This window comes from Porphyrobacter sp. TH134 (assembly GCF_002855495.1).
In the GTDB taxonomy this organism is placed as follows: Bacteria; Pseudomonadota; Alphaproteobacteria; order Sphingomonadales; family Sphingomonadaceae; genus Erythrobacter.
On record NZ_PKRO01000004.1, the window covers coordinates 1 to 55,616 of the forward strand.

A 55,616-nucleotide genomic window follows, 5' to 3' on the forward strand; every position below is an offset into this window, starting at 1 on the left:
CGCTCACGCACCTCAGGGGAAAACTTGTTCGTTGTCTTGCTCATCGTAGACCCTTCCTCTCAGGAGTTAGGGCCTCCGGCAATCCCGGGGCGGTTCACCCGAGCCGATCTTGAGAGTGCCATTCTCGAGTATCTAAAGACTCGACCGGACGGTGCGATCAATAACCAGATTGCAAGGGATCTTGGCCTTGAGTCTGATTTCGAGGGGCGCCAACAAAACTATCTAAGCTATTGGTTATTAGGCGGACTCATGAAGCGAGGTTTGGTAAAGCGCGAGACGATCGGCGGTAAAAAGCCTTTTAAAATAAATGATTAATTGAGGTGAAGGGCTGGCCATCTTCTGCCGCGCGTCTAGCTTTTCTTTCGACGGCTTCATGTAATCCGATGTTACGTTCAAGTATTTGGCTTAAATCTAAGCCGTCCATACAGATTGTTTTTTTACCTCGGCCAAAACTCTCCAAGGCACCTTCTGAAAATCCGCAATAACTTACAAAAAGACCGCGGGCCCAAGCTGCCTTTTCATTCAACTTGCCTTCAAAGTCACGAAGATCCTTGGCGTCGGTCAACTGCGACTGCCATTTAGCCTCCAAAAGATAGGTCTCTCCCTGTAGAACGAAGCTCCCGTCGATCTGCTCGCCTCTATTGCGGAATGACGCGCGTGGCTGCAATCCAAACAGATTGAACAAGCGTGTCAAAAACGCTTCAAATTCATAACCTCGCCTTTGCGGCGGGAGAGATGATAGCATGAGCAGATCGTTCTTTAATGACGCAATTTTTTGATGGTCAGGGACAGCATTGTTTTTTGGCACTTCGCCAGTTTTTTGCAGTTTGCCCAACCGTTCCAATAGACTGAAATACTTACGCTCCGATCCGGCGACGGGATCAGGCCGACCTTCTAATAGGTCGCGACGAACTTCCCATAACGCGCTCAATAGCTTGGTTGCGGTAGCGTCATCGGCCAATTCCAAAAAGCGACGGAGGCGCTTTCCCTTCGATCCGCCGTGAGTCGCATACACCGGATCATCAATATCTACTTCGAGTTCGGCATAAAAAAACTGTGAAAACGTCCGATCAGAAAAGTCGAGAACAAAGCCGGGGCCACGGAGGTAATCCACAAGCGCGGCCAGGGTTCTGTAGTCCATCTCTTTGAGGCTGCTCATGTCGATACGTTAGACTGTCGTCATTTAGCGGATCAAGTTACCTCCGCGTTGAAGGCCGAAAATGCATCACGCATCTGTTGACAAAGTGGTTGTTCTAAAAGCGGCCGCGGCCATGACATCGAACGGGTCGGCTGACGCCGCCCACCAGCCGAGGGCGGTGATGCGCTGGCGCGCACCGGCTTGCAGCTCCACGCCCAACCCCGCAGAACACCCTCGCTCGCCCCTCCACCATCCTGCGGATGGTCCCCCTCCCCTGTAGGGGAGGATTGGCGCGCCTTTGCTGCCTAGGGGTCAAAGTTTTCATCCTTCAACGTCCACGCCGTCTTCGGCGGCGGTGCAGGTTCAGGCTTGCCGTGGGACCAGCCCTCGGGCGGGTGACGGTTTTCCTGTTCCGCCGCTGTGTGCTTTGGCGGGGGGAGGCGCTTTGCCTCGGGCGGATCGAAGTGGTTGCTCGCTGCGTCCCACCGCACATCGAGCACCGCGCGGGTCTTGGCGTCGGCGTTCATGGCGGCAAGGTCGCGGTCGCGCGAGGCGATGAACCCTGCCCAGGCGGCGCGGGTTTCTTCGCTGAGGGCGGCCCAGCGGTGTTCGGCTTCGCGCTGGAAGCGGCGGCGGATGTCCTCGATCTTGCGGTCGATGCTGCGGCGGATATCATCGACCGACACGTAGCCCTGCTCGGCCTCCCATTCCTTGCGCCATTGCTTTTTGAGCCGTTCGAGCTCCATCTTGTCGACGGCGTTCATCGCCTTGGGCTTGCCTTCGGCGAAGCGGTCGGGCGCGCGGTTGCGCAGGATGAACATCAGCAGGCGATCGTTGTAGCGGGTGCGGGTGCCGATGAGTTTGCCGTAGGAGTAGAGCGGTTCCTCGACGCCGTTGAGGGCGCGGTCCATCACCACGTCCTCGATCCGCTGCACGCCGAGGCTGAGCGCGGCCTCCCACGCGGCGCGGAAGCTTGTCGCGCCCGGTTGGCGGCGCAGGTGGTAGGCACCGCGCTCGGCCATATCGACCGCCTTGCATGCGGCGGCGACCGAGCCGGTGTCGGCCAGCGCCTCGATAAAGCTGCGCTGGCGCTCGGGCGTCCAGCCGTCGTGGCGTTCGCACTGGCGGGGCACGGGGGTGAAGGGGGGCAGCTCTCCCGCAGGAACGGGGAGGCGGGCGGAGCGGGGGTCTTTGCGGCGGGTCATTCTTGTTGTTTCCTCGCTCATGCTGGCTGCGCCAGCGTCGCTGCGGGCGGGCAGTCGCCCTTGCGGTCGCTGCGCAACCGGTTTGGATCACAGATCGGCCGAGTAGGAAAATGTGGGCGGGCGGCGGCAGGGGTGCAGCTTCACTTGGCGTTCAGCGCGGGGCTGGCTATAGGGGCGGCCATGCAAGCCAAGCTCACCACCCGCCTCATGCAAGCAGCGCTCGCCGCTGGCACTCTTGCGACCCTGTCCGCCTGTGCCGGAAGCACCGAGGGCAAGGACGTCGCCTATGTCGCGCGCGATGTCGAATCGCTCTACGCCTCGGCGCAGGAACGCCTCGACAAGGGCAATACGCTCCAGGCCGCCGCGCTGTTTGACGAGGTGGAGCGCCAGCATCCCTATTCGCCCTGGGCCCGCCGCGCGCAGCTGATGAGCGCCTTCAGCTATTACATCGCGCGCGATTACAACAAGGCGATCCAGAACGCGCAGCGGTTCCTGTCGATCCACCCGGGCAACAAGGACGCGCCTTACGCCTATTATCTGATTGCGCTGTCCTATTACGAGCAGATCAGCGACGTGAACCGCGACCAGAAGATCACCGAGCAGGCGCAGACCGCGCTGCGCGAGGTCAACCGGCGCTTTCCCCAGACCGAATATGCCGCAGACGCGCGGCTGAAGCTTGACCTTGTCGCCGACCACCTCGCGGGCAAGGAAATGGAGATCGGCCGCCACTACCAGCGCATGGGCCTGTGGCTTGCGGCGGATATGCGGTTCCGCAACGTGGTCGAAAAGTTCGACACCACCAGCCACACCGCCGAAGCGCTCTATCGCCTGACCGAAAGCAGCCTTGCCCTGGGCGTTCCGGCCGAAGCGGTGAAGTATGCCGCAGTGCTGGGGGCCAATTACCCCGGTTCCGAATGGTACGAGCGCGCCTTCAAGCTGGTGGACAAGAACGCGAGCGGTGTCACCGCGTCCTGATTGCCGCAGAGGCGTGCCTGCGCGTGCGCGGGCGGGCGGGGCCATCCGTCATATGATTGACATCTGCGCCGCGCCGCGCCAAGGGCCGCGCCGTCTTGTTCTATCGTGGCAGACCCAATCCTTGCCCGGCAGGACCTATGACCACTTCCATCGACGCGGCGCGGATCGACGCGGTCATCACCTGGGTTGATGGCGATGATCCCGCGCACAGCGCCAAACGCCGGCGCTATCAGCCCCATGCCCCGCGCAACGCCAATGCGGTCAACCCGCACCGCTGGGCCTGCAATGACGAACTGAGCTATTGCCTGCGGTCGATCGCCAATCATGCGCCGTGGATCGGGCGGATCTGGATCATCACCGACGCCCAGACGCCCGACCTGTCCGCCCTTCCGGCCAGCCTGCGCGGCCGCATCACGATCATCGATCACCTGACGCTGTTCGCCGGCCATGAAAGCGCGCTGCCGACCTTCAATTCCCTCGCCATCGAAACGCTGCTGTGGCGCATTCCCGGGCTGGCGGAACGGTTTGTCTATTTCAACGATGATGTGTTTCTGACCGGGCCGCTGGCACCGGACGACGTGTTTCGCGGCCGCGCGCCGGTGCTGCGCGGGCATTGGGTCGATCAGCGCGCGATTGCCGCGGATCCTGCCAGCCGTGATGATCCCACGCTCCTCCATGCCCTGACGCAGATCAATGCGGCCGCGCTGGCGGGCTTTGGCGCCGAACGCATGTTCCGGGCCGCGCATGTCGTCCATCCGCTGCGGCGATCGGTGCTGGCACAGTTGTACGATCAGCACCGCAGCAAATTCATCGCCAATATCGGCCACCGCTTCCGCTGCGTATCGCAATTCCTGCCGCAAGGCCTGCACAACCATGCCTGCATCGCGGCGGGCGAGGCGGTGGTGCACACGGCCGACGATCACTTGCACCTGCGCACCGGCGCGGTGCATGATTACCCCCTGCCGCAGGTGCGCGCCTATCTGGCCCGCGCGCTGAAGCCGCAGTTCAAGTTCCTGTGCGTCAATGATCTGCCGCAGGTCGAAGCGGCGATCCCCGATACCCGCGACTGGATCGAGCGGGCCATCGCGGCATAACCGCAAGATTGCCGCGCCCGCACCGCCAAGGCTTGGGGATTGGAGGTCTTTGCGCAGGTGACGCGCCCGCGCGGCTGCGCTATTCCGGCTCACCCATGCTGACCCGGCTTTCGATCCGCAATATTGTCCTTATCGAAGCGCTCGATCTCGATTTCGCGCGCGGACTTGGCGTGCTGACGGGGGAGACGGGGGCGGGCAAGTCGATCCTGCTCGATGCGCTTGGCCTGATCCTGGGCGACCGGGCGACCAGCGGCCTGGTGCGCAGCGGCGAGGACAAGGCCAGCGTCACCGCCAGTTTTGATTTTGCCCGCCTGCCCGCCGGGATCGCCGCCGCACTGGATGATGCCGACATTGCCATCGAACCGGGCGAGCCGCTGCTGATCCGGCGGCAGATCAAGGCCGATGGTGGGTCCAAGGCTTTCATCAATGATGCGCCCGTCAGCGTCGCCCTGCTGCGCGAACTGGCACCGATGCTGGTGGAACTGCACGGCCAGCATGATGACCGCGGGCTGGTGAACCCGCGCGGCCACCGGCTGCTGCTGGACCGTTATGCCGGGACGGACGCTGCGGGGATTGAGCGCGCCTATGCCGATTGGGCGCGCACCGAAGCGCAGCTGGCCGACGCGCGCAGCGCGGTCGATCAGGCCAAGGCCGATCAGGATCTGCTGATCGCCCATCTGGCAGAACTTTCGGCGTTGGAGCCGGTCGCGGGCGAGGAAGCGCGGCTCGCCGGGGCGCGCGCCGACATGCAGAAGGGCGAGAAGCTCTCCGACGATCTCGAAACCCTGCGCCATCTGTGGGACGGATCGGATTCGCCGCTGGCGGCCTTGCGGGTCGCGGCGCGCAAGCTCGACCGGATCGCCGATCAGCACCCCTTGCTGACCGAGGCGCTCGCCGCGCTCGACCGGGCGGTGATCGAAGCGAGCGAGGCGGAAGACAAGCTGCGCCTCGCCGCCGAAACCCTGGTGCATGATCCGCACGAGCTGGAACGCGCCGAAACCCGCCTGTTCGAACTGCGCGCCGCCGCCCGCAAGCACCGCTGCGAGGTTGATGACCTGCCCGAACTGATGCGCACCATGCGCGCCCGATTGGACGCGATCGAGGGCGGGGAGGCGCAGCTGGACGCGCTCGAAGCCGCCGCCAAGGACGCGCGCAAGGCCTATGTGGCCGCCGCCGAGGCCGCGCACACGGCGCGGGTGGCCGGCGCGGCCAAGCTGGATGCAGCCGTCGCGGCAGAACTGGCGCCCTTGAAGCTGGATGCGGCCCGGTTCCGCACCAGTGTGACCCAGCTTCCCGAGGACCGCTGGGGGCCAAGCGGCATGGACGCGGTGGAGTTTCTGATTGCGACCAACCCCGGCGCGGATTTTGCGCCCCTGAACAAGATTGCCAGCGGCGGCGAATTGTCGCGCTTCATCCTCGCGTTGAAGGTCGCCTTGGCCGAACAGGGCGGGGCGGCGACGATCATCTTCGATGAAATCGACCGCGGCGTGGGCGGGGCGGTGGCGAGTGCCATCGGCGAGCGCTTGGCCCGGCTGGCGGCGCGCGAAGGGCAATTGCTCGCGGTGACGCACAGCCCGCAGGTCGCGGCGCGCGGCGGGCAGCACTATTTCATCGCCAAGGCTTCGGCTGGCACCGTGACCCGCACCAGCGTGGTGCTGCTCGATCAGGCCGGCCGGCAGGAGGAGATCGCCCGAATGCTGTCCGGCGCCGAGGTCACGCCCGAAGCCCGCGCGCAGGCCGAGCGGTTGCTGGAGGGGGTGTGATTTTGCAGGACGCAAGGCACGCCCCCCCGACCCTCTTCGTTAGGGAGGAAGGGGAGAGGTGGCCCAAAGCCCCCTCCTCTTTAGAGGAGGGGGTTGGGGGTGGTGGCGTCTCACCCGAAACGCTCAAAGCCCGCGCCCGCGCCATGCGCAACAACCCGACCGAACCGGAAAAGCGCCTGTGGGCAGCCCTGCGTGACAGTCGCCTTGCCGGTTTCAAATTCCGTGGTCAGGACGTGATCGGCCATCGCATCGTCGATTTTTTCTGCCCGGCGCGCGGTGTTGTGATCGAAGTGGACGGCGATACGCATCATGCTGAGGTCGACGCGTTGCGTGACGCGCAGATGCTGCGCCAGTTCGGTTTCCGGACTGTGCGTTTCACTAACGGGGATGTGATGCGCAATCTGGAAGGGTGCCTGACGCGGTTGTGCAATGTTCTTGATGATACGCCTGAGCGTTGGGCTGGCCGGGTTCGTCACCACCCCCCGACCCCCTCCTCTGAAGAGGAGGGGGAGAAGTGAGCCGAGCGGCTAAAAGCCCCCTCCTCTTCAGAGGACGGAGTTGGGGGTGGTGGAGTGCCATACCTTTCCTCTTCCTCGCGGTCGGCTGCGCGCCCACTCCCGCGCCCGAGCAAGCCTCGCAGCCCGCGCAGCCCAATAACGCGACCTACGGCACCGATGCCAACCTCAAGCCTACCCCGCCCGACGCTACCTTACGCTATGCCGACCACCCGCGCGGCTTTGCCGAATTGCGCCTGCCGGCTGGAGATGGCCCGTTCCCGCTCGCGGTGATCTATCACGGCGGGTGCTGGAAAACCGGCATCGCCAGCCAAGCCTATATGGCCCCGCTCGCCACGCGCTGGCAGCAGCTCGGCATCGCCACGCTCAATGTCGATTACCGCGAGGTCGGCGATGGCGGGGGGTGGCCGGGGTCGTTCGCGGACTGGGCGGCCTCGGCGCAGCTGATTGATGAGGTTGCGGCGCGCTATCCCATTGACCGGGCGGCGGTCACGCTGGTCGGCCATTCAGCAGGCGCACTGCCTGCGCAGTGGCTGGCGGCGCGGCAGGGCGCGGATGGGCCGGTGGGCGCGCGCGAACCGCTCACTGTCCGCGCAGGCCTTGTGCTCGACGGGCCGGGCGATGTCGGGGCGGAGCGGGAAGGTTTCGATACATTGTGCCAGTTTGCGGCGGTCGATCCCTTTATCGGCGGGGAGTCTCAGCGCTTTCCGGAGCGTTACAAGGCGATCTCGCCTGCGACCACCGCACCGCGGCTGGCGCAGGTGCTGTTTGTGCAGGCAAAGCTGCCCGCACCATCACGCGCCACGCAGGCGGCCATGGCATCCGGCGGTGCGAAGGTGACGGTGCGCGAGAATATCGGCGCGAGCCATTTTGCGATTATCACCCCCGGCAACCCGGCCTATGCGGCGAATGAGGCTGCGATGCTGGCGGTGCTGAAGGGCGAGTGACCCCCCATGACTGAGACCCTTTCCGAAGCCGAAGCCGCCATCGAGCTGATGCGGCTCGCGCGTGCGATTGCCCGGCATGATCGCTTGTATCACGCCGAGGATTCGCCCGAGATTTCCGACGCCGAATATGATGCGCTGGTGCGCCGCAATGCCGAGCTGGAGGCGGCGTTTCCGCATCTGGTTCGGCCGGATTCGCCATCGCGCAAGGTCGGCCATGCCGTCGCCGCTTCGCCGCTGGGCAAGGTGACGCATGCGGTGCGGATGATGAGCCTCGACAACGCCTTTTCGCCGGAAGAGGTGGCGGAGTGGCTGGCGCGGATGCGGCGCTTCCTGAACCTTTCCGACGATGCGCCGCTGGCCTGTACGGCGGAGGACAAGATCGACGGGCTGTCCTGCTCGCTGCGCTACGAGCAGGGGCGTCTGATGCGCGCGGCCACCCGCGGCGATGGGCAGGTGGGCGAGGATGTGACGGCCAATGTGGCGCACATTCCCGATATTCCGCAGCAGCTTCCCGCCGGCGTGCCCGAAGTGTTCGAGGTGCGCGGGGAGGTCTATATGGAAAAACAGTCCTTTACCGCACTCAATGCGGCGCAGCATGAGGCGGGCGGCAAACTGTTTGCCAACCCCCGCAATGCGGCGGCGGGCAGCCTGCGGCAGAAGGATGCCAGCGTCACGGCGAAGCGTCCCTTGCGGTTCTGGGCGCATGGCTGGGGCGCGGCTTCGGCGGTGCCGGGGGCAACCCAGGCCGAGGTCGTGGCGCGTTTGCGCGAATGGGGATTTCCGGTCTCGCCGCTGTTTGTGCGGATTGAGGGCGGGGAGGATGATTTGGTCGCTCACTTCAATACCATCGGCAAGGCGCGCCCCGATCTGCCCTATGACATCGATGGGGTGGTCTACAAACTCGACCGGCTGGATTGGCAGGAGCGGCTCGGCTTTGTCGCCAAGGCCCCGCGCTGGGCGCTGGCGCACAAGTTTCCGGCGGAACGGGCTGAAACGGTGGTGCAGGGGATCGACATTCAGGTCGGGCGGACGGGCAAGCTGACGCCGGTGGGCAGGCTCGCCCCGGTGCTGGTGGGCGGGGTGACCGTGACCAACGTGACGCTCCACAACCGCGACGAGATCGCCCGGCTGGGCCTGCGCATCGGTGACCGCGTAGTGATCCAGCGCGCGGGCGATGTGATCCCGCAGGTCGTGGAGAACCTGACGCGGGACGAGCCGCGTGCCGCTTTCCCGTTCCCCGATCACTGCCCCGAATGCGGCAGCGAGGCGGTGGCGGAGGAGGGCGAGGTTGATGTCCGCTGCACCGGCGGCCTGATCTGCCCGGCGCAGCGCACGCAAAGGCTGGAGCATTTCGTCAGCCGCAAAGCGCTCGACATTGAAGGGCTGGGGGAGAAGACCATCGCGCAGTTCTTTGCGCGCGGGTGGCTGGAAAGCCCCGCCGACATCTTCCGCCTGCGCGCGCGCCGCAGCGATATCCTCGGCCTTGAAGGTTGGCAGGAAAAGTCGGTCGACAACCTCCTCGCCGCGATCGAGGCCAAGCGCACACCCGATGCAGCGCGGCTGCTGTTCGCGCTCGGCATCCGGCATGTGGGCGAGGTGACGGCGCGCGATCTGATGAAGCATTTCCACGAACTGCCAGCCTTGCGCGCCGTGGCCGAGGCGGCGCAATCCTCCCCATCAGGGGAGGAGCTGCTGGCCATCGACGGCATCGGCCCCTCGGTCGTCGCGGCGCTGGGTGATTTCTTCCACGAACCGCACAATGTCGCGGTGTGGGAAGACCTGCTCGGCCAGGTCACCCCGCCGCGCTACGAGGTCAAGACCGTCGCCAGCCGGGTCGCGGGCAAAACCGTTGTGTTCACTGGCAAGCTTGAAACCATGAGCCGCGACGAGGCCAAGGCGCAGGCCGAACGCCTCGGCGCCAAGGCGGCCGGCAGCGTCAGCGCCAAGACCGATCTGTTGGTCGCAGGTCCGGGGGCAGGGTCCAAGCTGAAGAAGGCCGCCGAACTCGGGATCGAGACGATGGACGAGGCCGGATGGGCGGCTATCGTCGCTGAAGCGCTCGCCGGTTCCGGGGAAGGCGGGGCCTGATGGACCTGCTGCGCGAACTGCACCCGCAGGCGTTGCGCATCGCAGGCCTGCTGCGCGCGCGGGGCCAGAAAGTCGCGGTCGCCGACGGGGCTACCGGGGGGCTGATCGCAGCCACCTTGCTGACCGTGCCGGGCGCGCTCGATGTTTTCGTGGGCGGCGGCGTGGTCTATTCTTTCCGCGCCCGCGACGTGCTGTTCGCGCTTCCGCGAGAGGCTTACGCAGGGATGCGCGGGGCGACCGCGGATTACGCCCTGCTGCAAGCCCGCGCGATCCGGGACAATTTCGGGGCCGATTGGGGGTTGGCGGAGAGCGGCGCAGTTGGCGGGTCAACCCATCCGTCGGGTGCGCCGGCGGGGCGCAGCGTGGCGGCGCTGGTGGGGCCGGGGGCGGAACACACCCGGCTGCTCGAAACCGCCAGCGATGACCGCATCGCCAACATGGCCGCCTTCACCCGAAATGCGTTGGCGTTGCTGGAAGCAGGGTTGGAACCGGGCGCGGAACGTTAGCCCGTGCGAGATTGCCGCCGCGGCGGAAGCTCTGAAGATCTATCCTTGAGCAGACAGCTTCGGTCGTCGTCACCGGAAGCTTGCGGAGGGCCGCTTGCGGCAGTGCTGGTCAGGCGGCCCGGGCTGGCGGCTTGTGCTGCGGCACGGCGTGGCCGGCCGTTCCTGCGCTTCCTGTGCGAAAAGCTGCCACGTGTTCGATCAGGGCATCGGCCTCGCTGCCCAACAGATGGGTTGAGGCTGAACATTCCTCGACCACGGCGGCATTGGCCTGGGTCATCTGATCCATTTCCGCCATCGCCTGATCGACTTCGGCAAGGCGCTTGGCCTGCTGCTCGGCCGATTGGGCGATGTCGCTCACCAGATTGCCGATTTCGGCCACCGCAGTGACGACTTCTGTCAGTGTGGCACCACTCGTGCCGACCAGTTGCACACCATTGGCGACTTCGCCCCCGCTTTTGGAAATCAGATCGCGGATCTGATCGGCCGCTTCGGCGGAGCGCTGCGCGAGACTGCGAACTTCGCTCGCGACCACAGCAAAGCCCTTGCCGGCCTCGCCAGCGCGGGCGGCCTCGACCCCGGCGTTCAGCGCAAGCAGGTTGGTCTGAAAGGCGATTCCATCGATCACCTCGATGATGGTGCCAATTTCCTGGGAGGAGCGCTCAATTCCCCGCATGGCGCTGACGGCGCGCTGCACCACGGCGTGCCCATCGCGCGCGCGGGTGGCGGCGGCTTCCATCGCGTGATGCATGGCGGCGGCATCCTTTGCAACCTTGCCGATCGATCCGGTCACGTCCGACAGGGCCTGTGCAACCTCGGCGATGCGGCCCGCCTGCACTTCGTTGCGCGCGGCCAGATCATCGGTGCCTGAGCGGATTTCGACGATTGAGTGCTGCACGCTTGACGCACTCTCGCGCACAAGCGCCATCGCGTTGGCAAGGTTCGATATTGCGCTGTTCAGATCATCGCGCAGCACCGCATAATCAGGCGGCAGGCTGGTGGTGCAGGAATATTGCAGATTCTTGCGCGATAGCGCGGCAAGACCTTCGCCCAGCAGTTTGACGACGATGCGCTGATCGCTTTCGGCCTGGCGGCGCGCGATGGCCGCGCTACGGAAGGTTTCGAGGCTGCGGGCCATGGCGCCGATCTCATCGTCACGGTCAGCGCTGCTGGCGGGGCGATCCAGCTGGCCCTGTGCAATTGCTGCCATCGTATCCGACAGATCGGCCATAGGTGCGATCACGTGCTGACGAATGCGGCGTGCTGCCACCAGCACCACCCCCATCAGCATCAGCGCCAGCGCGCCCGCCAGGCTGACGAGCAGCGCGGTGAGCCGGTGGTTGCTGGCCACCATCTTTTCCCGGTAAGCATTGGACAGGGCCACCAGTTTGAGGACATGGCCATGCTGAACATCATAAGCACGGGCCAATTCGCCTGCATGGATCGCCCGCATCCGGCCGGTATCGCCGGCCTTGAATGCGGGCAGAAAGCGGGTGTCGACGATGGCCCAGAACGCGTCGGCTGACTGAATTGTGGCGTTGACCTGCGCCTGCAACTCGGGCGTCACCGGGGTCTTGGCCCAGAAAGCCTGACGGTCACGGAATTCGGTGCGGGTGATATCGAGCCGCTTGAGATGGCGTTCGGCCGCAGACGGGTCGGATGCGATCAGCAAGGTCAGCAGATAAGGCTCAACACTATAGGCCGGCGGCGGGAGGATATCAGCCAGCAGCACATCCTGAAGCGTGTTTTCTTCGGTCATCGGACCGCCGAAACGCACCAACGCGATAGTGACCGCAGTCACTGCCACGGCAAGCGAGATCAGCCCAATGATAACACGGCTGCCAAGCCGGACCTGGTTTGTTATCAGCATCGCGCGCTCCTCAGGCCGCCCGGATTGCGGGCGGGCAGTGCGAGCGTGGCTTAGCGCGCCAATCTTGCCGAACAGATTGGGCGGGCCTAATCGCTTTTCCTTATGCGGATTGCGGCCGATAACGGAAACGGCAACCGGGTGGCATCGTCTGGCTTTGCCGAAAGGCGCTGACTGGCCGGGCGACGCACAGGTGCGTTCTTGCCCATTTCTTTTGGCGCAAACCGCTCAAATGCCGCCTGCGCGCTGGCTTACCCCAGCCCCCTGCCGCGCACCCGCCGCCGCCGCAGCCACAGGATCGCCCAGTCGCCGCGTTGCAGGCGCGCGGCCATGCGGAAGCCTGCAAGGTGCATCGCGCGCTTGACGGCCGCTTCCTGCTCACCCGCCAGCAGCCCCGCCAGCAGCAGGCTGCCACCCGGCGGCACCGCCTTGGCAAAATCGGGGGCGAGGCTGACCAGTGGGCCTGCCAGAATGTTGGCGATCAGCAGATCATAAGGACTGCGCAAGGCCAGCAGCGGGTCGTCCATCCCGTCCGCCACAATCATCACCGCCTGGCCTGCGCCAGCGCCCATCGGGATCGCGTTGAGGCGCGCGTTTTCTTCGACCACGCCGACACACACCGCGTCGATATCGGTAAGGGTAATCTGCGCGCGCGGCCACAGCGCCAGCGCGGCAAAGCCGAGCAGCCCGGTGCCGGTGCCGATATCGGCGATGGTGCGCGCGGTCACGCCGCTCGCCTTCATGTGTCCCAGCATTTCAAGGCACCCGGCGGTGGTCTTGTGCTGGCCGGTGCCGAAGGCCTGGGAAGCGGGGATGGTGAAGTCGATGAGGTCCGGATCAGCGGGGTAATCGGGGGTGTGGACATGGAACCGCCCGGCGCGGATCGGCGGCGCGTTGTGCTGGCTGAGCGTCACCCAGTCTTCAGGCGGCAGTTCCTCGATGGTGATTTTGGGCGCGGCGCCTTCGAACAGGCCCGCCAGCGCGGCTTTCTCGGCCTTGCCGGGCTTTCTCGGATACCAGCCTTCCAGCACCCAGTCGTCGGGCTGGTCCTCGGCCACTTCGCGGCCCGCGATGACGAGTTCATAATCCCAGTCATCGATCAAATCATGCGCCAGCAGCGCGGCCTGAACGACCGGCTTGGGGGCGTGGGCGGAGAGCTTCCACGTGGTACTATCGGACAAAGCTGGCTCCATTCGCGTCGATCACCGCGCCGGTCATGCTGGGGGGCGCATCGAGGGCGCAAAAGGTAATGATGGCGGCGATTTCGTCCGGGGTTGCCACCCGGCCCAGCGGAATATCGGCCAGCAATCCCGGTCCGCCGCGGCTGGCGAGGTAATCGTCCGCCATGCTGGTATCGGTAAAGCCGGGGGTTACCGCAAAGCTGAGGATGCCGTCCTTGGCATAGGCGCGGGCGATGGTCTTGTGCATCCCCACCATTCCGCTTTTGGCCGCCGCGTAATGCCAATGTGCCGGGCTGTCCCCGCGATAGGCGGCGCGGCTGGCGACATGGACGAGCCGCCCCGCAAAGCCGCGCTGCTGCCAGTGCAGCACCGCCAGCCGTGATACTTGCGCGGCGCTGGTGAGGTTCACCCGCAAGGTATCGTCCCAGGCATCGAGCCATTCGAGGTCCGACCGGTCCAGCCGGTTTGCCTCGAACCGCCCCGCGTTGTTGACCACGGCGTCGATTTTGCCCCCGGCGATGACGAGCGCCTGATCCCACAAGCGCTGCACGCTCAGCGGGTCGCCGAAATCGGCGGCGATGATCGGCGGTGATCCGGGCATCGATCCGGGCGCTGAAGCGACCGCGCGCGAGGCGTGGCCAATGACGTGCGCGCCGCGCGCCGCGAGCGCTTGGAGCGTTGCCTTGCCGATTCCACGGCTTGATCCGGTAACAAGAATGTGTCCCATGCAAGCGCCTATCCGAAACTTTGCAAGTTAAGTCCACTGCTCGCCGCTTGCCTCACGCGCCAGCAACGCTAAGTGGAGTGACAAACTGAGGGACCAACTGGGATCACCATGAACCAAAGACCGCTTTCTCCCCATTTGCAGGTGTGGCGCTGGGGGCCGCACATGCTGGTATCGATCCTTCACCGCGCGACGGGCGACGGCATGGCGCTGGTCGGCCTTGGCGTGCTGGTGTGGTGGCTGGGTGCACTGGCGAGCGGGGCCGAAGCCTATGCCACGTTCCAGGGCGCAATGGGCTCGCCGTTGGGCCTGCTGGTGCTGGTCGGCCTGTCGTGGGCGTTTTTCACGCACATGATGAGCGGGATGCGCCACTTCGTGCTCGATATCGGTGCGGGCTACGAATTGGATACCAACCGCATGTGGTCGATCGCGTCGCCGATCATCGCAATTGTTCTGACCGCGGCCTTCTGGGCCGTGATCCTGCTGCGCTGAGAGGGCAAGACTATGGGTAACGGTACTTCCATCGGACGCGTGCGGGGCCTGGGCGCGGCGCATCATGGCCCGCATCACTGGCTGGTGCAGCGCTTCACCGCGATCGGCAATGTGGTGCTGATGAGCTGGCTGCTGATCAGCTTGGCGCTGCTGGGCGATTATGGCTACGCCAGCATGGTCAAGTGGCTCTCGCAGCCAATCCCGGCGACCGCCATGATCCTGCTGGTGTTCAGCCTGTTCTGGCACGCCCGCCTCGGCCTGCAAGTGCTGATCGAGGATTACATCCATGACGCCGGCAGCAAGTTTGCTGCGATCTCGGCGCTTAATCTTGCAACCATTGGCGGCGGCGCGTTTGGCATTTTCAGCGTCGCTACGCTCGCATTCGGAGGTCAGGCCTGATGGCTACGTCAGCAGCACGCGGAACCGCAAATGATGTCGGCGGGGCGCATCTGAAGGGCGCCTATACGATCGTCGATCATACCTATGATGTGGTGGTGGTGGGCGCCGGCGGCAGCGGCCTGCGCGCCACGATGGGCGCGGCGGAAAGCGGCCTGCGCACGGCGAACATCTCCAAGGTGTTCCCCACCCGCAGCCACACGGTCGCCGCACAAGGCGGGATCGCCGCGTCGCTGGGCAACAACTCGCCCGACCACTGGACCTGGCATATGTATGACACCGTCAAGGGGTCGGACTGGCTGGGCGATCAGGACGCGATCGAATATCTCGCGCGCGAGGCGCCTGCTGCGGTTTACGAGCTGGAACACGCGGGCGTGCCCTTCAGCCGCAATGCCGATGGCACGATCTACCAGCGGCCGTTCGGCGGCCACATGCAGAACATGGGCGCCGGCCCGCCGGTGCAGCGCACCTGCGCCGCGGCTGACCGCACCGGCCACGCGATGCTCCACGCGCTCTACCAGCAGAGCCTGAAGTATGACGCGGACTTCTTCATCGAATATTTCGCGCTCGACCTCATCATGTCGGATGAAGGCGGGGAGCGGAAGTGCGTCGGCGTGATCGCCATGTGCCTCGATGACGGCAAGATCCACCGCTTCCGCGCGCAATCGGTCGTGCTGGCAACCGGGGGTTATGGCCGCTGCTATTACACCGCGACCTCGGCCCACACCTGCACCGGCGACGGCGGCGGGATGGTGCTGCGCGCAGGTCTGCCCTTGCAGGACATGGAGTTCGTGCAATTCCACCCCACCGGCATCTACGGCGCGGGCGTGCTGATCACCGAAGGCGCGCGCGGGGAGGGTGGCTATCTCACCAACTCCGAGGGCGAGCGCTTCATGGAGCGTTATGCCCCGTCCGCCAAGGACTTGGCGTCGCGTGACGTGGTGTCGCGTTCGATGGCGCTGGAAATGCGCGAAGGGCGCGGTGTCGGGCCCGAAGGCGATCACATCTACCTCCACCTCGATCACATTGATCCGAATGTGCTGGCCCAGCGCCTGCCGGGGATCACCGAAAGCGGGAAGATTTTCGCCGGTGTTGACCTCACCCGCCAGCCGCTGCCCGTTACCCCGACGGTGCATTACAACATGGGCGGTATCCCGTGTAACTATCACGGGCAGGTTGTGACGCTGGGGCCGGATGGCAATCCGGACACCGTGATCCCCGGCCTCTATGCCGTGGGCGAGGCGGCCTGCGTGTCGGTGCACGGGGCCAATCGCCTCGGCTCGAACTCGCTGATCGACCTCGTGGTGTTCGGCCGCGCAACCGGCCATCACCTCCGTGACAGCCTCAAGGCCAATGCCAAGCAGCCTGAACTGCCCGCTGACAGCGCCGATTTCGCGCTGACCCGGCTCGATCACTTCCGCTACGCGCAGGGCGGTTCGCCCACCGCGCAGATCCGGGCGGAAATGCAGAAGGCGATGCAGAAGCACTGCGCCGTGTTCCGCGACCAGAAGCTGATGGACGAAGGTGTGGCCAAACTGGCCGAGCAGAACAAGCGGATGGAAGACATCCACGTCACCGACAAGTCGCTGATCTGGAACAGCGACCTGATCGAGACGCTGGAACTCGACAACCTGATGAGCCAGGCCAACGTCACCATGGCATCGGCCGCCAACCGCAAGGAAAGCCGCGGCGCCCACGCGCACGAGGATTTCCCCGATCGCAACGATGCCGAATGGATGAAGCACACGATCGCCTGGTTCGACGGCTGGGGCGGGCGTGGCAGCAACAGCCGCATCGATTATCGCCCGGTGCACGAATACACGCTGACCGACGACATCAAGTATATCGAGCCCAAGGCGCGCGTTTATTGATCCGGCGCGTCATGGAATGACATTGAAGGCCCGGTCCCGAGAGGGATCGGGCCTTTGTCGTGATAGCAGGACGCTCGCCGCTTGACCGACGGTGTTCCGAAGGGCAGCCTGCGTCCCGATGAACAGGGGCAAGATCATCGCAGCGCTGCTGGCGGCATTGCTCGCCGCGCCGGTGTTGTCGCAATCCACCGCGCCCAATCCCAACCAGCCGCCGCCGCACACCGCACCGTTTCCTGATCTGGGCAGCGGCGAAACCCCGGCTGAACGGCGCAAGTCTTACGATCTCAGCCCCGAATTGCTGCGCGGGTTTACCGCTGGCCAGCTGCGTGAACAGCAGCGTCGCCTTGATGCCGCACTAGCCGCGCTGCCGCCGCAGACGCCGGGCGTGCCGGAAGCCTATGTCCTCACCATCGCGCTCGATAGCGATCCGGTGTTCGCGCGCGAGGCACGCGAGGCGGCGCGGGTGCTGGCGGCGCGTTACGGCGCGCAAAGCCGCACGCTGACGCTGGCCGGGCCGGACGGCACCCGCGACGATGCGCCGCACGCTTCGATCAGCGCGGCTCTGCTGGCCATCAGCCACATTGGCTCGGTGATGGACGGCAAGGAGGATGTGCTGGTGCTCTACACCACCAGCCACGGCATCGATCTGGGCCTTGCCTATCATTACGGCGACCATGGCTACGGCGTTTTGTCGCCCGCCAGCCTGAAGACCGCACTGGGGGAGGCCGGGATCGAGCGCCGGTTGCTGATCCTGTCGGCCTGTTATTCCGGGGTGTTTGTGCCCGTCCTCGCCAGCGCGGATACTGCAATCCTGACAGCGGCGGCCAGCACGCGCTCGTCATTCGGTTGCATGGCTGAAAATGACTGGACGTTCTTTGGTGATGCCCTGATCAACCGCGCGCTGCGCCAACCGGTTGCGCTGGATGAAGCGGCGCGCATGGCCGGGGCAGCGGTCGCCGAGTGGGAGGCCAAGGCGCGCTTTCTGGCGTCCCTGCCGCAGACCAGTATGGGGGCGGGGGCGAAGGTCTGGCTGGCCCAGCTTGAAGCCGGCAAGCCGCGCATCGCCAGTGCGCCGGTGGGGCGGCCTGCGTTCGACGAGGCGGCGCTGGGCGCCAAGGCGGCCGCCGGGCGCTCTGCTGCGCGCGACTGATGGGCGGGCGCGGGAGAAGCGCATCGCCACGTCATTCATCCGCCGCCGTCGCCCGTTCGGCGAAACGCTGGGTGGGTGCGGCGCCATTCAGCCAGGCGCAAGGTTTACAGATGTAGTCGATAAGACTACAGGTGTAATCACAAGCCGAGGGAGCGCCCGAGTGACCCCATCCGACGAAAATGCTGGCGAACGTATCACCGATGCCGAGCATGCGGTGATGGAGGCCTTGTGGGACCGCCCGCGCCAGACCGCGGCCGAGGTGTGCGATGAAGTTTGCGCCGCGCGCGATTGGAGCCTGGCGACGGTCAAGACGCTGTTATCGCGCCTCGTCCAGAAGGGCGCGATCGCCGCGGAGCCTGATGGCCGCCGGTTTTTATACACCCCGCTGATCGCGCGTGAGGCCTATGTCGGGGGCGAGAGCCGCCGCTTGGTCGACCGCCTGTTCGGCGGCAGCGCCGCATCGCTGGTCGCGCATCTGGCTGAAACCGAAGCGCTGACAGACAGCGACCTGGCCGAAATCGAGGCGCTGCTCAAGGAGTTGCGGCCATGACCGGGATGCTGCTCCACACGCTGGCATGGACGGGCGTGCTGATCGCTCTGGTGCTGGCGGCGCGGCGTCCGGTGACGCGGCATTTCGGGCCGGAAGCCGCCTATGCCTTGTGGGCGCTGCCGTTTGCGCGGCTGGTGCTGCCGCCGGTCACGCTGCCCGGCTGGATGGCGCCGGCGAAGGTCGATCCGGCCGCCGAGGTGCTGGCTGACGCTCCGCCGCTACCGGATGCGGCGTTCTGGCAGGCGGCAACTCCGGCGCCTGCTGGTGCCGTGCCCGCCCCGCTGACCGTGCCGATGGAGGCCGCACCGCCTGCCGGTTTCGATCTGTTGGCCATGCTGGCCGACTGGCCCTTTGCCGAGGCCGTGCTGCTGGTGTGGCTGGCGGGCGCGGCTGTGACCTTGTGGCGCCGCTTTGCCGCGTATTTCCGCCTGCGCGCGGACCTGCTGGCCGATGCCCGCGCGATGGGATCTGCGCCCGGCCTGCTGGGCAAGGTGCGTCTGATCGAAACCCCGGCGACCGGCGCGCCGCTGGCGATGGGGGTGCTTGACCCGGTGATTGCCTTGCCGCCCGGTTTTCTGGCGCTGCACGACCGCGAGGCGCGCGATCTGGCGTTGGCGCACGAATTGGCGCACCACCGCGGGGCGGACTTGCTGGTCAATGTGCTGGTGCAGCCGTTGTTTGCGCTGCACTGGTTCAACCCGCTGGGCCGCTATGGCTGGCTGGCGCTGCGGCGCGATCAGGAAGCGGCCTGCGATGCCCGCGTGATGGCGCGCCGATCGCCGCGCGAGCGGGCTGCCTATGCCGCGCTCATTGCCCGGTTCGCAGCCTTGCCCGGCGCTGCCCACAATGCGGCGCTGACCGCGCCGATGGCGTGTCCCGTGCTGGGCGAGAAATCGATCATCCACCGTCTGAGGAGCCTTGCCATGTCCGATCTGTCCCCCCGCCGCCGCTGGGCGGGCCGTGCGCTGCTGGGCGCAGGTCTGCTGGCGCTGCCGCTCACCGCCTCGATCAGCTATGCGGCGGGCGATCAGCCCGCGCCAGCCGCGCCAGCCGCGCCCGAAGCTCCACTGGCGCCCCAGCCACCTGCGCCGCCCGCGGCGCCTGCTCCGCTCGTGCCGGTTGCTGCGCCTGAGAGCCCTGAGGCCCCTTGGCCGGTGCAGCCACCCGAAGCGCCCGAAGCGCCCGAACCTTCCGTCACAGCCATGCGGGACCGCGAGATGGCCCATGATCGGCAACGGGCGGCCCATGATAGCCAATGGGCGGCGCATGATGCGGCAATGACCGCACACCTGCGCCGCGACCTTGCCCAGGCTGAGCATGATCTGGCCGATGTGCCCCGGCGCGTCAGTCAGGCCCTGGCTGATGCCGAGGCCGCCCGCGCGGAAGCGCCCAAGGTGATGGTGCTGAAGGACTGCACCTCGGCCTTTCGCGGTGAGGCCGAGGTGATGACCGGGCTGAACGGGCGGCAGACCGTGATGATCTGCCAGCCCCGTATTCCGGCGGCCGCCCGGCTTGGTCTGGAGCAGGCCCGCGCCGAGATTGCCCGCGATCCGGGCATCCCCGAACAGACCCGCGCAGCCTTGCTGCAAACGCTCGACCGCCAGATCGCGCGGTGGGCGCAGGCCGAAAGCTGAGCGGGAGCGGCCCGGCCGTTCCTATTTGGCAGCGCGGGGCCGGGCCGGGTAGGCGCAGCTCTTGCCCATGCCCAACCCCTTGAGGAAGGCGCGCCGGGCCATGCCGGCGGTGTAGGCTGCGCGCAGCTTGCGTTCGTTGCCGGCCGCGCCTGTCACTTCGCGCACGATCCCGCGAAACGGAATGATCGAGCCCACCACACTCTGCCCGATCCGCCCTTCGTTCAGCCGGTCGGTGTCTTTGGCTCCGGCGATGTCGTAATCCGCGCCAAGCACCTCATCGAGGGCGGCGATTTGCGTCACGATGGCGCTGCATTTCGCCAGCCCTGCGGCATTGTAGGGATTGCGCTCTGCCGCCAGCAGCACTTCGGGAATGTCGCGCCCGTCGATGTTGAGATCGCGCAGCGGGGTTTTGGCTACCTCGGTCACGTCCGGCTCGGCCATGACCTGAGCGGCTGCGGGTGCAGCGCTGGCGCAGGCGATCACGGCGATGGCCGCAAGATGCAGGGGGAGGGTGCGCGTCATATCCATCAGGTTCCTTCAAAAAATACGTCGCAGGCAGCATCGTCGCGGTGTTCCAGCCCCAGTTGCAGCGCCGCCATCCGTTGGCGGCTGGTGCCATGCGTGAAGCCTTCAGGGTTGACCGACTGCCCGGCATTGCGCTGCAACGTATCGTCTCCGATCGCGCTGGCAGCCTGCAATCCTTCTTCAAGGTCGCCAGGCTCGATAATGTTCCGATTCTTTCCGGCCCACATTCCGGCATAGCAATCGGCCTGCAGTTCCATTGCGACCTGCAAGCGGTTGGCCGCGCCCGGATTGCGCTGCTGTTCGCGCCGCACCTGCGCGGCAAGGCCGGTGATATTCTGGATGTGGTGGCCATATTCATGCGCGATCACATACAGCCGCGCAAAATCGCCGCCCGTGCCCGACATTTGCGCCAGCTGGTCGTAAAAGCTGGTGTCGATATAGATGCCCTTGTCCGCCGGGCAGTAGAACGGCCCCACCGCCGATGTCGCGCTGCCGCAGCCCTCAGTATCGACCCGGCCATTGCGATACAGATCAAGGAAAGGCTGTTCGAACGGGATGCCAGCCTGCGCAAAGCTGGCCTTCCATGTGGCATCAAGGCTGGTGAGCGCATTGCAGGCTTCGGTCGCATAGGCGCTGCTGGTGCAGACCTCCTGCGCGCTGAGGGTCTGCCCGCCGCCGCCGCTCCCGTCCTGGCCAGCGGGCGCGGTTTGCTGTTGCACGCTTTCAACCAGACCAATGGTCTGGGCCGGATCAAGCCCGAACACCACCGCACCGATCAGGGCGATCACCAGCGTGCCGCAGCCCAATCCGCCCGCACGGCCCATACCGCCGCCGCCGCCACCACTGGACCGGACATTGATTTGCGAGGTGTCGAACGGGCCTAACCGCATCAGTAAACTCCCTTTCATGGTGCCCATTCAGCAATTTGCTGGACAGGCGCGATACGTGCGGCAAAAGCAAAGCACGATGGCCTGAAGGTGCAGGAGAAGCGGCAAATGCTCAAGAACCGGCGTGCTCTCATCACCGGCTCAACTTCGGGGATTGGTCTGGCAATCGCCCGGGCGCTGGTGGCTGAAGGCGCCGAGGTCATCCTCAACGGCCTAGGCGATCCCGCTGAAATCGAAGCGCTTTGTGACGAATTGGGGGCGAGCTACAACGGCGCCAACCTGATGGATGCAGGCGCCATCGCGCAGATGATGGCCGATGTCGGCCCCATCGATATTCTCGTCAACAATGCCGGAATGCAACACGTCGCTGCGGTCGAGGATTTTCCGCCCGAAAAGTGGGATGCAATCATCGCCTTGAACCTTTCGGCGGCGTTCCACACCACGCGGGCCGCTGTGCCGGGGATGAAGGCGGCAGGCTGGGGGCGGATCATCAACACCGCCAGCGCCCATTCGCTCGCCGCCTCGCCGTTCAAGTGCGCCTATGTCGCGGCCAAGCATGGGCTGACCGGCTTTACCAAAACCATCGCGCTGGAATTGGCAACCTGCGGGATCACCGCCAATTGCATCTCGCCCGGATATGTCTGGACCCCGCTGGTCGAAAACCAGATCCCCGACACCATGGCCGCGCGCGGAATGACGCGCGATCAGGTGATGAATGACGTGCTGCTGGCCAAGCAGCCGACCAAAAGCTTCGTCCTGCCCGAAGATGTCGCCGCGCTGGCGGTGTTCCTGTGCGGCGATGCGGCGCGCAACATCACCGGCGCCAATTACACCATCGACGGGGGCTGGACCGCCGAATGAGCGCTGCGGGATGATCGGCGCGCGCGCCGCACTGCTGATGGCGGTGCTGGTCAGCCTGATGCTGACCGCTTGCGCCCGTGCACCGGTTGCCAGCCTGCCTGCTGACGAACGCAGCGCCATCGCCGCGCGGCTCAGGGCCGATATCGCGGTGCTGGCCGGCGATGATCTGATGGGCCGCAAGCCGGGCACGCCGGGCGGGCAGGCCGCTTCTGATTATATCGAGCAGCGCATGACCGAAATCGGCTTGGTGTCGGGCACCAATGATCCCGGTTCTTATTGGCGCTTGCCGGTCGATTTGCTGGCGACCCGGCCGGAAGGGGCCACGCTGACGCTGGGCAAGGGACGCCGCGCGGTCGTGATCGCGGATCGCGATGCAGCCGTGTTCACGCCGCGCCGCCGCGCGCTGGCGATTGGCGGGCCGGGCACGGGCGTGCCGGTGGTGTTTGTGGGCAATGGCGATGGGTCGGTGCTGGGCGATGCGCTGGCAGGCGCGGTGGCGGTGATGTTGGCCGATCCCGGCCGCGATGCCGCACGCCGCGATGCCTTGTTCCGGCAGCAGGCCACCGCTGTCGTCACTGTGCTGCCGGATGCCGCTGCGCTGGCCGAAGTGCGCCGCACGGAAAACCGCCCCCAGCTGCAACTCGCCGCCGACGAGCAGGATACGCTGGCGGCCTATATCACGGACGAGGCGCTGGCCGGGGTGATCGGCGCGCGCCGCTGGAGCAATCTGAAGCGCGAGGCGGCGCTGGCCGATTTTGCGCCGCTTGAACTCAATCTGGCGATCAGCATCGAGGCGACATCGGACCGGCGCGAGTTTGCCAGCCAGAATATCATCGGGATGATCCCCGGCAGCCAGCCGGGATCGGGCGCGGTGTTGCTGCTGGCGCATTGGGACCACCTTGGCGAATGCGGGGCGCCGGGCGCGATTGACCGCATCTGCAATGGCGCGGCGGACAATGCCAGCGGCGTGGCGATGCTGCTGGAACTGGGGCGGCGGCTGAAGCAAGGCCCGGCTTTGGGCCGCGATGTCTATTTCCTTGCCACCACCGCCGAAGAAGATGGCTTGCTGGGCATCCGCGCCTTTGTGCGCAATCCGCCGGTGCCCTTGGCAAGCATCGTTGCCGCCTTCAATCTCGACATGATGGCGGTTGCGCCCGCGGCAAGCCCGGTGGGCTTTATCGGGCGCGGACAGGCACCGCAGCTGGATGCGGTGATTCTGGATGGGATCACAGCCAGCGGCCGCGCGGTGGGCGATCAGGCGCTGGCGGACAGTTTCCTCCAGCGTCAGGATGGCTGGGCGCTGGTGCAGGCCGGTGTGCCAAGCGTGCTGCTCTCCACCAGCTATGGCTCGCGCGCGGTGCTGGATCCGTTTCTCCAGACCCGGTATCACCAGCCTTCGGACGAGGCTGACCGGATTGAACTCGGCGGGGCGATTGATGATCTGCTGCTGCACGAGACCATCATTCGGCAAATCGCCGATCCGGCCAGCTATCCGGCAAGCGCCGAAGCGCGCCCCTAGGTCTGGGCCCTAGCGCAATCGGGAAAGCGCGGTTACATGGGCCGCCACGATTCTCCCGCGCGCCGCCCGCGTGAAGAGAACCCTCTCCCGACTACAGAAAGTGGCGCCCATGGATATCCCGCTCGGTCTGACCTTTGATGATGTGCTGCTCCGTCCGGCGGAAAGCAGCGTCTTGCCGAGCATGGCGGATACCTCGACAAAGCTCACGCGTGAGATCGCGCTGAACATTCCGGTGCTGTCGAGCGCGATGGACACGGTGACCGAGGCCGACATGGCGATCGCGATGGCGCAGCTGGGCGGGATCGGGGTGCTCCACCGCAATCTCGATATTGACGCGCAGTGTGCTGCCGTGCGCGCGGTGAAGCGGTATGAGAGCGGCATGGTGGTCAACCCGATCACCATCCACCCCGATGCGACCCTGGGCGAAGCGCAGAGCCTGATGCAGCTCCACCGGATCAGCGGGATTCCCGTGGTCGATACCAGCGGCAAGCTCGCCGGGATCCTCACCAACCGCGATGTGCGTTTTGCGGAAAACCCTGCGCAGCCCGTGCGCGAGCTGATGACGACCGAAAACCTCGCCACCGTCTCGCTCGGCACCGGGCAGGAAGAGGCGCGCCGCCTGCTCCATGCGCGGCGGATCGAAAAGCTGCTGGTGGTCGATGATGCGTTCCATTGCATCGGCCTCATCACGGTCAAGGATATCGAGAAAGCGGTGAACTATCCGCACGCGACCAAGGACGGCACGGGCCGCTTGCGCGCGGCGGCGGCGACCACCGTGGGCGATGCGGGTTTCGCCCGCACCGAAGCGCTGGTGGATGCCGAGGTTGACGTGATCGTGATCGATACCGCCCACGGCCACAATATCGAAGTCGCCCGCGCGGTCGAACGGGTGAAGAAGTTGTCGAACCGGGTGCAGGTGATCGCCGGCAATGTCGCCACCGCCGAAGCGACCCGCGCGCTGGTGGATGCGGGGGCGGATGCAGTGAAGGTGGGCATCGGCCCCGGCTCGATCTGCACCACCCGCGTGGTCGCGGGCGTGGGCGTGCCGCAATTGACCGCGATCATGGAAAGCGCCGCCGAAGCGGCAAAGTCCGGCGTACCGGTGATCGCCGATGGCGGCCTGCGCACTTCGGGCGATGCGGCCAAGGCTCTGGCAGCGGGTGCATCCAGCGTGATGATCGGATCGATGCTGGCGGGCACCACGGAAAGCCCGGGCGAGGTGTTCCTCTATCAGGGCCGCTCGTACAAGGCGTATCGCGGTATGGGCTCTGTCGGCGCGATGGCGCGCGGCAGCGCCGACCGCTATTTCCAGCAGGATGTCAGCGCGATGAAGCTGGTGCCTGAAGGGATCGAAGGTCAGGTGCCGTTCAAGGGCCCGGCAGCGGACGTCGTCCACCAGCTGGTCGGCGGGATCAAGGCGGCGATGGGCTACACCGGATCGCGCACGATCACCGATTTGCAGGAACGCGCCAAGTTTGTGCGGATCACCAATGCGGGGCTTTCGGAAAGCCATGTGCACGATGTCGCGATCACCCGCGAAGCGCCGAATTACCCGACTCGGTAAGGCTGCGTGATCGAGATCATCCCTTGGATGCTGGTGCTTGTCTGGTGGGACCCCAAGGAGCCCGGCCGGTTCGAAGTCCAGCGCGAGCCGCATCTCTACGCGGATGAGGCGACCTGCCAGCTGTATGGAAATGAACGGGTCGCAGGAGTGAAGATGTACGATTACGAACACGGTTACGTGAAGGTCACGTACAAATGCCTGCCGGTGCCCAAGTCCGAGGAATTTGACCGGCTTTACGCCGATATCGACGAAGAGCGCCGCGAAGCGCAGGCGGCTGAGGCGGCGCAATCGGCGACACCATCGCCGGGCGAAGGGCAGTGACTCCCGCCGCACGCGTTCAGGCCGCGATCGAACTGCTCGACACGATCATTGCATCGGCGCGTGCCAAAGGCGCGCCGGCTGACCGGATCATCGCCGACTATTTCCGCGCCCGCCGCTATGCCGGGTCGAAAGACCGGCGCGCGGTGCGCGATCTGGTCTACCGGGCGATCCGCCTCTGCGGCCCCGTGCCTGCCAGCGGGCGGGCGGCGATGCTGGCTGTGGCGACGCAGGACGAAGCGGTGGCCGCGCTGTTCGACGGCTCTGCCCACGGCCCCGCACCGCGCGGCGAAAGCGAGGAAGCGGCAAATACCGGCCTTGCGCCCAAGTGGCTCGCGGCGGCACTGCGCGCATCAGGCCTTGGCGGGCGCGAGATTGCCGCACTGCTCGGCCGTGCGCCGCTCGACATCCGCGTCAACGCGCTGAAAGCCGACCGCGCCGATCTGACCCTTCCCGAACAGGGCGAGACGCTGGCATCGGCGCAGGGCCTGCGGTTTGCGACCGGCACCCCGGTCGAAACGTGGGACGCCTACACGCAAGGCCTGATCGAAGTGCAGGACCTCGGTAGCCAGCTCATCGTCGAGGCTTTGCCGATTGCGGCGGGCGACACGATTATCGACCTGTGCGCAGGCGGCGGCGGCAAGACGCTGGCGCTGGCCGCACGGCTTGGCAATGCGGCGAGCATCATCGCTGCGGATACCGACAAGCGCCGGCTGGGCAACCTCGCGCCGCGCGCCGCGCGGGCCGGCGCGGCGGTCGATCATACCGTTCTGCTTGATCCGGGCCGCGAGCTGCGCGCCCTTGGGCCGTGGGCGGGCAAGGCCGATCACGTGCTGATCGATGCGCCCTGTTCGGGCAGCGGCACCTGGCGGCGCAGCCCGGAAGGGCGCTGGCGGCTCGACCCGGCAGAACTCGCGCGGCTCAATGCCTTGCAGGACCATGTGCTCGATGTGGCAGCCCAGCTGGTGCGATCCGGCGGCGCGATCAGTTTTGTCACCTGTTCGGTGCTTGATGCCGAAGGCGCAGACCGGATCACCGCCTTTCTCTCCCGCCATCCCGGCTGGCGCAGCGAGCCCCTGACCCTCGGCCTTGGCCGCCCGCGCGGGGCCGGGATCAGGCTTGATCCGCTCCATGACGGCACGGATGGTTTTTTCATCGCGTGCTTGCGTTCACCATGATAGCCTAGCATCCTATGGAAGAGCCACCTGGTTCTGGTAACCACGCCCTGAAGGAGCTCCTGATGCGTTATGCGCCCGCTGCTGCCGTGCTGTCCCTGTGCCTTGCCATGACGGCGAGCATCAGCAGCGCAGGCGACGCCGGCGCGCCCGATCCCCGCGCTGCGAATCTGATCGCGCAGGGGCAGGCCGCCCTGGCCGCAGGCGAAACGCAGGGCGCTGTCGATGCCTTCGAAGCGGCTCTCGCCATCGATCCCGGCCATACGCCGATCTTCATCGACCTTGCCGAAGCCGCGCGCCAGCAGGGCCTGCAAGGCAAGGCGATTCGCTATTACCGCGAAGCGCTGGAGCGTGATCCGGGCAATTTCGCCGCGATCGCGGGTGAGGGCACGGCCCTGGTCGAAAAGGGCGCGCTGGAAAAGGCCAAGCGCAATCTGGCCAAGCTGCAATCCCTGTGCGGCGATGCCTGCCCTGAAACAGTGGCGCTGCAAACCACCATCGCGCGCGGGGTGCCGGCACGGCTGGCGGTGGAGAGCAAGGGCGACCCGGCGACCGCGTCGAACTGATCCGTCAGATCAGGCCCCGGAACTCCGCCAGCACCGCTTCATAGACTGCGCGTTTGAAGGGGATAATCAGCGCGGGCAGCTGTTCGGGTTCGATCCAGCGCCATTCATTGAATTCGGGCGGATTGTGGGCCGCAAGGTCAATGTCGGCATCCTCGCCCAGAAAGCGGCCCAGGAACCAATGTTGTTCCTGCCCGCGATATTTGCCCTTCCACACCCGGCCCTGCAATTCGGGCGGCAGATCATAGCAGATCGGCTGCGCGGTCTGGGCGATCACTTCGACCTTGTCGGGGCCGACCCCGATTTCCTCCGCCAGCTCGCGCAGGGCGGCGTCGCGCACATCCTCGCCCTTGTCGATCCCCCCTTGCGGCATTTGCCAGAAGCCGTGGGCTGACGGATCAATTCGCTGGCCGACGAAGACGAGGCCTTCGGCGTTCACCAGCATGAAGCCCGCGCAGGGACGGTAGGGAAGGTGATCGAAGCTCATGCGGGGTTCTCCAGCATGAAGCGCATCGCGGCGATGATGCGTTCAAGATCGGCTTGCGTGCTCGGCACTGCGCCTCGCAGGTTGGTGAAGGAATGGGTGACGCCGCGCATTTCCAAAAACAAGCAATCTCGCCCTGCGTCCACGAGCGCCTTGACATAGGCGCGGCCCGAATCGCGGATCGGATCAAGGCTGGCGGTGACAACGATGGTGGGCGGCGCGGTGTCGTGCTGCCCGAGGATGGGGAAGCCGCGCGGGTCGGCGCGGTCGGCGCCGTAGGCTGCATCGAAAAAGCCCATGGTATCGGCGGTGAGGAGGTATCCTTCGCTGAAGGCTGCCATGCTGGCCGAACCATTGGCATCGGCGACCAGCGGGAAGATCGGAACTTGCAGCACCACCGGCACCGCAGCGGGGCTGGCGGCTAGAAGCTGGCCGACGACCACGGTTGCATTGCCGCCGGCGCTGTCGCCGATGGTGATGATCCCGCTGGCCGTGCGGCCGAGTTCCGCCGGGCTGCCTGCCACCCACCGCGTCGCTGCTTCGCAATCAAGGATCGCAGCAGGGAAGGGCGCTTCTGGCGCGAGGGCATAATGCACCGCCACCAGCGGCAGATCGATCAGCGCCGCGATTTCGGTGCAGAGCGCGTGGTGGGTATCGAGATCGCCGATCACGAACCCGCCGCCGTGGAAGAACATGATGACGGGCGAGGCTTCCTCGCGGCTTTCGCGCGCGTCGTACAGGCGCAGCGGAATATCGCCATTCGGACCGGGGCAGGCAAGATCGCGGATCACGGGAAGCGCGCGCGCCGGGCGATCAGCAATGCCATGCATCGCCACATAGGATTGCCGCGCCTCGGCCAGCGTCATGTCGGCCAGCTTCGGCCCGGCGACCTGCGCCATCATGTCGAGGAAGGCCTTCATGTCGGGGCGGATAAAGGGCGCATCGGTCATCGTGGTTCTCTCCCGTTTGTGGCGCTGCGATAGGCGAGTGCGCCCCAAACTTCCAAGCGCATTTGCACTCGCGTGATCGGCAGAGCCGCGCTAGCCAGTGCAGCGATGGACAATCTGACACATAGCCTCGTCGGCGCGGTTCTGGGACAGGCGGGGCTGAAGCGCACCACGGGGCTCGCCATGCCGGCGCTGATCATCGGCGCGAACCTGCCGGATGTGGATGCGGCGTGTTTCTTCTGGCTGGAGGGGACCGAGCATCTGGCCTTCCGCCGCGGCATCACCCACGGCCCGCCCGCGCTGGTGCTGCTGCCGCTGATCTTGGCGGGACTGCTATGGGCGTTCGACCGCTGGCAGACCCGGCGTGGCAACCGGCCCGAGGCGCGGTTGCCCGTGCGGTTTGGCTGGCTTTACGCGATGGCGTTTATCGGGTGCCTCAGCCACCCGTTCTTTGACTGGCTGAACGTTTACGGCATCCGCCTGCTGGAGCCGTTTTCCTCGCGGTGGTTCTACGGCGATACGCTGTTCATCATCGACCCGTGGCTGTGGGCGCTGCTGATCGCGAGCGTGTGGGTGTCGCGGCGGCGGGAGAAGGCTGGGGGCGAGTGGATGCGGCCTGCGCGGGTGGGGATCGCGGCGGTGCTGGCGTATATTGGGGTGAACGAGGCGATCACCTGGCTCGCCCGGTTCAGTATCCCGATGCAGGAGCCTTATCCGCAGGAATACATCGCCAGCCCGGTCCCGCTCGCCTTCTGGCAGCGCGAGCGGCTTGCACGCATTGTGCAAGGGCAGTGGATCGGCAGCACCTGGGACGGCGCTGATTTCGGATATGGTTACGCCCACTCGCCGGAACCGCAATGCCGTCTTCCCGACCTCACCATCGCCCGCCGCTCCAACACCCAACTCGACGCCTTCCTGTTCTGGTCGCGCGCGCCCTTCCTCACCCGTGCGCCCGATGGCTCGGTGGTGCTAGGCGACGCCCGCTTCACCGATCCGCGGGTGGGGGACAGGTTTGCCCTCGCGCTACCGGATGTGAAGTGCGAACCCTTGCCATAGCCCGTCATGCTGAACTTGTTTCAGCATCCATCGTGCCCCATCCAACCGACAGTGCGAGAAAAGGAATGGATCCTGAAACAAGTTCAGGATGATGGGAACGGGAAATCCAACATTTGAAGGTGAAACAAGTTCAGCATGACGGCGTTGGTGGGGAAACGCGAACTCAGAGAGACACATGACCCAACTCGTATGGCTGCGGCGCGATCTGCGCTTGGCCGATAACCCCGCGCTCTATCACGCCGCCAAGGCTGGGCCTGTCATCGCTGTCTACGTCCTCGATGACGAAAGCCCCAAGCACCACGCCTATGGCGGGGCCTCGCGCTGGTGGCTGCATCATTCGCTCAGCAGCCTTGCGAAGCGCCTCGAAGCCAAGGGCAGCCGCCTGATCCTGCGGCGCGGCGAGGCCGTGGCGGAATTGACCAAGCTGGCGGAAGAGACCGGCGCGGCGGCCATCCACGCCAACTGCCATTATGAACCCTGGTGGCTCAATGCCGAGCGCAAGCTGGCAAAGACGCTTGATCTCAAACTCCATCACGGCAATTACCTGATGGTGCCCGGCAGCATCACCACCGGCACCGGCGGACAGTACAAGATCTACACCCCCTTCAGCCGCGCCGTCCGCGCCGAGTTCCCGCCGCGCGCCGAGGTTCCTGCGCCCGAAAAGCTCGAAGCCCCCGCCAACTGGCTCGCCAGCGACGATCTGGCCGCGTGGAATCTCCTTCCCACCAAGCCCGATTGGGCCGGGGGATTGCGCGATTTCTGGCAAGTGGGCGAGGACGCCGCCCACGCCCGCCTTGCCGCATGGGCCGCGGACGTCGACGACTATGACGACAAGCGCAACCTGCCGAGCGTGGACAAGGTCTCGCGCCTGTCGCCGCATCTGCATTTTGGCGAAATCAGCCCCATCCAGATCTGGCATGCTTTCAAGGACCGCACCTCCAAAGGCTGGGAAACCTATGAGAGCGAGCTGATCTGGCGCGACTATTCGCAGAACGCGGTCCTGCAATTCCCCAAGTATGCGACGCAGAACTACCGTGAGGATTTCGACCGCTTCCCCTGGCGCGATCCTGCCACCGACGAAGCCGCCGCGCGCGACCTGAAGGCGTGGCAGGAGGGCCGCACCGGCTATCCGATTGTCGATGCCGGGATGCGCCAGCTCTACCAGACCGGGTGGATGCACAACCGCGTGCGGATGATCACCGCGAGCTTTCTCATCAAGCACCTGCTGATCGACTGGCGCGAGGGCGAGAAGTGGTTCTGGGATTGCTTGTGCGATGCCGACTACGGGTCGAACGCCACCAATTGGCAGTGGACGGCGGGTACAGGGGTGGACAGCAACATGTTCAGCCGGATCATGGCGCCGCTCTCCCAATCCGAAAAGTTCGATGCCGCGCGCTATATCCGCACCTATGTGCCGGAACTGAAAGGGCTGGAGGCGCCTTACGTGCATGATCCCGAAGAATTCGGACGCAGGCCTTCAGGCTATCCGCGCAAGATCGTCGCCCACCGGGCCGCGCGAGAGCGGGCGTTGGCTGCGTTGAAGACGATCAAGGCTGGATAGGCGGGGCTTGCCCGCACGCCCCGCGCGGGCCTATGCACCGCTCACAACACAAGACGAGAGGGTGACATGATGGGCGTGAAGAACGGGTTGCTGGCAGGCGTCGCGGTGGCCTTTGCGCTGACCGGGCTCGCGCCGGTCCACGCCCAAACGGCCAAGGATGCGCCGGCGCTGGCGGTGCCGCCGCAATATCCCGAAACGCCCGCCGCGCGGCTGACCCAGCCGCCGCCGCGCGATCCGTCCGAATTGCAGGTCTTGTTCTGGAACAACGAACAGCGCGCCGAGCGTTTCCGGGCGATGGAGCAGTGGTTTGCCGGACACGAGGTCCCCGCCGCCACAACCCCGCGCGCGCTGCCGCCCGGCGCACCGCTTGGCGCAGCGCTCCAGGACGAAATCAAGGCGCTGATGGCCGAAACGGGCACGGCCGGGGTGATGGTGCTGGTCGATGGCAAGGTCGCGTTTGAACATTATGGCTCGGGCCTCGGCCCCAAGGACCGCTGGACCAGTTTCTCGGTCGCCAAGAGCTTCACCTCGACGCTGCTCGGCGCGGCGGTGAAGGACGGGTTCCTGACCCTTGATGACCCCGTGACCAAGCATATCCCCGGCCTTGCGGGCAGCGCCTATGACGGCGTCACCGTCAGGCAGGTGGCGACCATGACCAGCGGGGTGAAGTGGAACGAGGATTACACTGATCCCAAGTCTGACGTCGCGCAGATGAACCGCTTCGTGGTGGAATATGGCGCGGACGCGATTGTCGCGCAGATGAAGGCGTTGCCGCGGGAAGCGGAGCCGGGCGCGAAGTGGGTTTACAAGACCGGTGAGACCAACCTGATCGGCCTACTGGTCGAAAATGCGGTGGGCCAGCCGCTGGCCGAATATGCCAAGGCCAAGATCATCGATCCGGCCGGCTTTGCGGGCGGTCTGTTCTGGATGGTCGATCCGCGCGGCGGCAATATCGGCGGGTGCTGCCTGTCAATCACGCTCGCCGACTATGCCCGCATGGGGCAGTTCGTGCTTGAAGGGGGCAAAGGCATGGTGCCCGGCGGCTGGTTTGCCGAGGCAACGGGTAGCGCGGTCGACTTTGGCGACAGCGGGTTCGGCTATGGCTACCAGTGGTGGACCTATCCGGAAGGCACCGTCGGCGCGCAAGGCATCTTCGGTCAGGCGATCACGCTGTTCCCTGACAAGCAGGTTGTGGTTGCCTATATCGGCAACTGGGCCACAGCCAGCGGCGGGGCCGAACGCGGGCAGTTGCTGGATCTGAGCCGCAAGCTTGCTGCCCAAGCCAAATAAAGCGGCGGCGGGATGCCGTCAGATGACCTGGCGGTAAATCCCGACATTGCTGTAGCGTTGCAGGATATTGTCATGCACGATCGGGCTGAGCAGTTCCGAAAAGGCGCAGCCGACAATGCAATTGTCCCACCACACCACCTCGGCCTGAAGCGCTTCGAGACCGGGCAGGGTCAGCCAGCACAACTGGCCTTCATGCATCCGGTTGATCGAAGCGGCCGAAAAGCCCGAGATCGACAGGTCGTGAACCACGCTCTGGAAGGCGCGTCCGCCCGACGCGCGCAAGGTGGCCGGGATGGTCAGACGGGTGCGGGGTCCGCACCGGTCTTCCTGCGATGCTGTACGATAGGGATCCGAGCTCTGCGGCATAGCATCAACCTTTGTTCTGGAGCCTGCGGTCGCTGTGGGCGGGAGAGGCTGCGCAGGACGATGCGCCCCACATTGTTAAGTGCAGGTGACCATTAAGGGTTAATACCTAGGTAAGGAAAACTTGGTCAGTCGATCCGTTCGCGGTGCAGTTCGTCGAATCCTTCGACCAGCAGCGCCACCAGGCGATCCGCCACCACTTCGGGGGGCTTGACCTTGGCCGGATCCTCACCCGGATAGGCCCGCGCGCGCATTTCGGTGCGGGTTGCACCGGGATCGATGATCGCCACACGCAAAGGCGACAGGCGCTCAACCTCGGCGGCATAGGTTGCCAGCAGGTTCTCGAACGCGGCCTTGGTGGCGGCATAGGCGCCCCAATAGGGCCGGGGCGATGCACCCACGCTGCTGGTCAGCCCGATGATCCGGCCCGCAGGCGCGCGGCGCAGCAGCGGATCGAAGCCGGCGATCAGCGCCTGCGTGGCGACCACATTGGTCAGCAGCGCCTGATTGAACTGCTTGGGCTCCATCTGCGAGGCCGGGGTCAGCTCGGGCAGATAAGCAGCGGCCAGCACCATGATATCCAGCGTTTGCCAGCGGCCAGCGATGGCTTCGGCCAGCCGGGTCACGGCGTCAGGTTCGGTCAGGTCGACCGGCGCAATGGTCGATGTGCCGCCCGCGGCGTGGATCGCATCCTCGACCGCTTCGAGCGCCTTGACCTTGCGGGCCACCAGAATGACGTGCGCACCGGCGCTCGCCAGCGCAAGGGCCGTGGCAGCGCCAATGCCGCGGCTTGCGCCGGTGACAAGCGCGGTGCGGCCGGAAAGCGGAAGGCTGGTATCGGTCATGGCGGGTCAGGCAGCTTTCGGATCGGCAAAGGGAAGCTCAGCGGACTTTTGCTCGGCGAGAGCAAGATCGGTGAGCGCGGTCGGGTAGTCGCCGGTGAAACAGGCGTCACAAAATTGCGGGCAGGCCGCATCGCGATTTTCACGCCCGACCGCCCGGTAAAGCCCGTCAATCGAGATGAAGGCGAGGCTATCGGCCTTGATGAATTCGCGCATCGGCTCCAGCTCCATGCGGGCAGCCAGCAGCTTGGAACGTTCGGGCGTGTCGACCCCGTAGAAGCAGGAATGCGCGGTCGGCGGGCTGGCGACGCGGAAGTGGACTTCCTTGGCCCCCGCTTCGCGCATCATTTCAACGATCTTCATCGAGGTGGTGCCGCGCACGATCGAATCGTCGATCAGCACGATACGTTTGCCCTCCACCAGCGCGCGGTTGGCGTTGTGCTTGCGCTTGACGCTCGAATGGCGCGCGCCGTCTGACGGCTGGATAAAGGTGCGCCCGACATAGTGCGAGCGGATGATGCCCAGTTCGAACGGCAGGCCGGAAGCCTGCGCAAATCCGATCGCCGCAGGCACGCCGCTATCGGGCACCGGCACCACCAGATCAGCCTCGCACGGGGATTCGAGCGCCAGTTGCATGCCGATCGCCTTGCGCGCTTCGTAAACGCTACGCCCGGCAAACACGCTGTCAGGGCGGCTGAAATAGACATGTTCGAAGATGCAGGGGCGCGGGGCCGGGCTGCCGAAGGGGCGCACCGAGCGGATTTCGCCGGCGAAATCGACGAGGATCAACTCGCCCGGCTCAACCTCGCGGATCAGTTCGGCGCCGACGACATCGAAGGCAACCGTTTCCGAGGCGAACAGGATGGAATCGCCGATCCTGCCCATCACTAGCGGCCGGATGCCCAGCGGGTCGCGGCAGGCGATCATGCCTTCGGGCGTCATCACGATCAGGGCATAGGCGCCTTCAACCAGCCGCAGCGCATCGACCAGGCGGTCAGCGATGGTGGGATAGCGGCTGGTGGCGACCAGATGGATGATGACCTCGGTGTCCGACGTCGACTGGAAGATTGAGCCTTTGTTCACCAGATCGGTGCGCAGCAGCATCGCGTTGGAGATATTGCCATTATGCGCGACGGCAAATCCGCCGCTCGCCAGTTCGGCGTAGAGGGGCTGGACATTGCGCAGGCCCGATCCGCCGGTGGTGGAATAGCGAACATGGCCCGCTGCCATATGGCCCGGCAGCGCGGCGATGGCTTCGGATGTCGAGAAATTTTCCGCGACATGGCCAAGGCCCCGGCTGGCGTAGAACTCCTTGCCGTCAAAGCTGACGATCCCGGCCGCTTCCTGTCCGCGGTGCTGGAGCGCGTGGAGGCCCAGCGCCGTCATTGCGGCGGCATCGGCCGCGCGGATCGTGCCGAATATCCCGCACTCCTCGCGCAGTTTATCGCCATCGGCATCAAGGAAGGGGTGAGTCACATTGCGGGGTGTCATCGGCATCACCAAACCTGTCCGCGAGCATGGCCGCCGCGGGGCATCGCTCCAATGGCGATGTGACGGATCAATTACAAGTCAAAGCACGCCGCGCAGCCCCGGCTTTTTGCTGACTGCCGTGTGACAGCGGTGGGTGGGGGACAGGACACAACATTGGATTGCCGCGCGTTGCTGTGCACTCTACAGGCGATGTTCAGCACATAACGGGCACCCCTTACCACCCATGCTCTCTCCCTTCGAATGGATGATCGCCAAACGCTACCTCTGGCCCGGCAAGGGGGAGGCGTTCATTGCGCTTGTCGCCGGCATATCGGTGGGCGTGGTGATGCTGTCTGTCGCCATGCTGGTGATCGTGATGAGCGTGATGAACGGTTTTCGCGCCGAATTGCTCGACAAGATCGTGGGCCTGAATGGTCATGCCGTGGTGCAGGGCTATAATGGCAGGGTGGACAACTGGCAGGGCGTGCTCGCTCAGATCGAGCAGACCCCGGGTGTCGTCGAAGCCTCGCCGATGATCGAAAAGCCCCTGTTGATCCTGTATAATGGCAGTGCCGAAGCGATCTTCCTGCGCGGCCAGTCGGACAAGGACATCAAGGCGCTGGGCGACAAGGTGGTGCTGGGCAATATCGCCAGCCTCTACGCTCCGGAGGACGAGGACGGGCTGCGCCAGGTGGCCATCGGCAGCCGGCTTGCGCAGAACCTTGGCATTCGGGTGGGCGACACCATCACCATCCTCAATCCGGCCGGGCGCACCACGCCGTTCGGCACCACGCCGCGCCAGATCCCCTACCGCGTGGGCGCGATCTTCGAGGTCGGCATCTACACCTTTGACGAACGCTTCGTGATGCTCCCCCTGGCCGAGGCGCAAAGCCTGCTGCTGATGGGCGATTCGGTCGCGCAGATCGAAGTCACGGTGGAAGACCCTGACAAGGTCGGCGACATCATGGCGCCTGTTGCCGAGCAGTTGCGCGGCAAGGCGGTCATTGCCGATTGGAAGGCGATGAATTCGGCCCTGTTCGAAGCCTTGCAGGTTGAACGTGTGGCCATGTTCTTTGCGCTGAGTTTCATGGTGCTGGTTGCCTCGTTCAACATCCTGTCCAGTCTGGTGATGCTGGTGCGCGCCAAGACCCGCGATATTGCGATCATGCGCACGATGGGCGCGACCCGGCGCTCGATGCTCAAGATCTTCGTTACCACCGGCACCACGGTGGGCGCGATCGGGACGGCAGCGGGCCTGCTGCTGGGCGCGATTGTGCTGTTTTTCCGCGAGCCCATCGTCGATTTCATCGCCTTTGCCACGGGGCAGGAAATCTGGGATCCGGAAGTGCGGTTCCTCTCCACCCTGCCGTCGCGCACCGATCCGTGGGAAGTGCTGGGGATCGTGCTGCTGGCACTGGGCATGAGCTTTCTGGCAACGCTGTATCCTGCCTTGAAGGCTGCCAATACCGATCCTGTGCAGGTGCTGCGTTATGAATGATGAACCTGTCACCGGCGCACCGATCGTGCGTCTGCGCGGGCTGAAGCGCGCCTTTGAGCAGGGCGGGCAGCGCATTGATGTGCTGCGCGGGGTCGAGCTTGCAATTATGCCGGGCGAGATCGTGGCGTTGCTGGGGCCATCGGGTTCGGGCAAGTCTACGTTGCTGCAAGCCGTCGGCCTGCTCGAAGGCGGGTTTGAAGGCTCGATCAGCATCGCAGGCCAGCAGGCCGAACACCTTGCCGGGGACGAGCGCACCAAGCTGCGGCGCGAATATCTTGGGTTTGTCTACCAGTTCCACCACCTGCTCCCCGATTTTGACGCGCGTGACAATGTGGTGATGCCGCAGATGATCCTCGGGCGGTCCCGCGCCGAGGCCGATGCGCGGGCCGATAGCCTGCTCACCAGCCTTGGCCTTGGCGCGCGCTTGACGCACCGGCCCAGCCAGCTTTCGGGCGGCGAACAGCAGCGGGTCGCGGTCGCCCGCGCGCTCGCCAACCGCCCGGCGCTGGTGCTGGCGGACGAGCCGACCGGCAACCTCGATGAAAAGACCGCCGATGCGGTGCTGGCCCAATTTCTCAGCCTCGTGCGGAACGAAGGCAGTGCGGCGTTGGTTGCAACCCACAATGAACGCCTCGCTGCACGGATGGACCGGGTGGTGCGCCTCAAGGATGGGGTGCTGGTCGAAGGGGTTTGAAACAGGGGTAACGAGCCATGCCGACGATTGCCGATTTCACTGTTACCACCAACCGGGGCGAACCACTCGATCTGTCGAGCAAACTCGGCACTGTGCTGCTGGTGGTGAACACCGCGAGCAAGTGCGGTTTTACGCCGCAATACGATGGTCTGGAAAAGCTGTTCCAGCAGTACAAGGATCGCGGGTTTGAAGTGTTGGGCTTTCCCTGCAACCAGTTCGGCGCGCAGGAACCCGGCAACGCCGATGAGATCGCCGAATTCTGCAAGGTCAATTTCGGCGTTACCTTCCCGCTGATGGCCAAGGTCGACGTGAACGGCGCCAAAGCCTCGCCGCTGTATGACTGGATGAAGACCTCGGCCAAGGGGCTGATGGGGTCGACCTCGATCAAGTGGAACTTCACCAAGTTTCTGATTGGCCGGGATGGCAAGGTGGTGAAGCGTTACGGCCCGACCGATGCGCCCGCAACCATCGCGCGGGATATCGAAGCGCTGCTTTAGCCCTCAATCGTCGCCCCGGACTTGACCGATCCCCGATCAAGTCCGGAACGACGAGAGTTTCCTGTGGAAGCCACCCTTGGCGCTGACGGGACGATTGCGCATATTCGCCTGATGCCCTTTGCTCCTTTCGTCCCCCTGCGTGTGCTTTCGTCCTATTCGATGCTCGAAGGGGCGATCGATCCAAAGGACATTGCCAAGCTGGCGAAAGAGCGCGGCTATCCCGCCATCGCGATTTGCGACCGCAACGGGCTGTATGGCATCATGGCCTTTGCGGCCGCCTGCAAAAGCGAAGGCGTGCAGCCGATCATCGGCGCAATGGTGGGCGTTGCGCGTGAGAGCGAGCGCGGCGAGGTGGATTACCTTGCGCTGTTTGCGCAGGATGATGCGGGTTATGACAACCTGTGCCACCTTGTCTCAGCCGCGCACCTTGATCGCCCGCTGGAACGCGATCCCCATGTCACGCTCGCCGATCTTGAGGGCCGCACCGCAGGGCTGATTGCGCTGACCGGCGCGGGTGAGGGTGGGCTGACCCGGTTGCTGGCGGAAGGCCAACATGAAGCGGGCGCCAGGCTGGCGGACCGGCTGGAGGCGCTGTTTCCGGGGCGGCTCTACATCGAACTCGCGCGGCATGGCGATCCGGTGTGCGAACGCGCAGAGGACGCGCTGATCGACCTTGCCTACGCGCGGGATCTTCCCCTCGTCGCGACCAACCCCGCCAATTTTGCCGAACCGCATATGCACAAGGCGCATGACGCCATGCTGTGCATCGCCAATTCGACCCAGATCGACGCAGATGATCGTCCGCGTTCCAACCCGCAGGCCTTCGTCAAATCGGCGAGCATGATGGAGGAGGCCTTCGCCGACCTCCCCGAAGCCACAGCCAACACGCTGGTGATTGCCCAGCGCTGTGCCTTTGCGCCGCCCTATCGCAAGCCGATCCTGCCCAGCCTTGCCGGCGACCTGTCGGGCGAAGCGCGGATGCTGGCGGAGGACTCGCGCAAGGGATTGGTCGAAAGGCTTGCTCCCTACTACCCTGACAATGTTCGGGCTGAGCTGGCCGAAGCCCTGCTTTTGCCTTCTGCCGAGGCGCTCGAAGAACAGGAACAGTCCTTCGACCAGCTCAGGACAAACGGAATTTGGGACGAGATGCTGACTTACAAGCGCCGGCTCGAATTCGAGATCGACGTGATCGTGAAGATGGGCTTTCCCGGTTACTTCCTGATCGTGGCCGACTTCATCAAGTGGGCCAAGGATAATGGCATTCCGGTAGGGCCGGGGCGCGGGTCGGGCGCGGGCTCGGCGGTGGCATGGGCGCTGACCATCACCGATCTTGATCCGATCAAGCTGGGCCTGCTGTTCGAACGCTTCCTCAACCCCGAACGCGTGTCGATGCCCGACTTCGATATCGACTTCTGCGAAACGCGCCGCGGGGAAGTGATCCGCTATGTGCAGGCCAAATATGGCTCGGATCACGTCGCGCAGATCATCACCTTCGGCAAGCTGAAGGCCCGCGCGGTGCTGCGCGATTGCGGGCGCATTTTGCAGATGAGCTATGGTCAGGTCGACCGCTTGTGCAAGATGGTGCCCAATCACCCAACTGACCCCTGGCCGCTGCCGCGCGCGCTCAACGGCGCGGCGGATTTCCGGCGCGAGTATGACAACGACAAGGACGTGAAGCGCCTTGTTGATCTGGCGATGCAGCTCGAAGGCCTGCCGCGCAATTCATCCACTCACGCAGCGGGCGTGGTGATCGGGGATCGGCCGCTGGCGCAGCTGGTGCCGCTGTACCGCGATCCGCGTTCCGATATGCCGGTGACGCAGTTCGACATGAAATATGTCGAATCCTCCGGGCTGGTGAAGTTCGACTTTCTCGGGCTGAAGACCCTGTCGGTGCTGCGCAAAGCGGTCGATCTGCTGGAAGCGCGCGGCATCACCATCGATCTGGGCGCGCTGCCTTTGGACGATGCACAGGTCTATCACCTGATGCAGACCGGCAATACGGTCGGCGTGTTCCAGCTGGAATCCGAAGGGATGCGCCGCACGCTGAAGGCGGTAAAGCCCACCAACTTTGGCGACATCATCGCGCTCGTCTCGCTCTACCGGCCCGGCCCGATGGACAACATTCCCCTGTTCGGCCAGCGCAAGGCGGGCGTGGTGCCGATCGAATACCCGCACGAAAAGCTCGAAGGCATCCTGGCCGAAACCTACGGCATCTTCGTCTATCAGGAACAGGTGATGCAGGCCGCCCAGGTGCTGGCGGGCTACTCACTCGGAGACGCAGACTTGCTGCGCCGCGCGATGGGCAAGAAGGTGCAGGCCGAGATGGACGCCCAGCGCGGGCGGTTTGTCGAAGGCTGCAAGGCCAATTCCGGGATCGAAGCGAAGCGCGCGAACGAGCTGTTCGACTTGATCGACAAGTTCGCAGGCTACGGCTTCAACAAATCCCACGCCGCCGCCTACGCGCTGCTCGCCTACCAGACGGCATGGCTGAAAGCGCATTACCCGGAAGAGTTTTACGCCGCCTCGATGTGCTTCGACATGCACCAGTCGGAAAAGCTGAACGTTTTTGTCGATGATGCGCGGCGCTATCCCAATGGCGCGGGCGGGGTGGAGGTGCTGCCGCCCTGCATCAATGCCAGTGAGGCCGAGTTTACCGTCGAGCAGACCGACCACGGCTACGGCGTGCGCTATGCCTTGGCAGGCATCCGCAATGTCGGCGAAAAGGCGATGGACGCGATCGTCGCTGAACGCGCGGCCAACGGGCCGTTTGCCAGCCTCAAAGACCTGTTCGAGCGGGTGCCGCAGGGCACCATGAACCGGCGCCAGCTGGAAGGGCTGATCTGCGCAGGCGCTTTTGACGGGCTGGAGCCCGACCGGGCGCTGCTGTTTGCCAATGCCGACTTGCTGATGGCGGTGGCTGATGCGGCGATCCGGGAACGGTCAAGCGGGCAGGCCGGATTGTTCGGCGGCGATGCGGGGCCGGCGGAAGATCTGCGCCTTCAGGCCTGCGAGCCGTGGAGCCGCGCTGACCGCATGGCGAAAGAGCGCGAAAACTTCGGCTTTTATTTCTCCGCCCATCCGGTCGCGCAATACCGCGAGGCGGCCTCGGCCAATGGCGCGCGCACCTATCAGAGCCTGATGGAGGCGGGTGCCCCTGCGGGGGGGCGCGGTTCGGCGGTGATGGCGGTGCTGGTCGAAGGCATTACCAAGGCGCGCACGCGCAAGGGGGGCACCTTCGTGCGGGCGGATTTTTCCGACAGCACGGGCCAGTTTTCCGCCGCCTGTTTTGAAGAAGCGCTGGTTCCGCAATTTGAACGCTGGGCGGCGGAGGGTGAATGCCTGTTGCTGACGGTCGAGCTTGATGCGCCCAGCGCTGATGAACCCCCGCGCCTGACAGTGCGCGCGGCGCGTCCGCTGGCGGCGGTCAGCGGCACGACAGCGATGGAACTGACCGCCGATATCGCAACGGTTGCGGCCCTGCGCGAACTGCAGATCGAACTGGCCGCCGCGGCGAGCGACCGGCCTGCGGGTGTGGGCGAGGTGGTGGTGCGGCTTGCGCTGGCCGATGGCGGTCAGGTGCCGGTCCGTCTGGGGCGTCACTTCGTGCTCAATGGCGAATTGGCGGAACGCCTGTCCGCGATCGAAGGCATTGAACAGGTTGCCCTAGTGCCGCTGAAAAAGCGCGGAAACCTTCGGCTGGTGGCCTGAAGCGAGGCCTGAACTGGTGACAAAAAAGGGGCCGGATCGCTCCGGCCCCTTTTCCTTATTCAGCGTGTGACGCTGTCACTTACATGCCCGAACCCGGACCGTAGGTGACTTCGACGCGGCGGTTCTGCGCTTCACGCACACCGTCAGCGGTCGGCACGCGCGGCTGGCTTTCACCAAAGGCCTGACCCGTGATCTGGCCGGCAGCAACGCCGCGGCCGGTCATGTAGTTACGCACGGCGACATTGCGACGCTCGGCCAGCGCCATGTTGTACCGGGCGCTGCCCGCTGTGTCGGTGTGACCGGCCAGCATCACGCGCGCCGTGCCGCAGTTGGCATAGGCGGTGATGGCATTGTTGAGGATGCCAGCAGCTTCAGGCGTGATGTCCGACTTGTCGAAGTCGAAGAACACGATGTACGGGCCGGTGTTGCAAGCAGCCTTCGGCGGCGGCGGGGGAGCAGCCGGCGGCGGGGGCGGCGGGGGTGCCATCACCGGCGGCGGCGGCGGGGGCGCTGCGACCGGAGCCGGTTCTGCGCGGCCACCGAAGTTGTAGGTGAGGGTTGCGAGCACCGAGTGGGTCTCGAAATCGTCACGATAGTTTTCGAGCTGCGAGTTCACCAGGTTCAGCTTGTCGAGCACGAAGTAGCGATACTTGACGCCCAGATCGACATTGTCGTTCAGCGGCATGCGGACCTGTGCGATGGCCTGGTAAGCAAGGCTCCAGTCCTTGTCGATGACGACGCCGGGGCCGTTCGGGTTGACCGAAAGGTCGGCATCATACAGCGCGTAACCGATACCGCCGCCAGCCGACAGGCCGATGCCGTCGTTGCCGCCGATGTCGAACAGGGCGTTGACCATGCCGCTGGCGATATCGATGCTGCCATCGACGTCTTCATAGAAGCCCGGGACGCGGGCCGGGCCGCTGGTGGGCACGCCATAGTTGGGCGAATGCAGCGTCTTGACGCCGAATTCCTTGTAGGAACCTTCCGCTTCAAGACGGAATGCGCCGAAATCGTAACCAACAACGCCGCCAGCTTCCCAGCCGTTTTCGTTGTCGATCAGAATGCGGTCTTCAACGCCGTTCACGGCGATCTGGTTGTCGTTCGGAAGGGTGACGCCGCCCTCGATCCCGATGTAAGGCTGACCGTCGCGTGCCTGAACGGGTACGGCGATCATTGCCGCTGTCCCCATCAGCAAAATTGCTGTCTTATTCATTTTATGTTCCTTGTATTCGTTGTCGCCGTCGCCTTACGCGAACGGTATGCTGCCGGAACAACATATGTTGGTCAGCTGCGAATGGTGTAAGCGCCCGCTCGCGGAAATGTTTCATCGGTGCGCGACGAAACGTGCTCACATTACGATGAACCGAGTATCAACTAGAATTGCTGAAGGCATGTAAGTCAGGGCAGAAACACTTAATTCTCAGACAAATGATAAATCACAGGAGAGATGCAGACATGGCCGGAATCAGGCTCGGAGCAATGCAGGACTGGACCATGCGGGTGACCGCGGTGATCGATCATGCCGCCCGCGAAGCGCCGACGCGCGAGATTGTGAGCCGCTGGGCCGATGGCAGCGAAACCCGCACCGACTGGGCGGGCATCCGCGTTGATGCGCTGAAGATGGCGCAGGCGCTCCAGCGGCTCGGGCTGAAGCCGGGTGACAAGGTGGCAAGCCTGGCGATGAACCATGCGCGCCATCTGGTCAGCTGGTACGGGGTCGCAGGGATGGGCGGGGTGTTGCACACCGTCAATCCGCGCCTGTTCGACGATCAGCTGGAATATATCGTCAACCACGCCGAAGACCGCGTCTTGTGCTATGACGCGGCGTTCCAGCCGATTGTCGACCGTATGCGGGGGCGCTGGCCGACAGTTGAACATTACATCTGCTACGATTCCGGCGATCATGCCCCGGCCTTCGAAGACTGGATCGGCGCAGAGGATGGCGATTTCGAATGGGTCACGGGCCCGGAAACCGATCCGTGCATGATCTGCTACACCAGCGGCACGACCGGCAACCCCAAGGGCGTGCAATACGAACACCGCTCCACCGTGCTCCACGCGATGAGCGGGCTGCAACCGGCGGCGTTCAACTTCTCCAGCGCATCGGTGATGTTGCCGGTGGTGCCGATGTTCCACGCGGCCAGCTGGGGCCTGCCCTATGCAGGTGCGATGGCGGGGATCAAGTTCGTGTTTTCCGCAGTCAATGATCCGGCGGTGCTGCACGATCTGATGCTGCGCGAGGGCGTGACCGACAGCGCCGGCGTTCCGACCGTATGGCTGGCGCATTTCCAGTATTGCGACCGCGAAGGCCTCGATCTGCCGCCCCTGAAGGCCGCCACCATCGGCGGATCGGCCGCGCCCAAGTTCATGATCGAGCGGCTGATGAAGAACGGCACCCGTGTCCAGCACGCCTGGGGCATGACCGAAACCAGCCCGATCGGCACGGTTGGCGGCCCGACCTGGGATTGGGACACGCTGAGCCTTGAGGAAAAGATCGATAAGACCGCGATGCAGGGCCGCCCGATCTTTGGCGTGCAGCTGCGCACCGTGGCGCTGGATGACATGACGACCGAGCTGCCGCGCGACGGCAAGACCAGCGGCGCGCTGCAGATCCGCGGGCCGTGGGTGATCAAGCGCTACTTCAAGGCGGAAACTGACGCGGTGGGCAATGATGGCTGGTTCGACACGGGCGATGTCGGCATTCTGCACCCGGACGGCACGCTGCAACTGACTGACCGCACCAAGGACGTGATCAAATCGGGCGGGGAGTGGATCAGCTCGGTGGAATTGGAGAATGCCGCCTGCGGCCACCCGGCCGTGGCCGAGGCCGCGTGCATCGGCATCACGCACCCCAAATGGGACGAGCGCCCGGTGCTGTTCGTGGTCAAGAAGGCCGACGCCGAGGTGTCGGGTGATGAGATCATCGAACACTTGAAACCGCTCATCGCGAAGTGGTGGTTGCCCGACGCGGTCGAATTCGTCGACGACATCCCGCACACCGCCACCGGCAAGATCAGCAAGAAGGACCTGCGCGACCGCTTTGCGGATTACACGCTTGGCTGACATGGCAATCCGGCCTGCGCATGGCTCCGATGCCCAGGCCATCGCCGCGATCTATGCCTGGCACGTGGCCAACGGCACCGCGACGTTCGACACCGCTGCGCCTGATGCAGCGGCGTGGGCGGAAAAGCTCGGCGATTTTGCGGCGAGGGGCTATCCCTTCCTCGTCGCCGAACGCGCGGGCGGGGTGGTTGCTTACGCCTACGCCGCCCGCTTTCGTGACCGGGCGGCCTATGCGCATACCTGCGAGGACAGCATCTATGTGGCGCACGATGCGCGCGGCGGCGGGATCGGCACAGCGTTGCTGCCTGCCGTGATCGCGGCTGCGCGGGACTGCGGCTTTCAGCAGATGATCGCCGTGATCGGCGGGGGCGAGCCGGCCTCGGTCGCGCTTCATGCCAAATGCGGCTTTGTCCACGCCGGGCGGATGCGCAATGTCGGCCAAAAATTCGGGCGCCTGCTCGACACCGTCTATATGCAATGTGATCTGCGCGAGGAGGCCTGCACGCCATGACCAGCCACACCTATATCGACCCCTCGCCAGCCAACTTTCAGGCCTTCAAGGACTTGCCGCGCGATACGCCGATCAACATGCTCAACCTGTTGCGGTTTCGCGAATCTGCCGATTATCCTGCGGGGCACGAACACGCTGGCAAGGGCTGGAGCGGCAGGCGTGCCTATGAGGAATATGGCAAGACCAGCGGCCCGATCTTCCGCCGCGTGGGCGGCAGCATTGTGTGGCGCGGCAGCTTTCAGACGGTGGTGACCGGGCCAGAAGGCGAAAGCTGGCACGATGGCTTCATCGCGCACTATCCCGATGCGGGCGCTTTTTTCGCGATGCTGAAAGACGCCGATTACCAGCGCGCCGTGGTGAATCGCACGGCTGCCTTGCTCGATAGCCGCCTGGTCAGGTTTGCGCCGGGCGAGGCAGGGACGGGCTTCGGTTAGGCTGCGGCCTTATGGCTGCCCGCTGGCTGGTTGCTCGTAGAGATAATTGTAGAAATTTGTGGCCGAGGTGAACCACAATTCCATCTGCCGGCTGTAGTTGGCTGGCGTGATGCCGCCGTCGGCGATGATGTACATCTGCACCGAGATCACACCGTCCGGGCCCATCGCGGCGCGGCCGAAGTTCTCGTTGTAGTTGTAAAGGTTAATGGCATTGATGCTTTGTTCGGTGGTGCGATTTTCATCGGCCGCGAAGGAGGCCAGCAGCGCCGAGCCAAGACATTTGACTTCGCGCTGTTCATCCTCGCACGACATCAGCATCGCCTCGGCCGTGACCTTTTCGCTGAACGTGAAAACGATCCGCTGGCCCTGTGCCTGCGTGGGCGCGATGGTGGCTCCTGCGGCGCGCAAGGCCTGTTCCAGATCGGCGCGGGTGAAATGGTCAAGCGCCCGCGTCTCTTCGGCGTGGGCCGATGTGGGCAGCAGTACCATTGCTGTAGCAGCAATGAGATATGTCAGTTTCATAATTCCCCCGCCCTTGCGCGTCATCCCGACCGCCTTAATCACAGCAACCGCAATTGGCCACCCGTCTCGGGCGCCTGAAACCGGGAACAATCGAGCGCGAAGCGGGCCTTCCCGATCCCCGCCCGGCGGCACGCGAGTTTGAACCGCGCCCGGATCAGATCGGCCCAGACGCCTTGCGGGTTGAAGCGGCTGTGAAAGTTCGGATCATTATCGCGGCCCCCGCGCATGTCGCGCACGATGCTCATCACCTTCCCCGCACGGTCGGGGTAGTGGACGGCGAGCCATTCGCGGAACAAGGGCGCGACTTCGTGGGGCAAGCGCAGCGGGATCCAATTGACGCTTTGGACCCCCCGCTGCGCGACTTCAGCGACAATACTTTCGATAAAATCGTCGGTAATCGCCGGGATGATCGGTGAGATCGAGCAATGCACCTGCACGCCGAGGTCCACCAACCGGCCCAGCGCCGCCAGTCGTTTGGCCGGCGCAGCGCAGCGCGGTTCAAGCTTGGCTGACAGGATGGGGTCAAGGCTCGTCACCGAAATCGACACCGCCACCAGCTGTTCGCGCGCCAGTTCCGCCAGCAGGTCGGCATCATCCAGCACCCGGTCCGATTTGGTGGTGATCGTGACGGGGTGGCGTGTTTCAAGGCAGAGTTCGAGGATTTGGCGCGTGATCCGGTAATCCCGCTCGATCGGCTGATAGGGATCGGTGTTGGTGCCCATGGCGATGGGCTTGGGCCGGTATCCCCGCTTGGCCAGCGTCGCCCTGAGCAAGGCGGCGGCACCGGGTTTGGCAAACAGCTTCGTTTCGAAATCAAGACCTGGCGACAGGTCGTGATAGGCGTGGGTGGGCCGGGCGAAGCAATAGACGCAGCCATGCTCGCACCCGCGATAGCCATTCACCGAGCGGTCGAACGGCACATCGGGCGATTGGTTGAAAGTGAGGATCGATTTGGGGCGCTCTTCGGTCACGGTGGTGCGAAGTTTGACCGGCGGGCCGTCCAGCATCTGAACATGATCGCGCCAGTCACCATCGACCTCGCGGCTTGCCAGCCCGAAGCGGGTGGGCACCGCCGCCGATTGTGCGCCGCGTCCTTTTAGGCCCGAATGTTTCACGTGGAACATTTACGGAACATTGCGGCGCTTCGCAACCCTCGTCAACCCGCCGCCAGCGAGGGGCAGGATTGCGGCTAAACCTCGCGCAATCGCGGCATCAGTTCGACGAAGTTGCAGGGCCGGTTGCGGCTGTCGAGTTGCTCCGCCAGAATTCCGTCCCAGCCATCCTTCACCGCGCCGTTCGAGCCGGGCAGTGCGAAGATATAGGTGCCGCGCGCCACCACGGCGCAGGCGCGGGACTGAACTGTGCTGGTGCCGATGGACGTGTAGCTGAGCCAGCGGAACAGTTCGCCAAAGCCGGGAATATCGCGCGCGTCCTTGACCATCGCCAGTGCTTCGGGCGTGACATCGCGGCCTGTCAGCCCCGTGCCGCCGGTGCTGACGATGGCGTCGATGGCGGGATCATCGATCCATGCCTCGAACTGCGCGGCCAGCACCGCGGCGTCATCTTTCACGATTGCGCGCGCCGCCAGCCGGTGCCCTGCGCCCGTTACCCTGGCGGCCAGAATGTCGCCGGATGTGTCGGTATCCGGTGTGCGCGTGTCGGAAACGGTCAAAACAGCGATGTTGATCGGCTTGAAAACCCGGCTCTCGTCAATCGCCACGCTGCGTATCTCCCCTCAAGGCTCCAAGCGGGCCGAGCGGGTCGTAGCAGCGCGCGGAAACTCCGGCCAGCGCCCTTGTGCCAGCGCGCGGCGGCTGGGCGAGGCGACCCCGGCAGCACGCTCGTACATCCAGTAATTGCGCATCACGATGGCGACATAGCCGCGCGTTTCCCAATAGGGGATCGATTCCATCCAGAGCAGCGGATCGTTCTGGTCGTTGATCTCGAAGTTCCAGCGCCCGATCGGGGTCAGGCCTGCGTTATAGGCCGCCATGATCTTGGGCAGTGTGCCGCCGGTCGCTGGGGAATCGCGCAGCATTTCCAGATGCCGCTGGCCATAGGCAAGATTGACCTGCGGATCGTTCAAATCCTCGTAGCTCGCACCAAGGCTCAGGCGGCCGGAATGGTCGCGCGCTGTGCCCGGCATGATCTGCATCAACCCGCGGGCATTGGCCGGGCTGACGGCCGCGGCGCGGAAGTTCGATTCCTGCAAGGCATGGGCAAAGGCCAGCGCAGGGTCGACCTGCCATCCGCCCACCGGCTGCCAATAGGCCACCGGGAAGCGCAGCGCGGGATCGCTGGTGGTGCCGTAAGGGGCATTGTGAGCCATGAAGAGCTGGGTTGAAGGCAGGCCCAGTTCCCGCGCCAGCCGGGCCAGCGCGCCATATTGCGATGCCAGACCGATACGGGCCTCGTGGCGCAAAACCTCGTCAGCCAGCGCCGGGCGGCCGATTTCCATCAGGGCGACCGCGACCTGCACATTGCGCCGCTGGGACAGCTGCGCCCAATCGGCCCGGTCAAAGGGTTGGGGCGGGGCATGGGCCGGCAGTTCGATGCCAAGCTGATCGGCGGCGAGCATGCCGTACAATGTCTCATGCAGCTGCGCGGCGGCTGAAAGATGCTGCTGGGCGAGTTCCGGCTCGCGGCAGCGCACGGCCGCGCGGTGCGCCCAGTAATGCCCGGCAGCGGCCAGTTCGACATTGGAGGCCCGGCTGGCCACCCGTCCGAAAGCGTCCCCGGCCAAGGAGCAATATCCCATCCGCCAAGCCGAAAGCCCTTCGACCCACGCGCCTTCGGCCACCCATTCGCCCGATCCGTCCGCCACTGTCCGGGCCAGTTCCAGCCCGGCGGTGTCGTTGTTTTCGATGTAATAGCTCCACGCCACCCGCTGGCGCCATTCCGCGCGCGCATCGCCCGACAGCATCGGATCGACCTCTGCCAGCAAGCGGTGGGCTTCGGCAGGATTATCCGCCTTGATCGCTTCAAGAATGGCGCTGGCGGTGGCCGCTGGCATGGTGCCATCATTGACCCCGCGTGGCTGGATCCGCTTGGGCGCATAGGGCTGGCGCGCAAAGCCCTGTTCGCGCGGCAAGGCGGGCAGGGCGGCAAGCCCGCGTTTGGCGCCCATGCGCACCAGCTGTTCGGCCTGCGGCAGATCGGTGCCGGCGTTGAACCACGCCGCGATCTGCTCGGCTGTGACTTTGGGGCTATTGGCGTGGGTGTAATATTCTGCCTGTGCGGCCTGTGTCAGTAGGCCGCTCGGCTGCTGGGCGAGCAGGCTTTCGACCAGCGCCCATTGCTGGGTATCAATCGCCGCGAAGACCTGGCGGTAATGCGCCTGTTCTTCGGGCGTCAGCACGCGCGTGATCGCCCGCTCGGCCGGTACGGCGCCGTTCCAGCGCGCGACCAGATCACCGGCGGCCAGATCACTGGAGGATTGTCTTGCTTGCGCGGCGGCCGGGGCGTGGAGAGCCATGCCCGCCAACACCATCGCGACCAAAGCCGTGCCTGAGCGTTGCTTGAGGCTGTGCCTCAAACCGTGGCTGACCATTCGATCCATCTCCGCCAAAACCGGGCTTTCAGCCGGGGCACGTGCAACATTGCGTCGAGCGTTTCGCTCACCATGACCGGAGTGTTAACCACACCACGGTTGAACTTGCGTAAATGCTCGTCCTTAACAGGCGTTAAGAAAGCGGCGAGATCGGTGCCGAAAGCGAGAATTTTCTGCGGCTGTGCCAGCGCCATGTGATGCGCCAGCACGGCATCCATCCCGCTGGCTGCGATCGCCGCCAGATCGGCCATCGGGGTATGCGTGGGCAAGGCGCTGGCAATGTAGACCGCGCTCTCGTCCAGCCCCAGCGCGCCAAGGATATTCCCGAGCAAACGCCCCTGCGGACCGGATAGCAGGCGATCGTGATCGGCAGCTTCGGGCTGAGGCACGAGCACCATGAGCGCGGCCCCGGCAAGCCCGCGCGGCGCAATCCGGGGAAAACCGCGCGCGGTCTCCAGCCCCGGCGCGGTCATCCACCATTGCCGGAACGCGGGCAGATCGGCTGGCGGCGAATCGCCCAGCAGATCGCGCGGCGGCGGCGCGGCCGGATTCGGGCCGGGCGCTTCGGAATCAACACTCTGGCGCGCTTCATCATTGGCGGCGCGGCGGGCAGCGCCGGTGCTGGCGCGCTCTGCCGCGGTCTTGCCGGATTGCGGCGCCGTTCCCGCCGCCGCCAGCCCGGCCTCGGCCAACAGCGCCGTAGCGTCATCGGTGAACTCGCAATCCACCCCGGCCGCCTGCCACCAGGCAAGCGCCGCTTCAAATTCGCGCGCGATCGTCAGCTCGGGCCGGGTCATTGGGGGGTCATTGCGATGTCATGCTATCCATCGCGGGTCTTGACTGTCTGCGAGGGTGTTAGCAAGTGGACAGATAAGCCATATCGCCAGACTGTGTGGTCCGCGCGGCAGAACCAACAAGGATCAGGAAAGCTTCGATGAGCGAACGTGAATCAATGCCCTGCGATGTCGTGATTGTCGGCGGCGGGGTCGCGGGCCTCGCCGCGGCGATCAGGCTCAAGCAGATCAATGCCGAGCTTGAAGTCATCGTGCTCGAAAAGGGCTCGGAAATCGGCGCGCACATCCTGTCGGGCGCGGTGGTCGATCCCAAGGCGCTCGATGAACTTCTGCCGGAATGGCGCGAACAAGGGTGCCCGATGGCCCAGACCCCGGTGACCGATAACTGGCACTGGGTGCTCTCGAAGACCGGCAAATCCTCGCTCCCCCATGCGATCATGCCGCCGCTGATGAGCAACCACGGCTGCTACACGGGCAGCCTCGGCAATCTGGCGCGCTGGCTCGCCGAACAGGCCGAGGGGCTGGGCGTGATGGTGTTCCCGGGCTTCCCGGCAGCCGAAGTCATGTTCGACGAAGAGGGCCGCGTCGCCGGCGTCATCACGCAGGACATGGGCGTGGCCGCCGATGGCAGCCACAAGGGCGATTACCAGCCCGGCATGGAAATCCACGCCAAGTATACCCTGTTTGCCGAGGGCGCTCGCGGCAACCTGACCAAGCTGATGAAGGCGCGCTTCGATCTGGAAGCGAACTGCCAGCCGCAGGTTTACGGCCTCGGCATCAAGGAATTGTGGGACATCGATCCCAAGAAGCACAAGCCGGGCCGCGTGATCCACACGCAGGGCTGGCCGCTCACCGAAAGCGACAGCTGGGGCGGGGGCTTCCTCTACCATCAGGCGAACGGGCAGGTCGCTTTGGGCTTCGTCACCGCGCTCGATTACAAGAACCCCTGGGTCTCGCCCTATCAGGAATTCCAGCGCTGGAAGAACCACCCGGCGATCCGCGAATATCTCGAAGGCGGCAAGCGCGTTTCCTACGGCGCGCGCGCGATCAACGAGGGCGGCTGGCAGTCGGTGCCCAAGCTCGCCTTCCCCGGCGGCGCATTGATCGGCTGCGCGGCGGGCTTTGTGAACGTGCCCCGCATCAAGGGCAGCCACACCGCGATGAAAAGCGGGATGCTGGCGGCCGAGAGCATCGCTGCGGCGGTGGCGGCAGGTCATGAAAAGACCGAGCTGATGGATTACGACGCGGCTGTGCGTTCCAGCTGGATCGCCGACGAATTGAAGGTCGTCCAGAACGCCGAACCTGCGGTCGCCAAGTTCGGCGGCGATATCGGCACGGTGCTCGCGGGCATCGACATGTGGATGCGCACGCTGAAGATCGGCCTGCCGATTGCGATGAAGCACCACGCGGACTACACCAACACGGGCCGCGCCGATCTCTACCCCAAGATCGATTACCCCAAGCCCGATGGTGTCATCACCTTCGACCGCCTCACCAACGTCGCCTACAGCTACACCAACCATGCCGAAGACCAGCCCTGCCACTTGCAAGTGAAGGACCTGGAGCTTCAGAAGGTGAGCGAACTCGGGGTCTTCGGTGGGCCGTCCGCACGCTATTGTCCGGCAGGGGTCTATGAATGGCTGACCGACGCGGCTGGCGAGCCCAAGTTCCAGATCAACTCGCAGAACTGCGTCCACTGCAAGACCTGCGACATCAAGGACCCCAACCAGAACATCAACTGGGTGACGCCCGAAGGCGGCGGCGGGCCGAATTATCCGAATATGTGATGGGGAGCGTCGAGCGATCTTGTGAGTGCTCGACGCTCGGTGACTTCGCCGTCGTCGGCATGGGCGGCGATGGGCGGGACGAGCGCGTCTTTTCGACTTTGATGGAAATTGCAAAGCATGGCGGCGATGCATGGTGGCTCTACGCATCCCGCTGCTCGGCATGCGGCCAAGACTGGATGATCGCTCAGGAAGAGCGCATCCACGACAACTTCTATTTTAAGCGCCTTACGGCTGGCGAGTTGAAGATGATCGAGGAGCAGGGGGCATGGCCGCCGGATTTCGTGCGGTTCGAGGACGTAATCAGGCTCGGCCCCGATCACGGGCAAGTCGCCCGGTTCTTCGACACCAATGATCTCACCGACACCGTGAAGGAACTCATGGAAGTGCGTTCTGACATTTCGGCACGCGAGATCGCCTACATGTTCGTGTTGTCGGAGCCTGAGGCTGAAAGACTGATGGATCGTGCTGCACGCATGAGCTGGAAGCAGCTTCGTCCTTTCGCATGAGTACAATTGAAACCGCCTACGCCAAGATCAACCTTGCGCTGCATGTCCGCAGGCGAAGGGAGGACGGGTATCACGAGCTTGAGACGCTGTTCGCCTTCGTCGATGCGGGCGATGTGCTGAGCGCCGCGCCTGCCGCGCAGGACAGTCTGCATGTGGTGGGCGAGTTCTCGGGATTGCTCGGTTCCAATCTCCCTTCCCCCCGGGGAAGGGCCGGGGATGGGGGCTCCGCCCTATCGTCTGCCGAGCCCCCACCCCCAGCCCCTCCCCAAGGGGAGGGGAGCGTCTTGGACAATCTCGTCGCCCGCGCGCTCAACGCTCTCCCTCGCCCCCAAGGCCTTGCAGTGACGCTGGAGAAGAACCTGCCCGTCGCGGCTGGCCTTGGGGGCGGCTCAGCGGATGCAGGCGCGGTGTTCCGGATGGTCGAGGCGCTGCACGGCCTGCCGGAGGACTGGCAGGCTCGCGCCGCAAAGCTGGGCGCAGATGTGCCTGCCTGCGTGCTCAGCCGCACCCATATCGGGCTGGGCACCGGCACCGAGCACTTGGAGGTCGAGGACGACCTTGCCGGAACCCCCGTCCTGCTGGTCAACCCGCGCGTGCCGCTCAGCACCGGGCCGGTGTTCAAGGCGTGGGACGGCGAGGATCGAGGGGCATTGCCGCAAGGCCCGGCGTCCAAGATCGCAAGGGAGGGGCGCAATGACCTTGAAAACCCCGCCATTTCGCTCTGCCCGGTGATCGCCGATGTGTTGGCGGCACTGGCCGAGACCAAGCCGTGGCTCGCACGGATGTCGGGCTCGGGCGCGACCTGTTTTGCGCTCTACGACACCGCCGAGGCCCGCGATGTGGCAGCGGCAGCGATGCCGTCTGGCTGGTGGACGATGGCGGGGCGACTACGGTGAGGGCGCCTCCCAACACCCGTTCGTGTCGAGCAAAGTCGAGACACCAGAGCACGGCCTCTCGACTACGCTCGAGGCGAACGGCGGTCGGGACATGAACGAAGTCTTCCGCCAAATCGGCGCGCCCGCTCCCGGCGGCATCGTGCTGGTCGCCGACCACGCCTCCAATGCCGTTCCCGCCGACATCACCCTCGGCATCCCCGAGCATCTGCTCCACGAACACATCGCCATTGATATCGGCACCGCCGCGATCGCCGAGCGGCTGGCGCAGGACCATGCCATCCCCGCGCATATCGCCGCCGTCAGCCGCCTGGTCTGCGATCTCAACCGCGAGGAAACCGCCCCCGGCCTCGTCCCCGAAACCAGCGATGGGCACCCGATCCCCGGCAATGTCGGCGCAGACAGGGAAGGGCGGCTCGGCCGCTTCCACCGTCCCTATCACACCGCGCTGGAGCAATGGCTGGAGGCTGCCGAGCCTGCGCTGATCCTCTCGCTCCACAGCTTCACCCCGCGCCTCGCCAGCCGTGACGAGCCGCGCCCGTGGCAGGTCGGCGTGCTCTACAACCAGGACGATCGCGCCGCGCGCATCGCCATCCCGCTGCTCGTCGCCGAGGGGCTGCATGTGGGCGACAACCTCCCCTATTCGGGGCGCGATCTCAACTACACGATGAACCGCCATGCCGAAGCGGCGGGCCGTCCTTATCTTGGCGTGGAACTCCGGCAGGATCTCACCCAGACCGCTGAGGATCACACGCGCTGGGCCGCGCTTCTGGCAAAAATTGCGCAAAGGGTTGCGTCAGCGCTTGGCTAGAGGCAGGGGACGTTACGCAAAACGCCGCAATCGGGAAATCTTATGTCGTCCAAGTTTGACAAGTCGAAGCTCCCCAGCCGCCACGTTTCGGTCGGCCCGGAGCGCGCGCCGCACCGTTCGTACTATTACGCGATGGGCATGACGGAAGAAGAGATCGCCGCGCCCTTCGTCGGCGTGGTGAGCGCAGGCAACGATTCCGCACCCTGCAACACCACCTTGAACGCGCAGGCCGATATCTGCCGCGAGGGCGTGATCGCGGGCGGCGGCACCCCGCGCCGCTTCAACACCATCACCGTCACCGATGGCATCGCGATGGGCCACCAGGGGATGAAATCCTCGCTCATCAGCCGCGAGATCATTGCGGATTCGATTGAAGTATCGGTGCGAGGCCATTGTTATGACGCGCTTGTCGGCTTTGCCGGCTGCGACAAGAGCCTGCCCGGCATGATGATGGCGATGCTGCGGCTGAACGTGCCGAGCATCTTTGTTTATGGCGGATCGATCCTCCCCGGCACCCACCGCGGCAATGATGTGACTGTGGTCGATGTGTTCGAGGCGGTCGGGCAATACGCCGCCGGCAATTGCCCGCTGACCGAGCTGATCGCGCTCGAAAAGGTCGCCTGCCCCGGTCACGGTGCCTGCGGTGGGCAGTTCACCGCCAACACCATGGCCTGCGTCGGCGAGGCGATCGGTTTGTCCCTGCCGAACAGCAACATGGCGCCCGCGCCCTACCGTTCGCGCGATGATATCGCGGTCGCGGCAGGCAAGCAGGTGATGGAGCTGGTCGCCCGCAATCTGCGCCCGCGCGACATTTGCACCCGCGAGGCCTT

At 65.1% G+C, this 55,616-nt stretch carries 53 protein-coding genes (1 of these 53 running past the window's edge); 35 read left to right on the forward strand and 18 right to left on the reverse strand.

All coding sequences use genetic code 11. The features are described 5' to 3' along the window. The coding region (locus C0V72_RS16545; protein WP_233999747.1) for a hypothetical protein at positions 1–315 on the forward strand (315 nt) is incomplete at its 5' end. On the opposite strand, the gene C0V72_RS02835 is transcribed toward C0V72_RS16545, so the two are convergent. Both C0V72_RS02835 and C0V72_RS16550 read right to left on the reverse strand, forming a co-directional pair. Further along, a complete protein-coding gene (locus C0V72_RS02835; RefSeq protein WP_101791712.1) occupies positions 299–1,159 on the reverse strand; it encodes a restriction endonuclease in 861 nt (286 codons plus the stop codon). The two genes, C0V72_RS16545 and C0V72_RS02835, sit on opposite strands and share 17 nt — an antisense overlap. 284 nt (positions 1,160–1,443) lie before the next feature. Continuing rightward, positions 1,444–2,343 (reverse strand): hypothetical protein, encoded by a 900-nt coding sequence (locus C0V72_RS16550; RefSeq protein WP_233999748.1) that lies wholly within the window; start codon positions 2,341–2,343, stop codon positions 1,444–1,446. Between the two features lie 180 nt (positions 2,344–2,523). On the opposite strand from C0V72_RS16550, the gene C0V72_RS02845 reads away from it, so the two are divergent. From C0V72_RS02845 to C0V72_RS02875, 7 genes are all read left to right on the forward strand, one after another. Beyond that, complete coding sequence (locus tag C0V72_RS02845) at positions 2,524–3,318, forward strand: outer membrane protein assembly factor BamD (RefSeq protein ID WP_101791713.1); 795 nt, start codon at positions 2,524–2,526, stop codon at positions 3,316–3,318. Positions 3,319–3,455: 137 nt separating this feature from the next. Further along, positions 3,456–4,412, forward strand: a complete 957-nt coding sequence (locus C0V72_RS02850; protein WP_101791714.1) for a stealth family protein — start codon at positions 3,456–3,458, stop codon at positions 4,410–4,412. A 95-nt stretch (positions 4,413–4,507) separates the two neighbouring features. Next, positions 4,508–6,175 (forward strand): DNA repair protein RecN, encoded by a 1,668-nt coding sequence (gene recN, locus C0V72_RS02855; protein WP_101791715.1) that lies wholly within the window; start codon positions 4,508–4,510, stop codon positions 6,173–6,175. 143 nt (positions 6,176–6,318) lie between these two features. After that, entirely contained in the window at positions 6,319–6,693 is a 375-nt protein-coding gene (locus C0V72_RS02860; protein ID WP_101791716.1) for an endonuclease domain-containing protein, read from the forward strand. Continuing rightward, the gene (locus tag C0V72_RS02865; RefSeq protein ID WP_143704512.1) at positions 6,690–7,637 is read left to right on the forward strand and encodes an alpha/beta hydrolase family protein; all 948 of its coding nucleotides are present in this window, start codon (positions 6,690–6,692) and stop codon (positions 7,635–7,637) included. The genes C0V72_RS02860 and C0V72_RS02865 overlap by 4 nt, the downstream gene beginning before the upstream one ends. A gap of 6 nt (positions 7,638–7,643) precedes the next feature. Further along, positions 7,644–9,725, forward strand: coding sequence for an NAD-dependent DNA ligase LigA (ligA, locus tag C0V72_RS02870; RefSeq protein ID WP_101791718.1), 2,082 nt, complete (start codon positions 7,644–7,646; stop codon positions 9,723–9,725). After that, positions 9,725–10,231: a CinA family protein gene (locus C0V72_RS02875; RefSeq protein WP_101791719.1), complete on the forward strand. Its 507-nt coding sequence runs from the start codon at positions 9,725–9,727 to the stop codon at positions 10,229–10,231. The genes ligA and C0V72_RS02875 overlap by 1 nt, the downstream gene beginning before the upstream one ends. 109 nt (positions 10,232–10,340) lie before the next feature. Here C0V72_RS02875 and C0V72_RS02880 read toward each other — a convergent pair whose 3' ends face one another. The 3 genes from C0V72_RS02880 to C0V72_RS02890 all read right to left on the reverse strand — a co-directional run bounded on the left by C0V72_RS02880 (position 10,341) and on the right by C0V72_RS02890 (position 14,003). Beyond that, entirely contained in the window at positions 10,341–12,098 is a 1,758-nt protein-coding gene (locus C0V72_RS02880; RefSeq protein ID WP_101791720.1) for a methyl-accepting chemotaxis protein, read from the reverse strand. 248 nt (positions 12,099–12,346) lie between these two features. Then, the gene (locus tag C0V72_RS02885; RefSeq protein WP_233999749.1) at positions 12,347–13,276 is read right to left on the reverse strand and encodes a 50S ribosomal protein L11 methyltransferase; all 930 of its coding nucleotides are present in this window, start codon (positions 13,274–13,276) and stop codon (positions 12,347–12,349) included. After that, positions 13,266–14,003, reverse strand: coding sequence for an SDR family NAD(P)-dependent oxidoreductase (locus tag C0V72_RS02890; protein ID WP_101791722.1), 738 nt, complete (start codon positions 14,001–14,003; stop codon positions 13,266–13,268). Before C0V72_RS02890 ends, C0V72_RS02885 begins: the two co-directional genes overlap by 11 nt. A 108-nt stretch (positions 14,004–14,111) precedes the next feature. Here C0V72_RS02890 and sdhC point away from each other — a divergent pair, with 108 nt between their 5' ends. From sdhC to C0V72_RS02920, 6 genes are all read left to right on the forward strand, one after another. Continuing rightward, a complete protein-coding gene (gene sdhC / locus C0V72_RS02895) occupies positions 14,112–14,492 on the forward strand; it encodes a succinate dehydrogenase, cytochrome b556 subunit (protein WP_101791723.1) in 381 nt (126 codons plus the stop codon). A 12-nt stretch (positions 14,493–14,504) separates the two neighbouring features. After that, positions 14,505–14,891, forward strand: coding sequence for a succinate dehydrogenase, hydrophobic membrane anchor protein (gene sdhD, locus C0V72_RS02900; protein WP_101791724.1), 387 nt, complete (start codon positions 14,505–14,507; stop codon positions 14,889–14,891). Continuing rightward, on the forward strand, positions 14,891–16,759 hold the full coding sequence (gene sdhA / locus C0V72_RS02905; RefSeq protein WP_101791725.1) for a succinate dehydrogenase flavoprotein subunit: 1,869 nt from the start codon (positions 14,891–14,893) through the stop codon (positions 16,757–16,759). Before sdhD ends, sdhA begins: the two co-directional genes overlap by 1 nt. A 118-nt stretch (positions 16,760–16,877) precedes the next feature. Further along, entirely contained in the window at positions 16,878–17,909 is a 1,032-nt protein-coding gene (locus C0V72_RS02910) for a C13 family peptidase (RefSeq protein WP_101791726.1), read from the forward strand. 160 nt (positions 17,910–18,069) lie between these two features. Then, positions 18,070–18,459 (forward strand): BlaI/MecI/CopY family transcriptional regulator, encoded by a 390-nt coding sequence (locus tag C0V72_RS02915; RefSeq protein ID WP_101791727.1) that lies wholly within the window; start codon positions 18,070–18,072, stop codon positions 18,457–18,459. Further along, positions 18,456–20,093, forward strand: a complete 1,638-nt coding sequence (locus C0V72_RS02920) for a M56 family metallopeptidase (RefSeq protein ID WP_101791728.1) — start codon at positions 18,456–18,458, stop codon at positions 20,091–20,093. The genes C0V72_RS02915 and C0V72_RS02920 overlap by 4 nt, the downstream gene beginning before the upstream one ends. Before the next feature lie 21 nt (positions 20,094–20,114). On the opposite strand, the gene C0V72_RS02925 is transcribed toward C0V72_RS02920, so the two are convergent. Next, positions 20,115–20,615, reverse strand: a complete 501-nt coding sequence (locus C0V72_RS02925) for a hypothetical protein (RefSeq protein ID WP_101791829.1) — start codon at positions 20,613–20,615, stop codon at positions 20,115–20,117. A gap of 5 nt (positions 20,616–20,620) precedes the next feature. Then, on the reverse strand, positions 20,621–21,508 hold the full coding sequence (gene ypfJ / locus C0V72_RS02930) for a KPN_02809 family neutral zinc metallopeptidase (protein ID WP_101791729.1): 888 nt from the start codon (positions 21,506–21,508) through the stop codon (positions 20,621–20,623). A 105-nt stretch (positions 21,509–21,613) separates the two neighbouring features. Here ypfJ and C0V72_RS02935 point away from each other — a divergent pair, with 105 nt between their 5' ends. From C0V72_RS02935 to C0V72_RS02960, 6 genes are all read left to right on the forward strand, one after another. Beyond that, entirely contained in the window at positions 21,614–22,366 is a 753-nt protein-coding gene (locus C0V72_RS02935; RefSeq protein ID WP_101791730.1) for a 3-hydroxybutyrate dehydrogenase, read from the forward strand. A gap of 10 nt (positions 22,367–22,376) precedes the next feature. Next, a complete protein-coding gene (locus C0V72_RS02940; protein ID WP_101791731.1) occupies positions 22,377–23,885 on the forward strand; it encodes a M28 family peptidase in 1,509 nt (502 codons plus the stop codon). Between the two features lie 109 nt (positions 23,886–23,994). After that, positions 23,995–25,449, forward strand: a complete 1,455-nt coding sequence (guaB, locus tag C0V72_RS02945; protein WP_101791732.1) for an IMP dehydrogenase — start codon at positions 23,995–23,997, stop codon at positions 25,447–25,449. A gap of 6 nt (positions 25,450–25,455) precedes the next feature. Beyond that, positions 25,456–25,770, forward strand: coding sequence for a hypothetical protein (locus tag C0V72_RS02950; protein ID WP_101791733.1), 315 nt, complete (start codon positions 25,456–25,458; stop codon positions 25,768–25,770). Beyond that, the gene (locus C0V72_RS02955) at positions 25,767–26,945 is read left to right on the forward strand and encodes an RsmB/NOP family class I SAM-dependent RNA methyltransferase (RefSeq protein WP_101791734.1); all 1,179 of its coding nucleotides are present in this window, start codon (positions 25,767–25,769) and stop codon (positions 26,943–26,945) included. The genes C0V72_RS02950 and C0V72_RS02955 overlap by 4 nt, the downstream gene beginning before the upstream one ends. A 62-nt stretch (positions 26,946–27,007) precedes the next feature. Next, a complete protein-coding gene (locus C0V72_RS02960; RefSeq protein WP_172438886.1) occupies positions 27,008–27,508 on the forward strand; it encodes a tetratricopeptide repeat protein in 501 nt (166 codons plus the stop codon). Between the two features lie 4 nt (positions 27,509–27,512). Here the strand turns inward: C0V72_RS02960 and C0V72_RS02965 are convergent, their stop codons facing one another. Both C0V72_RS02965 and C0V72_RS02970 read right to left on the reverse strand, forming a co-directional pair. Then, positions 27,513–27,992 carry an RNA pyrophosphohydrolase gene (locus C0V72_RS02965; RefSeq protein ID WP_101791736.1) on the reverse strand — a complete coding sequence of 160 codons (480 nt, stop codon included), beginning with the start codon at positions 27,990–27,992 and terminating at the stop codon, positions 27,513–27,515. Then, positions 27,989–28,939, reverse strand: a complete 951-nt coding sequence (locus C0V72_RS02970; RefSeq protein ID WP_101791737.1) for an alpha/beta hydrolase — start codon at positions 28,937–28,939, stop codon at positions 27,989–27,991. Before C0V72_RS02970 ends, C0V72_RS02965 begins: the two co-directional genes overlap by 4 nt. Before the next feature lie 105 nt (positions 28,940–29,044). Here C0V72_RS02970 and C0V72_RS02975 point away from each other — a divergent pair, with 105 nt between their 5' ends. From C0V72_RS02975 to C0V72_RS02985, 3 genes are all read left to right on the forward strand, one after another. Beyond that, entirely contained in the window at positions 29,045–29,992 is a 948-nt protein-coding gene (locus C0V72_RS02975) for a metal-dependent hydrolase (protein ID WP_101791738.1), read from the forward strand. 175 nt (positions 29,993–30,167) lie between these two features. Continuing rightward, the gene (locus tag C0V72_RS02980; protein ID WP_101791739.1) at positions 30,168–31,553 is read left to right on the forward strand and encodes a cryptochrome/photolyase family protein; all 1,386 of its coding nucleotides are present in this window, start codon (positions 30,168–30,170) and stop codon (positions 31,551–31,553) included. Positions 31,554–31,622: 69 nt separating this feature from the next. Further along, positions 31,623–32,843, forward strand: coding sequence for a serine hydrolase domain-containing protein (locus C0V72_RS02985; RefSeq protein WP_101791830.1), 1,221 nt, complete (start codon positions 31,623–31,625; stop codon positions 32,841–32,843). 18 nt (positions 32,844–32,861) lie between these two features. On the opposite strand, the gene C0V72_RS02990 is transcribed toward C0V72_RS02985, so the two are convergent. The 3 genes from C0V72_RS02990 to purF all read right to left on the reverse strand — a co-directional run bounded on the left by C0V72_RS02990 (position 32,862) and on the right by purF (position 35,545). Continuing rightward, positions 32,862–33,209, reverse strand: a complete 348-nt coding sequence (locus C0V72_RS02990) for a PilZ domain-containing protein (protein ID WP_101791740.1) — start codon at positions 33,207–33,209, stop codon at positions 32,862–32,864. A 125-nt stretch (positions 33,210–33,334) separates the two neighbouring features. Continuing rightward, positions 33,335–34,051 (reverse strand): SDR family NAD(P)-dependent oxidoreductase, encoded by a 717-nt coding sequence (locus C0V72_RS02995; RefSeq protein WP_101791741.1) that lies wholly within the window; start codon positions 34,049–34,051, stop codon positions 33,335–33,337. A gap of 6 nt (positions 34,052–34,057) precedes the next feature. Next, positions 34,058–35,545 (reverse strand): amidophosphoribosyltransferase, encoded by a 1,488-nt coding sequence (gene purF / locus C0V72_RS03000; protein WP_172438887.1) that lies wholly within the window; start codon positions 35,543–35,545, stop codon positions 34,058–34,060. Positions 35,546–35,762: 217 nt separating this feature from the next. On the opposite strand from purF, the gene C0V72_RS03005 reads away from it, so the two are divergent. The 4 genes from C0V72_RS03005 to dnaE all read left to right on the forward strand — a co-directional run bounded on the left by C0V72_RS03005 (position 35,763) and on the right by dnaE (position 41,915). After that, positions 35,763–37,016: a lipoprotein-releasing ABC transporter permease subunit gene (locus tag C0V72_RS03005; RefSeq protein WP_101791742.1), complete on the forward strand. Its 1,254-nt coding sequence runs from the start codon at positions 35,763–35,765 to the stop codon at positions 37,014–37,016. After that, positions 37,009–37,710 carry an ABC transporter ATP-binding protein gene (locus C0V72_RS03010; protein WP_101791743.1) on the forward strand — a complete coding sequence of 234 codons (702 nt, stop codon included), beginning with the start codon at positions 37,009–37,011 and terminating at the stop codon, positions 37,708–37,710. Before C0V72_RS03005 ends, C0V72_RS03010 begins: the two co-directional genes overlap by 8 nt. 17 nt (positions 37,711–37,727) lie before the next feature. Further along, positions 37,728–38,207 (forward strand): glutathione peroxidase, encoded by a 480-nt coding sequence (locus C0V72_RS03015; RefSeq protein ID WP_101791744.1) that lies wholly within the window; start codon positions 37,728–37,730, stop codon positions 38,205–38,207. A 111-nt stretch (positions 38,208–38,318) separates the two neighbouring features. Further along, positions 38,319–41,915, forward strand: coding sequence for a DNA polymerase III subunit alpha (gene dnaE / locus C0V72_RS03020; RefSeq protein WP_101791832.1), 3,597 nt, complete (start codon positions 38,319–38,321; stop codon positions 41,913–41,915). A 79-nt stretch (positions 41,916–41,994) separates the two neighbouring features. On the opposite strand, the gene C0V72_RS03025 is transcribed toward dnaE, so the two are convergent. Next, positions 41,995–43,128: an OmpA family protein gene (locus tag C0V72_RS03025; RefSeq protein ID WP_143704513.1), complete on the reverse strand. Its 1,134-nt coding sequence runs from the start codon at positions 43,126–43,128 to the stop codon at positions 41,995–41,997. 242 nt (positions 43,129–43,370) lie between these two features. Between C0V72_RS03025 and C0V72_RS03030 the strand changes: the two genes are divergently transcribed. From C0V72_RS03030 to C0V72_RS03040, 3 genes are read left to right on the forward strand one after another with little or no spacing between them, the layout of a single operon-like run. Beyond that, complete coding sequence (locus C0V72_RS03030) at positions 43,371–44,978, forward strand: long-chain fatty acid--CoA ligase (protein ID WP_101791745.1); 1,608 nt, start codon at positions 43,371–43,373, stop codon at positions 44,976–44,978. Between the two features lies 1 nt (position 44,979). Continuing rightward, the gene (locus tag C0V72_RS03035) at positions 44,980–45,489 is read left to right on the forward strand and encodes a GNAT family N-acetyltransferase (RefSeq protein ID WP_101791746.1); all 510 of its coding nucleotides are present in this window, start codon (positions 44,980–44,982) and stop codon (positions 45,487–45,489) included. Continuing rightward, a complete protein-coding gene (locus C0V72_RS03040; RefSeq protein ID WP_101791747.1) occupies positions 45,486–45,923 on the forward strand; it encodes a DUF1330 domain-containing protein in 438 nt (145 codons plus the stop codon). The genes C0V72_RS03035 and C0V72_RS03040 overlap by 4 nt, the downstream gene beginning before the upstream one ends. 9 nt (positions 45,924–45,932) lie before the next feature. On the opposite strand, the gene C0V72_RS03045 is transcribed toward C0V72_RS03040, so the two are convergent. From C0V72_RS03045 to C0V72_RS03065, 5 genes are all read right to left on the reverse strand, one after another. After that, positions 45,933–46,469: a YbjN domain-containing protein gene (locus tag C0V72_RS03045; protein ID WP_143704514.1), complete on the reverse strand. Its 537-nt coding sequence runs from the start codon at positions 46,467–46,469 to the stop codon at positions 45,933–45,935. 14 nt (positions 46,470–46,483) lie between these two features. Further along, the gene (locus C0V72_RS03050; protein WP_101791749.1) at positions 46,484–47,569 is read right to left on the reverse strand and encodes a PA0069 family radical SAM protein; all 1,086 of its coding nucleotides are present in this window, start codon (positions 47,567–47,569) and stop codon (positions 46,484–46,486) included. Between the two features lie 65 nt (positions 47,570–47,634). After that, positions 47,635–48,165: a molybdenum cofactor biosynthesis protein B gene (gene moaB, locus C0V72_RS03055; RefSeq protein ID WP_101791750.1), complete on the reverse strand. Its 531-nt coding sequence runs from the start codon at positions 48,163–48,165 to the stop codon at positions 47,635–47,637. A gap of 15 nt (positions 48,166–48,180) precedes the next feature. Further along, positions 48,181–49,920 carry a lytic transglycosylase domain-containing protein gene (locus C0V72_RS03060; RefSeq protein WP_233999750.1) on the reverse strand — a complete coding sequence of 580 codons (1,740 nt, stop codon included), beginning with the start codon at positions 49,918–49,920 and terminating at the stop codon, positions 48,181–48,183. 56 nt (positions 49,921–49,976) lie between these two features. Then, on the reverse strand, positions 49,977–50,792 hold the full coding sequence (locus tag C0V72_RS03065; protein ID WP_101791752.1) for a uracil-DNA glycosylase family protein: 816 nt from the start codon (positions 50,790–50,792) through the stop codon (positions 49,977–49,979). Positions 50,793–50,929: 137 nt separating this feature from the next. Between C0V72_RS03065 and C0V72_RS03070 the strand changes: the two genes are divergently transcribed. The 5 genes from C0V72_RS03070 to ilvD form a co-directional block, all read left to right on the forward strand. Further along, a complete protein-coding gene (locus C0V72_RS03070; protein ID WP_101791753.1) occupies positions 50,930–52,576 on the forward strand; it encodes an electron transfer flavoprotein-ubiquinone oxidoreductase in 1,647 nt (548 codons plus the stop codon). Continuing rightward, positions 52,576–53,082, forward strand: a complete 507-nt coding sequence (locus C0V72_RS03075; RefSeq protein WP_101791754.1) for a hypothetical protein — start codon at positions 52,576–52,578, stop codon at positions 53,080–53,082. Before C0V72_RS03070 ends, C0V72_RS03075 begins: the two co-directional genes overlap by 1 nt. Beyond that, a complete protein-coding gene (locus tag C0V72_RS03080) occupies positions 53,079–53,978 on the forward strand; it encodes a 4-(cytidine 5'-diphospho)-2-C-methyl-D-erythritol kinase (RefSeq protein ID WP_101791755.1) in 900 nt (299 codons plus the stop codon). The genes C0V72_RS03075 and C0V72_RS03080 overlap by 4 nt, the downstream gene beginning before the upstream one ends. 91 nt (positions 53,979–54,069) lie before the next feature. Further along, positions 54,070–54,786 (forward strand): N-formylglutamate amidohydrolase, encoded by a 717-nt coding sequence (locus C0V72_RS03085; RefSeq protein ID WP_101791756.1) that lies wholly within the window; start codon positions 54,070–54,072, stop codon positions 54,784–54,786. Positions 54,787–54,828: 42 nt separating this feature from the next. Beyond that, positions 54,829–55,616, forward strand: partial view of a dihydroxy-acid dehydratase gene (ilvD, locus tag C0V72_RS03090; RefSeq protein ID WP_101791757.1) — the beginning only. The gene runs 934 nt beyond the window's last position; only the first 788 of its 1,722 coding nucleotides appear in the window; the start codon lies at positions 54,829–54,831; its stop codon lies beyond the right edge, outside the window.

What these genes read in the sequence shown, in the direction of transcription:
- C0V72_RS02940 (WP_101791731.1), top strand. Translation starts at nt 22,377, where the DNA reads ATGATCGGCGCGCGCGCCGCACTGCTGATGGCGGTGCTGGTCAGCCTG.
- C0V72_RS16550 (WP_233999748.1), bottom strand. Translation starts at nt 2,343, where the DNA reads ATGACCCGCCGCAAAGACCCCCGCTCCGCCCGCCTCCCCGTTCCTGCG.
- C0V72_RS03075 (WP_101791754.1), top strand. Translation starts at nt 52,576, where the DNA reads ATGGGGAGCGTCGAGCGATCTTGTGAGTGCTCGACGCTCGGTGACTTC.
- C0V72_RS03015 (WP_101791744.1), top strand. Translation starts at nt 37,728, where the DNA reads ATGCCGACGATTGCCGATTTCACTGTTACCACCAACCGGGGCGAACCA.
- C0V72_RS02925 (WP_101791829.1), bottom strand. Translation starts at nt 20,615, where the DNA reads ATGACGCGCACCCTCCCCCTGCATCTTGCGGCCATCGCCGTGATCGCC.
- C0V72_RS03050 (WP_101791749.1), bottom strand. Translation starts at nt 47,569, where the DNA reads ATGTTCCACGTGAAACATTCGGGCCTAAAAGGACGCGGCGCACAATCG.
- C0V72_RS03045 (WP_143704514.1), bottom strand. Translation starts at nt 46,469, where the DNA reads ATGACGCGCAAGGGCGGGGGAATTATGAAACTGACATATCTCATTGCT.
- C0V72_RS02850 (WP_101791714.1), top strand. Translation starts at nt 3,456, where the DNA reads ATGACCACTTCCATCGACGCGGCGCGGATCGACGCGGTCATCACCTGG.
- C0V72_RS03060 (WP_233999750.1), bottom strand. Translation starts at nt 49,920, where the DNA reads ATGGCTCTCCACGCCCCGGCCGCCGCGCAAGCAAGACAATCCTCCAGT.
- C0V72_RS02835 (WP_101791712.1), bottom strand. Translation starts at nt 1,159, where the DNA reads ATGAGCAGCCTCAAAGAGATGGACTACAGAACCCTGGCCGCGCTTGTG.
- C0V72_RS02890 (WP_101791722.1), bottom strand. Translation starts at nt 14,003, where the DNA reads ATGGGACACATTCTTGTTACCGGATCAAGCCGTGGAATCGGCAAGGCA.
- C0V72_RS02965 (WP_101791736.1), bottom strand. Translation starts at nt 27,992, where the DNA reads ATGAGCTTCGATCACCTTCCCTACCGTCCCTGCGCGGGCTTCATGCTG.
- C0V72_RS02985 (WP_101791830.1), top strand. Translation starts at nt 31,623, where the DNA reads ATGGGCGTGAAGAACGGGTTGCTGGCAGGCGTCGCGGTGGCCTTTGCG.
- C0V72_RS02935 (WP_101791730.1), top strand. Translation starts at nt 21,614, where the DNA reads ATGCTCAAGAACCGGCGTGCTCTCATCACCGGCTCAACTTCGGGGATT.
- ypfJ (WP_101791729.1), bottom strand. Translation starts at nt 21,508, where the DNA reads ATGCGGTTAGGCCCGTTCGACACCTCGCAAATCAATGTCCGGTCCAGT.
- C0V72_RS03030 (WP_101791745.1), top strand. Translation starts at nt 43,371, where the DNA reads ATGGCCGGAATCAGGCTCGGAGCAATGCAGGACTGGACCATGCGGGTG.
- C0V72_RS02960 (WP_172438886.1), top strand. Translation starts at nt 27,008, where the DNA reads ATGCGTTATGCGCCCGCTGCTGCCGTGCTGTCCCTGTGCCTTGCCATG.
- C0V72_RS02920 (WP_101791728.1), top strand. Translation starts at nt 18,456, where the DNA reads ATGACCGGGATGCTGCTCCACACGCTGGCATGGACGGGCGTGCTGATC.
- C0V72_RS03040 (WP_101791747.1), top strand. Translation starts at nt 45,486, where the DNA reads ATGACCAGCCACACCTATATCGACCCCTCGCCAGCCAACTTTCAGGCC.
- C0V72_RS02995 (WP_101791741.1), bottom strand. Translation starts at nt 34,051, where the DNA reads ATGACCGATACCAGCCTTCCGCTTTCCGGCCGCACCGCGCTTGTCACC.
- C0V72_RS02970 (WP_101791737.1), bottom strand. Translation starts at nt 28,939, where the DNA reads ATGACCGATGCGCCCTTTATCCGCCCCGACATGAAGGCCTTCCTCGAC.
- C0V72_RS03010 (WP_101791743.1), top strand. Translation starts at nt 37,009, where the DNA reads ATGAATGATGAACCTGTCACCGGCGCACCGATCGTGCGTCTGCGCGGG.
- C0V72_RS02845 (WP_101791713.1), top strand. Translation starts at nt 2,524, where the DNA reads ATGCAAGCCAAGCTCACCACCCGCCTCATGCAAGCAGCGCTCGCCGCT.
- C0V72_RS03035 (WP_101791746.1), top strand. Translation starts at nt 44,980, where the DNA reads ATGGCAATCCGGCCTGCGCATGGCTCCGATGCCCAGGCCATCGCCGCG.
- C0V72_RS03085 (WP_101791756.1), top strand. Translation starts at nt 54,070, where the DNA reads ATGAACGAAGTCTTCCGCCAAATCGGCGCGCCCGCTCCCGGCGGCATC.
- C0V72_RS02990 (WP_101791740.1), bottom strand. Translation starts at nt 33,209, where the DNA reads ATGCCGCAGAGCTCGGATCCCTATCGTACAGCATCGCAGGAAGACCGG.
- C0V72_RS03080 (WP_101791755.1), top strand. Translation starts at nt 53,079, where the DNA reads ATGAGTACAATTGAAACCGCCTACGCCAAGATCAACCTTGCGCTGCAT.
- C0V72_RS03025 (WP_143704513.1), bottom strand. Translation starts at nt 43,128, where the DNA reads ATGAATAAGACAGCAATTTTGCTGATGGGGACAGCGGCAATGATCGCC.
- sdhC (WP_101791723.1), top strand. Translation starts at nt 14,112, where the DNA reads ATGAACCAAAGACCGCTTTCTCCCCATTTGCAGGTGTGGCGCTGGGGG.
- C0V72_RS03005 (WP_101791742.1), top strand. Translation starts at nt 35,763, where the DNA reads ATGCTCTCTCCCTTCGAATGGATGATCGCCAAACGCTACCTCTGGCCC.
- C0V72_RS02875 (WP_101791719.1), top strand. Translation starts at nt 9,725, where the DNA reads ATGGACCTGCTGCGCGAACTGCACCCGCAGGCGTTGCGCATCGCAGGC.
- C0V72_RS02910 (WP_101791726.1), top strand. Translation starts at nt 16,878, where the DNA reads ATGAACAGGGGCAAGATCATCGCAGCGCTGCTGGCGGCATTGCTCGCC.
- sdhD (WP_101791724.1), top strand. Translation starts at nt 14,505, where the DNA reads ATGGGTAACGGTACTTCCATCGGACGCGTGCGGGGCCTGGGCGCGGCG.
- recN (WP_101791715.1), top strand. Translation starts at nt 4,508, where the DNA reads ATGCTGACCCGGCTTTCGATCCGCAATATTGTCCTTATCGAAGCGCTC.
- C0V72_RS02975 (WP_101791738.1), top strand. Translation starts at nt 29,045, where the DNA reads ATGGACAATCTGACACATAGCCTCGTCGGCGCGGTTCTGGGACAGGCG.
- sdhA (WP_101791725.1), top strand. Translation starts at nt 14,891, where the DNA reads ATGGCTACGTCAGCAGCACGCGGAACCGCAAATGATGTCGGCGGGGCG.
- dnaE (WP_101791832.1), top strand. Translation starts at nt 38,319, where the DNA reads ATGCCCTTTGCTCCTTTCGTCCCCCTGCGTGTGCTTTCGTCCTATTCG.
- C0V72_RS03065 (WP_101791752.1), bottom strand. Translation starts at nt 50,792, where the DNA reads ATGACCCGGCCCGAGCTGACGATCGCGCGCGAATTTGAAGCGGCGCTT.
- ligA (WP_101791718.1), top strand. Translation starts at nt 7,644, where the DNA reads ATGACTGAGACCCTTTCCGAAGCCGAAGCCGCCATCGAGCTGATGCGG.
- C0V72_RS02880 (WP_101791720.1), bottom strand. Translation starts at nt 12,098, where the DNA reads ATGCTGATAACAAACCAGGTCCGGCTTGGCAGCCGTGTTATCATTGGG.
- purF (WP_172438887.1), bottom strand. Translation starts at nt 35,545, where the DNA reads ATGCCGATGACACCCCGCAATGTGACTCACCCCTTCCTTGATGCCGAT.
- C0V72_RS02980 (WP_101791739.1), top strand. Translation starts at nt 30,168, where the DNA reads ATGACCCAACTCGTATGGCTGCGGCGCGATCTGCGCTTGGCCGATAAC.
- guaB (WP_101791732.1), top strand. Translation starts at nt 23,995, where the DNA reads ATGGATATCCCGCTCGGTCTGACCTTTGATGATGTGCTGCTCCGTCCG.
- C0V72_RS02860 (WP_101791716.1), top strand. Translation starts at nt 6,319, where the DNA reads ATGCGCAACAACCCGACCGAACCGGAAAAGCGCCTGTGGGCAGCCCTG.
- C0V72_RS03070 (WP_101791753.1), top strand. Translation starts at nt 50,930, where the DNA reads ATGAGCGAACGTGAATCAATGCCCTGCGATGTCGTGATTGTCGGCGGC.